The 57,671-nt window shown below is 61.8% G+C and carries 40 protein-coding genes (1 of these 40 running past the window's edge); 32 read left to right on the top strand and 8 right to left on the bottom strand.

Features of this window, described 5'->3' with window-relative positions; all coding sequences use genetic code 11:
* Nucleotides 1–268 precede the first annotated feature (268 nt).
* The gene (locus F462_RS00005) at nucleotides 269–751 is read left to right on the top strand and encodes a DUF1249 domain-containing protein (protein WP_018139959.1); all 483 of its coding nucleotides are present in this window, start codon (nucleotides 269–271) and stop codon (nucleotides 749–751) included.
* A gap of 30 nt (nucleotides 752–781) precedes the next feature.
* Here F462_RS00005 and F462_RS00010 read toward each other — a convergent pair whose 3' ends face one another.
* On the bottom strand, nucleotides 782–2,923 hold the full coding sequence (locus tag F462_RS00010) for an EAL domain-containing response regulator (protein ID WP_018139958.1): 2,142 nt from the start codon (nucleotides 2,921–2,923) through the stop codon (nucleotides 782–784).
* Nucleotides 2,924–2,950: 27 nt separating this feature from the next.
* Nucleotides 2,951–5,077, bottom strand: a complete 2,127-nt coding sequence (locus F462_RS00015) for an HDOD domain-containing protein (protein WP_026181407.1) — start codon at nucleotides 5,075–5,077, stop codon at nucleotides 2,951–2,953.
* Nucleotides 5,078–5,293: 216 nt separating this feature from the next.
* Between F462_RS00015 and F462_RS00020 the strand changes: the two genes are divergently transcribed.
* The gene (locus F462_RS00020; protein ID WP_018139956.1) at nucleotides 5,294–6,721 is read left to right on the top strand and encodes a MinD/ParA family protein; all 1,428 of its coding nucleotides are present in this window, start codon (nucleotides 5,294–5,296) and stop codon (nucleotides 6,719–6,721) included.
* A gap of 32 nt (nucleotides 6,722–6,753) precedes the next feature.
* On the opposite strand, the gene F462_RS12965 is transcribed toward F462_RS00020, so the two are convergent.
* On the bottom strand, nucleotides 6,754–6,930 hold the full coding sequence (locus F462_RS12965; protein ID WP_018139955.1) for a PLDc N-terminal domain-containing protein: 177 nt from the start codon (nucleotides 6,928–6,930) through the stop codon (nucleotides 6,754–6,756).
* A gap of 169 nt (nucleotides 6,931–7,099) precedes the next feature.
* Here F462_RS12965 and F462_RS00025 point away from each other — a divergent pair, with 169 nt between their 5' ends.
* From F462_RS00025 to F462_RS00040, 4 genes are all read left to right on the top strand, one after another.
* Nucleotides 7,100–7,549, top strand: coding sequence for a YaiI/YqxD family protein (locus F462_RS00025; protein WP_018139954.1), 450 nt, complete (start codon nucleotides 7,100–7,102; stop codon nucleotides 7,547–7,549).
* 522 nt (nucleotides 7,550–8,071) lie between these two features.
* Complete coding sequence (locus F462_RS00030; protein ID WP_018140834.1) at nucleotides 8,072–8,407, top strand: hypothetical protein; 336 nt, start codon at nucleotides 8,072–8,074, stop codon at nucleotides 8,405–8,407.
* Nucleotides 8,408–8,432: 25 nt separating this feature from the next.
* Nucleotides 8,433–8,756, top strand: coding sequence for a Rieske (2Fe-2S) protein (locus F462_RS00035; RefSeq protein WP_018140835.1), 324 nt, complete (start codon nucleotides 8,433–8,435; stop codon nucleotides 8,754–8,756).
* 188 nt (nucleotides 8,757–8,944) lie between these two features.
* Nucleotides 8,945–10,960: a DUF1631 family protein gene (locus F462_RS00040; RefSeq protein ID WP_038051053.1), complete on the top strand. Its 2,016-nt coding sequence runs from the start codon at nucleotides 8,945–8,947 to the stop codon at nucleotides 10,958–10,960.
* Between the two features lie 323 nt (nucleotides 10,961–11,283).
* On the opposite strand, the gene cysZ is transcribed toward F462_RS00040, so the two are convergent.
* The 4 genes from cysZ to queF all read right to left on the bottom strand — a co-directional run bounded on the left by cysZ (nucleotide 11,284) and on the right by queF (nucleotide 14,186).
* Nucleotides 11,284–12,042: a sulfate transporter CysZ gene (cysZ, locus tag F462_RS00045; protein ID WP_038050669.1), complete on the bottom strand. Its 759-nt coding sequence runs from the start codon at nucleotides 12,040–12,042 to the stop codon at nucleotides 11,284–11,286.
* 8 nt (nucleotides 12,043–12,050) lie between these two features.
* A complete protein-coding gene (locus tag F462_RS00050; RefSeq protein WP_038050672.1) occupies nucleotides 12,051–12,260 on the bottom strand; it encodes a DUF3185 family protein in 210 nt (69 codons plus the stop codon).
* A 187-nt stretch (nucleotides 12,261–12,447) separates the two neighbouring features.
* On the bottom strand, nucleotides 12,448–13,743 hold the full coding sequence (locus F462_RS00055; RefSeq protein ID WP_038050674.1) for an FGGY-family carbohydrate kinase: 1,296 nt from the start codon (nucleotides 13,741–13,743) through the stop codon (nucleotides 12,448–12,450).
* 20 nt (nucleotides 13,744–13,763) lie between these two features.
* Nucleotides 13,764–14,186: a preQ(1) synthase gene (gene queF / locus F462_RS00060; RefSeq protein ID WP_018140840.1), complete on the bottom strand. Its 423-nt coding sequence runs from the start codon at nucleotides 14,184–14,186 to the stop codon at nucleotides 13,764–13,766.
* 215 nt (nucleotides 14,187–14,401) lie between these two features.
* On the opposite strand from queF, the gene smc reads away from it, so the two are divergent.
* The 21 genes from smc to F462_RS00165 all read left to right on the top strand — a co-directional run bounded on the left by smc (nucleotide 14,402) and on the right by F462_RS00165 (nucleotide 49,228).
* Entirely contained in the window at nucleotides 14,402–17,896 is a 3,495-nt protein-coding gene (gene smc, locus F462_RS00065) for a chromosome segregation protein SMC (protein WP_038050676.1), read from the top strand.
* A gap of 129 nt (nucleotides 17,897–18,025) precedes the next feature.
* On the top strand, nucleotides 18,026–19,237 hold the full coding sequence (locus tag F462_RS00070; RefSeq protein WP_038051056.1) for a cell division protein ZipA: 1,212 nt from the start codon (nucleotides 18,026–18,028) through the stop codon (nucleotides 19,235–19,237).
* On the top strand, nucleotides 19,234–21,324 hold the full coding sequence (gene ligA / locus F462_RS00075; protein ID WP_038050677.1) for an NAD-dependent DNA ligase LigA: 2,091 nt from the start codon (nucleotides 19,234–19,236) through the stop codon (nucleotides 21,322–21,324). Before F462_RS00070 ends, ligA begins: the two co-directional genes overlap by 4 nt.
* Nucleotides 21,325–21,640: 316 nt before the next feature.
* A complete protein-coding gene (locus F462_RS00080) occupies nucleotides 21,641–23,533 on the top strand; it encodes a polysaccharide biosynthesis protein (RefSeq protein WP_038050679.1) in 1,893 nt (630 codons plus the stop codon).
* A 244-nt stretch (nucleotides 23,534–23,777) separates the two neighbouring features.
* Entirely contained in the window at nucleotides 23,778–24,944 is a 1,167-nt protein-coding gene (locus tag F462_RS00085; protein ID WP_038050682.1) for a nucleotide sugar dehydrogenase, read from the top strand.
* 253 nt (nucleotides 24,945–25,197) lie between these two features.
* Entirely contained in the window at nucleotides 25,198–26,913 is a 1,716-nt protein-coding gene (locus tag F462_RS00090) for a bifunctional sulfate adenylyltransferase/adenylylsulfate kinase (RefSeq protein WP_018874636.1), read from the top strand.
* A gap of 244 nt (nucleotides 26,914–27,157) precedes the next feature.
* Nucleotides 27,158–27,601 carry an REP-associated tyrosine transposase gene (locus F462_RS00095; protein WP_038050684.1) on the top strand — a complete coding sequence of 148 codons (444 nt, stop codon included), beginning with the start codon at nucleotides 27,158–27,160 and terminating at the stop codon, nucleotides 27,599–27,601.
* Between the two features lie 342 nt (nucleotides 27,602–27,943).
* The gene (locus F462_RS00100; RefSeq protein WP_208854108.1) at nucleotides 27,944–29,659 is read left to right on the top strand and encodes a DUF308 domain-containing protein; all 1,716 of its coding nucleotides are present in this window, start codon (nucleotides 27,944–27,946) and stop codon (nucleotides 29,657–29,659) included.
* Nucleotides 29,656–30,582: a glycosyltransferase family 2 protein gene (locus F462_RS00105; RefSeq protein WP_018874640.1), complete on the top strand. Its 927-nt coding sequence runs from the start codon at nucleotides 29,656–29,658 to the stop codon at nucleotides 30,580–30,582. The genes F462_RS00100 and F462_RS00105 overlap by 4 nt, the downstream gene beginning before the upstream one ends.
* Before the next feature lie 79 nt (nucleotides 30,583–30,661).
* Entirely contained in the window at nucleotides 30,662–33,151 is a 2,490-nt protein-coding gene (locus F462_RS00110; RefSeq protein ID WP_038050686.1) for an alginate lyase family protein, read from the top strand.
* Between the two features lie 191 nt (nucleotides 33,152–33,342).
* On the top strand, nucleotides 33,343–36,729 hold the full coding sequence (locus tag F462_RS00115) for an alginate lyase family protein (protein ID WP_244270818.1): 3,387 nt from the start codon (nucleotides 33,343–33,345) through the stop codon (nucleotides 36,727–36,729).
* A gap of 123 nt (nucleotides 36,730–36,852) precedes the next feature.
* Nucleotides 36,853–38,451, top strand: coding sequence for an aldolase catalytic domain-containing protein (locus F462_RS00120; protein WP_038050688.1), 1,599 nt, complete (start codon nucleotides 36,853–36,855; stop codon nucleotides 38,449–38,451).
* 71 nt (nucleotides 38,452–38,522) lie between these two features.
* Nucleotides 38,523–39,269 (top strand): 3-deoxy-manno-octulosonate cytidylyltransferase, encoded by a 747-nt coding sequence (locus tag F462_RS00125; RefSeq protein ID WP_038050690.1) that lies wholly within the window; start codon nucleotides 38,523–38,525, stop codon nucleotides 39,267–39,269.
* Nucleotides 39,266–39,937, top strand: coding sequence for an HAD family hydrolase (locus tag F462_RS00130; protein WP_038050692.1), 672 nt, complete (start codon nucleotides 39,266–39,268; stop codon nucleotides 39,935–39,937). The genes F462_RS00125 and F462_RS00130 overlap by 4 nt, the downstream gene beginning before the upstream one ends.
* A 179-nt stretch (nucleotides 39,938–40,116) precedes the next feature.
* Nucleotides 40,117–41,412, top strand: coding sequence for a glycosyltransferase family 29 protein (locus F462_RS12975; RefSeq protein WP_167549474.1), 1,296 nt, complete (start codon nucleotides 40,117–40,119; stop codon nucleotides 41,410–41,412).
* Nucleotides 41,413–41,519: 107 nt separating this feature from the next.
* Complete coding sequence (locus F462_RS00140) at nucleotides 41,520–42,245, top strand: hypothetical protein (RefSeq protein WP_038050696.1); 726 nt, start codon at nucleotides 41,520–41,522, stop codon at nucleotides 42,243–42,245.
* A 10-nt stretch (nucleotides 42,246–42,255) separates the two neighbouring features.
* Complete coding sequence (locus F462_RS00145) at nucleotides 42,256–43,212, top strand: hypothetical protein (protein ID WP_156100378.1); 957 nt, start codon at nucleotides 42,256–42,258, stop codon at nucleotides 43,210–43,212.
* An 865-nt stretch (nucleotides 43,213–44,077) separates the two neighbouring features.
* Nucleotides 44,078–44,941: a glycosyltransferase gene (locus tag F462_RS00150; protein ID WP_244270819.1), complete on the top strand. Its 864-nt coding sequence runs from the start codon at nucleotides 44,078–44,080 to the stop codon at nucleotides 44,939–44,941.
* Nucleotides 44,942–44,970: 29 nt separating this feature from the next.
* On the top strand, nucleotides 44,971–47,265 hold the full coding sequence (locus F462_RS00155) for an alginate lyase family protein (protein WP_038051063.1): 2,295 nt from the start codon (nucleotides 44,971–44,973) through the stop codon (nucleotides 47,263–47,265).
* A gap of 107 nt (nucleotides 47,266–47,372) precedes the next feature.
* Nucleotides 47,373–48,251: a sulfotransferase family 2 domain-containing protein gene (locus F462_RS00160; protein ID WP_244270821.1), complete on the top strand. Its 879-nt coding sequence runs from the start codon at nucleotides 47,373–47,375 to the stop codon at nucleotides 48,249–48,251.
* On the top strand, nucleotides 48,248–49,228 hold the full coding sequence (locus F462_RS00165) for a glycosyltransferase family 2 protein (protein WP_018874647.1): 981 nt from the start codon (nucleotides 48,248–48,250) through the stop codon (nucleotides 49,226–49,228). Before F462_RS00160 ends, F462_RS00165 begins: the two co-directional genes overlap by 4 nt.
* 29 nt (nucleotides 49,229–49,257) lie before the next feature.
* Here the strand turns inward: F462_RS00165 and F462_RS00170 are convergent, their stop codons facing one another.
* A complete protein-coding gene (locus tag F462_RS00170; RefSeq protein WP_038050701.1) occupies nucleotides 49,258–49,929 on the bottom strand; it encodes a methyltransferase domain-containing protein in 672 nt (223 codons plus the stop codon).
* Nucleotides 49,930–50,900: 971 nt separating this feature from the next.
* On the opposite strand from F462_RS00170, the gene F462_RS00175 reads away from it, so the two are divergent.
* The 5 genes from F462_RS00175 to F462_RS00190 form a co-directional block, all read left to right on the top strand.
* On the top strand, nucleotides 50,901–52,712 hold the full coding sequence (locus tag F462_RS00175; protein ID WP_038050702.1) for an ABC transporter ATP-binding protein: 1,812 nt from the start codon (nucleotides 50,901–50,903) through the stop codon (nucleotides 52,710–52,712).
* A 30-nt stretch (nucleotides 52,713–52,742) separates the two neighbouring features.
* The gene (locus F462_RS00180; protein WP_026280107.1) at nucleotides 52,743–53,705 is read left to right on the top strand and encodes a UDP-glucuronic acid decarboxylase family protein; all 963 of its coding nucleotides are present in this window, start codon (nucleotides 52,743–52,745) and stop codon (nucleotides 53,703–53,705) included.
* A gap of 283 nt (nucleotides 53,706–53,988) precedes the next feature.
* A complete protein-coding gene (locus F462_RS00185) occupies nucleotides 53,989–54,918 on the top strand; it encodes a glycosyltransferase family 61 protein (RefSeq protein ID WP_256378268.1) in 930 nt (309 codons plus the stop codon).
* A gap of 223 nt (nucleotides 54,919–55,141) precedes the next feature.
* A complete protein-coding gene (locus F462_RS12980; RefSeq protein WP_081911331.1) occupies nucleotides 55,142–56,491 on the top strand; it encodes a Mur ligase family protein in 1,350 nt (449 codons plus the stop codon).
* A gap of 107 nt (nucleotides 56,492–56,598) precedes the next feature.
* Nucleotides 56,599–57,671: the 5' portion of an asparagine synthase-related protein gene (locus F462_RS00190; protein ID WP_244270823.1), read on the top strand. 712 nt of this gene lie beyond the right edge of the window; 1,073 of the gene's 1,785 nt are visible here — the first part of the coding sequence; its start codon is at nucleotides 56,599–56,601; its stop codon lies beyond the right edge, outside the window.

Below are 57,671 nucleotides of genomic sequence, written 5' to 3' on the forward strand. Positions count from 1 at the left end.
CGCCCGTTTTTGATAACAACGGGCGGCCGAGTCCCTGCTTTCAATGGCTTGCGGGGTTGGTGCCCCCTTTTCCCCGATCCTGCGTTGCGCCCCGAATCCATCAGGAACGGGCGGGCAGAACCACTACCCGCTGCACGACGCGCCTTGTCTCGGAAAACAGGGGGCACCAACGCGGACGTGCGATTAAATCAGCGTCTCCCTAGGGGGTGTCCCGTCCGCGATACGGACAATCGCGGTCCTGCAAATGGGTGCTGTTAGACTGCGCGGCATGTTACTGGAGCGTCAGACACCCTCCCACCTGGAGCCGCGGCCGGAAAGCTTTGCGGCGCTGATGGAGATGTACGAGGAAAATTACCTCGCGCTGCGCCGTTTGTGCCCGAACCTGGAGGCGCAGCCGTTGCGATCGGTGTCGCGGGTCGAGGGGGCACTGGATCTGCACCTTGAGGTGCTGGAGCGTACGCGCTACACCACCACGCTGCACCTTACCTATCACTTCGACCACCAGGGAGAGCGTCGTCAGCAGCCGGACATGCGTGTTCGCATGTTCCATGATGCGCGCCAGGCGGAGGTGCTGGAGTTGCATTGCCGCAGTATGGCGGCGGGCCAGGTGCCGGAGATGCTGAGCGGCCACCCGGGGCTGGTTTGTCGCTGGCGCCACAACCGCTTCCTGTACAAGTGGCTGCGCTATTGCCTGCGTCAGGGACACCGCTTCCACACGGATGCAGCTTCGGAGGCCGTGGCGGCCGAATAGGGCCGGGGATGCGGTTGGATGAGTTTCTCGCTATTTGCAGGCCGCTGGCCGAGCGATGAGGGCGTCATCCTGCAGGAGTGTGTGCAGCGGCGCTGGCTGGCCGAACAAGAAGCCCTGCAGCATCGGACATTCCAGATTGCGCAGGTAGTCGCGGTGGGCCTCCGTCTCGACCCCCTCGGCGACGATATTCATGTTCAGCCCACGCGCCATCGAGATAATGGCATTGACGATACACGCCTCGTCATTTCGGCAGATGGTGTGGGTGAAGCTGCGGTCGATTTTTAGCGTGTGGATCGGCAGTTTCTGCAGGTAGCTGAGGGACGAGTAGCCGGTCCCGAAGTCGTCTACCGCGATCTGTACGCCCGCGGCACCCAGGCGGTTCAATTTGTGCACCGTATCCATGGTGTCGCTCATCAACAGGTTTTCGGTGATCTCGACTTCCAGTAGATCGGGGGGGAAGCCGATTTCACCGAGGATGCCGAGAAAGTCCTCGACGAAGTCATCACGTTCGACCAGTACCGGGGAGAGGTTGACCGCGAGGCGCAATTCTTGCGCGGCCTCGCGGTTGTGACGCTGGATCTCGCGGGTGGCCGTGCGCAGGGTCAGGCGGTCGAGATCCACGATCAGGCGCGTGTCCTCCGCCACCGGGATAAATTCGGCGGGGCCCAGTAAGCCCAGCTCAGGGTGATCCCAGCGGATCAGGGCCTCCACGGCTACCATTTGACCGCTTTCGGTGTCGACTTGGGGTTGGTAGAGGATATGGAACTCGTCGCGCTCCAGCGCGCGACGCATATCCTGCTCCAGCTGCAGTCGCCGCGGCGGGTGCCCCCCCATCTCCGGGCTGTAGACGCGGACCCCGGTCTTGCCGGTGCTCTTTTCGCGGTACATCGCAATGTCGGCGTTCTTGATCAGTGCCTCTAGGTTGTCGCCCGCGTCGGGGTAGATCGCGATTCCGATGCTGGCGCCAACGAACAACTCGTGATCGCCGATTTCGAACGGGGCCTGCAGGCTTTCGAGGATCTTGTCGGCCACCTGGATCGCGGCGTCACTGCTCGCCAGTCCCGGGATCAGCAAGGTGAACTCGTCGCCGCCGAAACGCGAGAGGGTATCTCCCTTGCGGATGCAGGACTGCAGCCGCTGCGCGACGCCTTGCAAGAGGCGGTCTCCCACCGTGTGGCCGAGAGAATCGTTGATGACCTTGAAGCGATTGAGGTCGATGAACAGGACGGCGAGCTGTGCCCCGGTGCGCTGAGCGTGGGAGATCGCGACATCCACGCGATCTCGAAACAGGGCTCGATTCGGCAGGCGCGTCAGGAGGTCGTGGTAGGCCTGGAAATTGATGAAGGCCTCGGATTCCTTGCGCTCGGTGATATCGCGAGCGGTCCCGTAGATCAGGGGTTCGGTGGCCCCGCCTTCGGAGGTTTCGCTGGATGCAGTCGGCCAGACCGCGACCTCGAAGTAGTGGCGTGTGCGTGAGGGCTCCGCGGGCCTCAGAGCGATCTCCGCCGAGCGCACGTGGGCCTGCTGCTGGGAGGCCTGGTCGAAGAAGTAGGAGGCCTTGTCGCGTTCATCGGGTTCGACGAGGTCGAGGATCGAGGTGTCCAGCAATGCCTGGCGCGTGTGGCCAAGGAGTTCGTGAACGCGCGAATTGATAAACCGAAACCGCTTCAGGGAATCGAGGACGAACACGATGTCCGGGGAATTGTTCACGATCATGCGGTGCAGGCGTTCCGACTTTTCCAGCCGGCTCCGCATTTCGATATTGGTATCTTCCAGTGCCTTGTGCCGGAGCGCGTTGCGTACGGTTGCCAGCAATTCGGCCGGTTCATAGGGCTTTTTCAGGTAATCGTGGGCACCTTCTCGGAGGGCGCCGGCGACGTCTTCCACCGTGCTGTTTCCGCTGACGACCACCGTCTGAGTCTTGAGCTGTGCCGCCTGTATGAACCGCAGCACATCCAGCCCTCCAAGGTCGGGCATCGCCAGGTCCAACAGCAGCAGGTCAAAATGTTGGTTGCGCAGGGCTTCGATTGCGGCGCCGCCACCGGAGGCGGTTTGCACCGGGTAACCCTCGATCGCCAGCAGGTTATGCAGGCTCTCGAGCAGGCCGGGGTCGTCATCGGCGATCAGGATTCGGACGGACTGCGGGTCAATCGGCACGTCACGTTCGGTCATCAGGGCCTCGGTGTTAGTGGCACATCTTTATTGCGTCGTCCCTGATGCGTCCGCCGAGCCCGGTTGTTGATGGGGCAGGGTGATCTCGAAGCGCGTCCCTGCGCCGGTGCTGGTAAAGGTGAGTCCCGCACCGATCTCCTCGGTGAGGCGTTTGACGATACTCAGGCCGAGCCCGGAATGGCTAGTACCCTTGGTGGAGGTCACCGGCGAGAACGCCGCGGCCTGAACCTCCGGCGGCAGGCCTGGACCCTTGTCGCTAACGGTCAACGGTACTACACGGCGGCCATTGAGCGTCGTCGGTGCGCGAGTGGTGATGGTGATCTCGCCACCAGAGTTTTGTGCCTCGGCGGCGTTTTTCAGAAGGTTGGTCAGGATCTGCCGCAAATGGTCTGCAGGTATCGAGAGCGGTGGTTCGGCGGGTGTCAGGTCCAGGTGCAGCTGGATCCCGCGCGTGCGGCAGAGCGAAACGTCGACAATATCGGCGACCTGTCGGACCAGCGTGTTCAGCGCCATCGGACCCGTATCGTCGGCCGGCCCCGCTTCCGGGTCCCGCAAGCGCAGCAGGATCCGTCCCACCCGGTCAATCTCGTCCTTGATGAGGCCCAGTTCGTGACGGGCATCGTGTTCTTCCCCGAGTTTCCGATTTAGCACCCCAAGATAATTCTGGATAATGCTGAGGGGGTTGCCCGCTTCGTGCACGGTCTCGCGGATACGTTCCTCCGTGTGATCCGCCGGGCCAGCGCTGCTGTACTCGGGCTGCGTCAGGGCGCGCGCGATCTCGCGGGCGAGAGAACGGATGAAGTCATTGCGAGCCTCCAGCGCGTCTGCCTGGCTTCGGCTCAAGCCGAGGATGAGCACCCCGGCGGCTTTCTGGCCCTCAGCCAGCAAGGGGAAGCTCCAAAGCAGCTGGGCCTCGCACAGCCGAAACAGCTGTTGATCGATCACTGGGAGGCCTGCGGCGTTCTCTTCCTCGTGGCGACGGATCTCGCGATCCAGCAGGGTGTCAGTAACGAGGCTGCGACCGGGAAGCAGCGGCAGGGTAAAGTCCGGCGTCTCGTCGTCTTCCACCCAGGCGGAGACCGATTGCTGGTCGTCGTCGACGAGGAACAACAGGCTCTGACTGACTCCCAGGGTGAGATACAGGGTGCGCCGGGCGGCCAGGCAGCGCTCCTGCAAACTGGCGGCGCGCGCCAGTTCGCCGTTAACCCGTTCGAGTTCGGTGAGGTCGCGCACACGGCGGCCGAGCGCCTGTTCTGCGGCCCGATCGGCTGATTCTGCCTCCGCCTCGGGCGGTGGCTCGGGTGCTTCCAGGTCGATCTCGAGTGATCCGGCAATGCGGCGGACGTCTTCATCCACGCGGCCGCGTAGCTCGCGCACCAAGCCTTCGTTCAGGCCGAACAGGGTGTCCGCAGCGGCCAGGGCCGTCTCGTTGCAAGTGGTTTCGGCGGTGCTGGACAGCGTAGCCGGGAGACAGCCGAGCGCATGGGCCAGATTGACGATCTTGACCAGGTGGTGGGCATCCCGTACGCGCTCAGCGGGTTCCAGGTGATAACGCACGGCGTCCGCGACGAACCGACCTAGCCCCCAGACCTCCAGGCACTCCCCGCCGAGTTCACCGTAGTGCTGGCCATAGGTGTTGCACTCTATTTCCACCAGATGAGGGTCGTTTGTAGCGGTCTGCAGGAGGGGCCAATAGTGACCCTCGTCCTCCACCAATCGCAGTAGACGCCCAATATCGATTAGCAGGCCGGCGAGGTAGGCCTCTTCCGGTCGTGGGTAGCGGGTGAGTGTGGCGAGGACCTGGGCGAGATTCGCGGTGGTCAGGGCGCGGCGCCATATGATGCGCAGATAGTTGCGGTGACGTGGCCCGAAGGTCCCGAACAGCTGTTGGATGGCGGCCGTTAGAGCGAGGCTGCGCACGGTGTCCAGCCCCAGGCTGAACAGGGCGCGATCGATGGTGCGGCAGGGCGAGCCACGATAGTAGAACGCTGAGTTGGCAGCCTGAAGCAAGCGGCTGGCCATGGCCCCATCCTGCATAATAGCGCGCGCGAGGGACTGGAAGTCCGCCTCGTCGGCCTGGGTGGCGTCCAGCACGGGGATCAACGCCTGGGGCAGGCTGGGTAGTCCGTCCGTTGCCGTATTCACCCTCGCCATACTCTTCCCCGGTGACGTTACAGGTGGTCGGTCGCCCCTGTTGCCCTTGCGTGAATTCGGCGGTCGGCTCGCGCGGGCCGCGGTCGCCGAATGTGCACCGATGTCCGACTATACTGTGCGGTCTTGTCCTGTGCTACCGAATGGGGTAGACCGGCCGTGAATTCACCGTCATTCTTTAAAGTATCAGTGCCGATGAATGCGATGCAGGAAGCCGCGATGTCTGATCGGAGTTCCTGGGGGAATCCCCATTCCCCAGGTGTGACGGGTCCGCGTGTCCTGGCGGTGGCCAGTGGCAAGGGTGGGGTAGGTAAGTCCAGCGTAGCCGTGAACCTTGGGATCACGCTGGCACGGCGTGGCCGGCGGGTGTGCATTCTTGATGGCGACACCGGTCTGGCCAACGTCAATATCCTGCTGGGCCTGCGTCCGCAGCGGGGGCTGGCCGAGGTGCTGGCGGGCGAGTGCGGGATCGAGGACATCCTGCTGGAGGGGCCGCATGGCCTGAAAATCATCCCCGGCGCCAGCGGCATTCGTGAGTGCGCCGAGCTGTCATCGGCCCACCAAAAGCGCCTGGTGGCGGAGCTCGCGCGAATCGAGCAGGACTTCGATGACCTCCTGCTGGATACTGCCGCCGGCATTGGCGATACCACCCTCGATTTCATGGCAGCCGGCCATCAGGTCTTGCTGGTGCTGACCCCGGAGCCGACTTCGCTCACCGATGCGTTCTCGCTGCTTAAGTTGGCGTTGCGTCGGCAGATGCTGAAGGTGCGGGTCATCGTCAACATGGTGGCAGACGTTGCCGAGGCGCGGAGCGTATTTCAGCGGTTCGCCAACGCGGTGGAGAAGTATCTGCATACCCAGGTGGATTTTCTCGGTTTTATCCAGCGTGACGAGAGCCTGCGCTCGGCCGTGACGCTGCAGCATCCGGTGGCGCTTTTTCCCGAGAGTGATCCGTCCGCCAGGCCCTTCCATCGCCTGGCCAACGCGCTAGAGGAAGATGTGCCCCAGGAGAGCAGTGCGTCGTTCAGCCGCTTCTGGCGAGTGCGGTTCGAGCCCGACCCGGTGGCCGATTGCGATCCTGGGCTGGCGCAAGAAGCAGTGGCGACTGCGGTAGAGAATCCGGAAACCGAGCCGCTTTCGTCGGGAGCGACGAGCGCGGACCCGGAGTGCCCCCTGGATCGTTTGCACCGCGCTTTCGAGACTGCGCTTGAGAAGGCCGAGCCTGCCGACCTGGCGGCCTCCCTGAATGGCTTGCATGACCGTTACTGGACCCAGGTCGGACAACCGGCAATTGATGTCCCCGGCGTTGTGACCGGGTTGTTGGCTCGGCCGGAGCTTCACGCGGAGACCCTGAGGGCGCTTCGGGAGGCACTGCCGGAGGATGGTTTGCGGGGCGTCAAGCAGGACGGACATCGACCGCAGGCCAACCCTGTGCCAGTGCCTTCGGTCCAGGAAACCGTGAAGCGGCCACCGGATTTCGGCTGGCGAGCCGAGGCTGAGGGAAGAGATGACCCACAGCGGGCCTCCGCGCGTAGAGGCCCGGGTTTCGACTGCGAACGGTTCGGATCGCAGGAGGCGTTGGCCGAACGCCTACGGCGACTGGCCGGTGCGGACATCAACCTCGCGGAGTTTCTCCGCCGCCTTTGACCGCCTCGACGTGGCACGCCTGCAGGACTTCCCTAACGTGGTCCAAGCAAGAGCCAGGCGATCAGGCCCACAAGTGGCAGGAACAGCAGGATCAGGATCCACAGGACCTTCACCAGAGGCGTTACGGGACTCTGCGCGGTACGAACAATCGCCCAGATCACGATTAACAGCCAGATCAGGCCGAGGATTCCAGAGACTTCAATGCCCATGCGGTGCTCCTTGCGCGGCTCGCCCCTGGCAGGGCAAGCGTTTTAGTTAGCGCGCTCTTGGTACCACATGCGAGTGCGGCACGCCAGTTCAGGCGGTTGGGGATGTGGCGGCTGTGGCAAAACGCGTACCCTGCGGTGAGACGACCAGCGAGCCTGCGGAAGGAGATACATGAAGATATGGGTCGATGCGGATGCCTGCCCCGTCGTGATCAAGGAAATCCTGTTCCGGGCATCCAAACGCACGGGCGTCCCGATCACCCTGGTGGCCAATCAGCCCGTACGTACGCCGCCGTCGAAGTTGATCGACTCGATCCAGGTGGGTGCCGGGTTTGATGTGGCGGACAACGAGATCGTGCGGCGCCTTGCGGTCGGCGATCTGGTCATTACGGCCGACATCCCGCTGGCCGCGGAGGTCATCGAGAAGGGCGGTCAGGCCCTGAACCCACGCGGTGAACTCTACACAACGGACAACATCCGCGAACGCCTGAGCATGCGCGACTTTATGGATACGCTGCGCGGCAGTGGTGTGGACACGGGTGGCCCCGCTGCCCTCGGTTCCCGCGACCGCCAGGCGTTCGGCAACGCCCTCGACCGCTGGCTTGCCCAACATGCCAAATAATCCGCCTCGCACGGAATGAGCGGTGTTACAGACGGAGTTGGCGGATCAGGCTTAGCGTTTCATTCGCGAGTTGTACCCAGTCGTCATGATGTGGGGTCCTGGTGGCCTGGCCGGCGCCGAGATTCGCGCCATGCCTCACGGGGCTTGGCTCGACCACCCCATATGCAAGTGTTGGGGATGCGGGAAGGTGTCGGGTTCGCCGGGGATCGCGTGTCGAGTTCACCACGAGGACCATCCTGTTTGCAGCGGTGTATTGCGATGCTTTGCCTGTGTCTGAGGTAACGGCGGGAGGGCCATCACCTTGAATGGACTCGCGAACGAACACACTCGCACCGTGACTGTGAGGCCTTCAGGGAGCACCGCGAGTCGAAAAACGTGGATGGTGTGCGACCTGCTTAGACCTGCCAATCGGGGGTGATTGGGCGTAACCCGACCCAGGTTCGTTAGGCTTGGAATGGAGAAAAGCGGCGACTGTCGTGTGCAGCGCCGGGAGAAGAGATCGTGCGTAAATGGATCAATGGCATGTGGTTGGGGTTGGCTGTGGCGGGCCTGCTAACAGCCTGCGGCGGCGAACGTGTATCGCCGGTGACGCTGGAACAGCTGGCGGCGTCGGCGCCTGCGTTCGATGGTGAATTGGTGGAAACCGAAGGCGTGGTGAATCGGTTTGACGACCCGGAGCACTACTGGCTGGAGGATGAAGATATCAACCGTGTGGCGGTGACGCCTGGTGCGTCGGTTCGCGATCACGTGGGTGAGCGCCTGCGTGTGGTCGGGCGCTTCTCCTACCACCAGGAAGAGGGGCGTCAGATCGAGATCGACCCGGCCGCGACGGCGGCCCTGCAGGCGTCGACACACTGACGATGAGCGGTTTTGGGGGAGTGGAATGACGGAATGGATTGACGTGGCCCCGGTGGGCACCATCGAGGATGGCGACCATCGGCTGGTGGGGACGGCCGACACTGAGGTCGCGGTGTTTAACCTCGGAGGTGAGTACTTCGCGGTGGAGAATCTCTGCACCCACGAGGACGTGCCCATCGCGGATGGCGAGATCGATGCTGACGACTGCATCACCTGCCCGATGCACGATGCCCAGTTCTGCCTGCGCACGGGAGAGGTGCTTGAACCCCCAGCGGAGGAACCCCTGACGCGGTTCCCGGTGCGGATCGAGGCGGACATGGTCCAGGTTGGGAGCCATCCACTGGACTAGGTGATCCGGTTAGAACCTGTGCCGGATGCTCCAGTTTTGCATCCTCTTGTACACTGTTCGCGAGCTCACGTTGTACTCACGTGGGCGGGCAGCCACAAGGGGACATCGCCGCGATGGCAGGCACGGACCAAACAAACAGGGAAGGCAAGACCAAGCGGCTGGATGTGATCTGGTCTGGGCTTACGGGGTTGTCGGATGCCCAGCGCCAGCAATTGGCCCGAGGGGTCGTGCCTCGCGTCACTGACCATCTGGATCACTGTCTTGGATCCGCGGCGCAGGAGTGGTCCGCGGGCCGCGCCGAGACGCACGACTCCACCGAGTGGGCCAACCAGCTACAAGGTTTCCAATACGTGTTGCGCCGCCAGTTTGAAGAGGCGCTGGAGCGTGACTTCGTTGCTTCGAATTACCCGCCGCATTACGAATTCTCCGGCTCTAGTTATGCAGGCGCCAACTCCGGCCTGCAGATTCTCGATGATTACCAGTCAACCCGCCGCTCGCTGCGCCACAAGCTCGAGGGCCTGATCCGCGAACATAACCGTTACTCCTGGTTCGTGTTCCTGCAGGCCGCTCGCGAAGAGAATCGGTTCGAACATCCCGGTTGGGCTCCCTGGTCGCCCCTGAACTGGTATGAGCGTCTGATCGAGGCAGCCGAGAAGCAGTTCGGACGCACGGACCTGACGTTGGCCCTGATGCGCGCCTACGTGCGTTGCCTGGGCAAAACGGCCGCACCCACCCTGGCGTTTGTGATCGAGACGGTGGAGGCCTGTGGCCTGGTGCGTGAGCCGGTTTCCGAGGTGCCGGACGGCGACCTGACCCAGCCTTCCGTACGGGCGAGTTGGGCGGCCGCAAACCGGGATTCAGACACGGACGCTCCTTCGGAGTCGGGTTCAGAGGGAGGGCCCGCTCCCGCGCTGAACAAGGCTCCCGTGGGTCCGGCGGCGCCAGCGCAAATGCCCGCAGTCGATGCCGATTCGGACGCGTGGCGGCAGTGGGCCACGGCTTCCGGCTGGCTATTCTCCGCCGGTCAAACGGTAACTGGCAGTGAGTCTCTAACCGGCGGAGGTGGTGCCAGGGGTGGGGCATTGCCCGGCAACGACGGTGCATCTGCGGTCGAGGCGCCACCGCTGGAGCGTGTAATCGAGGGCGTGTTGGGCGGGGTGTTTTCAGAGGTATCCCGCCAGCTTAATTGCCACTCGGAGTTTCGGGCCTTGATGCTGGAGCTGCAGCCCTTGCTGGCGCGCGCGGCTAGCCAGGACTTGGAGTTCTTTCACGACCGCAGGCATCCACTGCGCGAATGGGTCGGCAGCCTGATCAATACCGGCATACGGATCACGCCGAAACTCGATACCGGCAAGTCCGAAAGCGTGGCCGGCTACCTGGGCGTCATGCGCCAGACGGTCGAGCGTTTGCGGCAGGAAGCGGACCAGATGGATCGTGCCGCGGCACAGGACTTGAACGAGGCCTGGGAGACGTCGCTGGCGACGCAGGAACAACAATGGCATGCCCTGGCAGCCGAGCAGGCGGAGCCGATGTGCCAGCAGGAGCGCGCGGCACGCGCCCGCCGGAGCCTGACCGTCTGCGTACTGGAGACGGGCGCGGAGTTACCGGAGCGCTCTGCCGAAGAAATCGCGGAGGCCTGGGAAGACCTGCTGGCGGTGGAAGAAAGTGCAGCCAAGCGGCTGGATGCGGGCGTCCAGGATGTCGCTCGCGCGATCTGTAACAAGGCGACACCGCAGGAGGTCAATCCACTCGTTCAGCGTATCGTCGCGACGGCGCGCGAGAATGGGGTGGACGAGGGACGGATCAAAGCGGTGGTTCAACACTTGGGCCAGGCCCATTTGCAGCGTATCCGATCGTCTGTCAATGAGCCGCGCTTCGACCCGCAAGCCCGCATCCAGGCGCGACGAGCGGTGCGTCTGGAAGATGACGATGCCGATTTGCTGACCGACCTGGATGACACTTGGGTGTTTGATGCCAGCCGTATCCGCACAGGCGAATGGTTCGAAGTGGTCGATAAGGCCAGTGGCCACGTTCACCGCGTAGCCTTGGTCTGGCGCGGCGAGGCCACCCGCGGCTTCCTGTTCCTCTCGCTGGACCTTGGTGCCAGCCGCCGCCACTCCCTGCAGGGTGTGGCCCAGGAACTACGCGAGGGCCGCATGCGTCCGCTCCCGGACGACAACCCGTTGGATGCGCTACTCGGCTGATTCGACTGCTTCCACCTTCCCGAGGTCAAGGACGTTTTGCACCACGAAGCGCACGAAGGCACGAAGAAGGTCAAGCGCGAAGGGCGTTTTCACCACAGAGCACACAGAGGCCACGGAGAAATTCAAAAGCGGTTTACAGGAAGCATGGAAGGGAGCGGGTGTTGGGAGTCAGGCTGTGCCATAAAGCTGTGCAGCAACCCTCCGTCGCATTGCCAGGCAACGGAACGATGCTACTGGCTGCACCCATCACAACACCATCGCAGGAAACCTTCTTCGGTCTTCTCCGTGCTCTCTGTGTCCTCTGTGGTGAAAATACAATCCCTTCAGGCTGATCCCCGACGTTGATGAGTTAGTGAATTCTGGGACAGGCGCACGCGGAGGTGGGTGGCGCCGATGACTGCGGCGGGGACCAGTAGCAGGTTTACGACGGGCACCATGGCCAGCAGCGTGGTGCCGGCACCGAAGCTCAGGGTTTGCAGCCGGTGGGTTCGTAGCGTCTGCCGCACCTCGGAAAAGGCCAGGCCATCGTTGGCCAGTGGTGCCTCCATGAATTCCACGGCCAGCACCCAGCTACCAAAGGTGAACCAGGCGAGGGCGGCTAGCAGGTTCAGGCCGGGGATGACGGTGATCAGCAGGACCGGGATGAATAGCAGCGCGTAGTAGCCGGTCTTGCGCAATGCGGTCGTGGTGGCATGGCCCATCTCGCCGAGGAAGGAGCGTGCGGGTTGCCGCGGCTCATGCCCGAGGCTGCGCGCGGTCCGATAGGCCAGGGGGCCTGAAAACGGGCTGGCGACGATGGCGGCAACCGCCACGGCGGAGACCGCGAAGGCGACTAGCAGGGCCAGCGCGAACAGGGGCCAGAGTAACCAGGCCAACCAGTCCCAGCCGCTGGGTAGCCAGGCGGCCAACAGGGCGTCGAACCCGAACCCCGCAGCGATGGCGAGCCCGACCACCACCAGGACGTTGATGATGAGCGGACCGATCACAAGGCCGCGCAGTCCTGGCTCGAATACGCGCGAGAGGCCCCGAAACGGTGCCAGGAAGGCGAACAGGGGGCTGAGAGTCGCAGGGGCGGGCCTCACGGCTGCCCTCAGCGGCGCACCCCGAAGATCGTGAGCACGAGTCCAACCACGGTCATTATGCCGCCGGCGATCAGGTACATGCGCGTATCTTCCGTGTACCGGCCCATGAACTCCTGATGGAGTTCCTCGCCCAGGCTATCGGTGGCGTTGTACCCCATTACCAGCAAGATGATGCCGCCTACCAGCAAGGCAATACCGAGAAGTCGCGTCCAGTGCATGGCGGTTTCCTTTGTTGTGAAGTGATGCCCCAGAATGTAGCACGCGATCCGCGTTGCCCAAATGTCTGGTAGCGCACATTTCGGGCTAACGCATGGGAGTGCCACCTCAGGCGCCTCCTGCCCATAGCCCCGTTTAGGAGTCGGCTCGGAGACGAAGCGTCGGCCAAACTGGGGATTGCGATGCGGATCAGCCCCCAGGGCCCGGCTCCAGTCCCACGCCGATGCGTGCAAGCCGGGCGGCCCCAGTGGCGGCATCGTCATCCTCGGCAGTGGAGACGGGCACTTCGAGGGTGCGTTCGCGGATCCGGGTCCACACCGGGTTCTGGGCGCCGCCGCCCAGCGAGACGACCCGTTCCACGCGTGGGGCCCCCAGCTCGGCCAGGCGTTGATAGCCATCGCATTCCACTCGGGCAATTCCCTCGAACAGCCCCTGCAGGAAACGTGCGTCATCGTCCGGGCGGGGTGTGAGGCGAGGTTTCAGTTCGGGGTCGTTGATCGGGAAGCGCTCTCCGGGACGGGGCAGGGGGAGGTAGTCGAGTCCGCTGTCGGTGTCTGGATCGATCGCGGCGCTTAGCCGTTCCAGTGTGTCGTCATCAAAGTGCTGGCGCAGCACGGCACCGCCGCTGTTGGAGGCGCCGCCGACCAGCCAGCGCCCCAGCAACCGGTGGCTGTAGATGCCCAGTTCCGGGGCGTAGATCGGTTCCGGTGCCAGCTGTTTGATCACCAGCGTCGAGCCCAGGCTCGTGACCCCCGTGGTGTCATCGTCCACCCCGGAGGCAAGAAACCCCGCGATGCTGTCTGTGGTGCCGGCGACCACGCGGCAGGCCGGGTTCAGATGCAGCGATTCCGCCATTTCGGGGGACAGCGGCCCCAGCACGGTGCCGGCCGGGACCACTTCCGGCAGCAGCGCGGCATCGGTGCCCAGGGTCTCCTGTAACCAGTTGGGCCAGCCACCCCAGAGCGCGTCGTAGCCAAGCTTCAGGGCGTTGTTCTCGTCCATGCGGTCGAAGCGTCCGCGCAGCCGCCCGGCGATCCAGTCGGCCTGGTGCAGAATGTGGCGCACACCGGACAACCCCTCGTGTCGGCGCAGCCACAGCAGTTTGGCCGCCGAAGAACTCGGGCTGTGTACGGCCGAATCCGCTGGCGCGACCCCGGCCAGGACGGACAGCATGTCCGTGGCCCGGGCATCGTTGTACATCAGCGCCGGATGGGTCGGGCGTCCGACGGCATCCAGGCGCAGCAGCGTAGCGGAGGTCCCGTCCACTGCAATGGCGGCGGGTTCGCCATGCAAATGGGTAGCCGCCTCGCGTAGCAACTCGCGCACAATGGACCACCACAGCGCGGGGTTCTGTTCCGCACGCTGTTCGTCCCCCCCGACCGAGGCCGGTAGCGCCCGGTAAGCGGCATGGACCCGCGCACCCTCCGAATCCAGCATCGCTAGCCGGATCCCGGAAGTGCCGAGGTCAATGCCGATGGCGTGCATGGATCCGTGTTTTCCTGAGATCAGCCGTTCATGTCCAGCGGGCTGCGGGTCGGTGCCGGTAGCTGAACCGGCTCCGGCGGCGTCCAGCCGGGCTTGCGATGCTCTGCAACGACGGTGGTGTACACGCCACCCCGCACGTTGAAGTAGGAGGTCAGGCGCATGTAGCGAGGGTCGGTGGCCTCCACCAGATCGGCGAGGATGCGGTTGGTAACCGCCTCGTGGAATGCGCCCTCGTCGCGGTAGGACCACATGTAGTTCTTCAGCGACTTCAGCTCTACGCACTTGCCGTCGGCGACGTACTGGATGTGGAGCTCGGCGAAATCCGGCTGGCCGGTGGCAGGGCACAGACAGGTGAACTCCGGGATCCGGATGTAGATCGCGAAATCGTTCTCCGGTGCCGGGTTGTCGAAGGTTTCCAGGGTCTTGCTTGGCTGGCTGGGCATCTGCGTCTCTCGTGGTTGAATGGGTGTCCCCCCGCGTGTGACAGCCCGCTGTAGGAGCCTGCTCGCAGGCGAAGCCCTGCACGTGCCCGGCTTTGGCAGGGGCTTCGCCTGCGAGCAGGCTCCTACAGCGGGCGGCTTTCGGGGGCGGGTCACTCTGAGGGTGTAAGCGTGTACCATTCTAACCCCGAGTTTCCTGACCGCGGATAGCGCCGAACGTGCGACTCGCCCGAATCAAGCTGGCCGGCTTCAAGTCGTTTGTGGACCCGACCACCCTCGTCCTTCCGGGCAACCGGGTGGGCGTGGTCGGCCCGAACGGTTGTGGCAAGTCGAATACGATCGACGCGGTGCGCTGGGTGATGGGCGAGTCCTCGGCCAAGCACCTGCGCGGGGATTCCAGCGAGGACGTGATCTTCAACGGCTCGTCCAGCCGAAAGCCGGTGGGTCAGGCCTCCATCGAACTCGTGTTCGACAATTCCGACGGCCGCCTGGGCGGTGAGTACAGTGGCTACGGCGAGATCGCGGTCAAGCGCGCGCTCACCCGCGACGGCCAGTCCAAATACTTTCTCAATGGCCAGCGTGCCCGCAAGCGCGACGTGGTCGATCTATTCCTCGGCACCGGCCTGGGGCCGCGCAGCTACGCCATCATCGAGCAAGGCATGATCTCGCGCCTGATCGAGGCGCGGCCCGAGGAGCTGCGTGTCTACCTGGAAGAGGCCGCCGGCATCTCCAAGTACAAGGAACGCCGCCGCGAGACCGAGAATCGCGTGCGCCACACCCGCGAGAACCTCGAGCGCCTCGACGACGTCCGCGACGAGGTCGCCAAGCAGGCCGAACGGCTGAACCGCCAGGCCGCTACCGCGGAGCGATATCAGACGCTGGCCGCCGAGCGCCGGCGCAAGCGCGCCGAGGCCATCCTGCTGCGCCTCCAGGCCCAGGAACAGAAGATGGAGGCCAGTCGCGCCCGGCTGAACGAGGCCGAGACGGCCCTTGCCGCCGCCCAGGCCGAGGCACAAAAGGCGCAGACGAGCACCGAACAGGCGCGCCAGGAACGCGTAGAGCTGGAAGCGGCCACCACCCAGGCGCAGAGCGCCTATTACGATCGCGCCGCCGAGGTCTCGCGCCTGGAGCAGTCCATCCGCCATGCCGAGGAAGAACTCGCGCGCGAACAGGCCGAACTGCGCCAGCTGGAAAGTCGCATCGAGACCGCCGACAACGACCATCAGGCGGTCGCGGCGCGCATCGCCCAGGCCGAACAGGAAAGCGAACAACGTCGCGAGGCGGCCGCAACCGCCGAGGCCGAGCGCGAGCGCCTGGAGGCCGCTGCCGAGCAGGCGGAGACCGAGTTCCAGGCCGCCCGCGAGGCGCTGACCGAGTGGGAGCGCTCGCTCGCCGAGCCGCGCCAGAACGCCCAGCTCGCGCGCTCGCGGATGGACAGCGCCGAGCACCTGCTCAAACGGGTCGCGCAACGCCGGGAACGCCTGGAGGCCGAGCGTGCGGCCCTGCCGCAGACCCATCCGGGCACCGAGGCAGATCATCTGGATAAGGAGCTGGCCGGTCTGCGGGAGCGGTTGCAGGCGTTTCAGACCGAGCGCGAACAGCAGCAGAACGAGCTCGCCGGGCTGGAGCAGGCCCAGCGCGAGGAACAGGACACCCTGCACGCCACCGAACGCGAGGCGCGCGAGGTAGCCGGGCGCCTGGCCGGGCTGGAGCATTTTGCCGGCGAGGACGACCCGCAGGAGACCCGCGCCCGGCGCGAGGCCTGGGCACGCGAACACGGGCTGGACCTGTCACGCCCCCTGGTGCAGCAGCTAGAGGTGGCCGAGGGCTGGGATACCGCCGTGGAACTGGTGCTGGGGGCCTGGCTGGAGGCCGCCGTGGTTGACCGGCCGGAGGCGGCCCCGGATCTCCCTGATGCGATGCTGCGCCTGGTCGGCACGGGTCTGTCGTCCACGCCGGAGGTGCGGGCGGGTAGCCTGGGCGAACGAGTCCAGGGTTCCCCGGTGGTCACCGTCTGGCTCGCCTCGGTTTATTGCGCAGACGATGCCGACGCGGCCCGTGCCCGTGTGGCCACGTTGGGGCCGGACGAGAGTGTGATCACCCCGGATGGCACCTGGATGGGTCCGGGGTGGGTCGCCCACCGTACCCTGGAGGGTGGCGCGAGTGGTGCGGTGGCCCGGGTCCGCCTCGCGCGCGAGCTGCAGGAGCGCCAGGAGGAACTGGCCACCCAGGTGAACCGTCTGCAGGCCGCGCTGGAGGAGCGCAACGAGACCATCGCGGCCACCCGCGCCCGACGCGAGGCGCTGGACGGCCAGATCCGCGAACAGCAGGCGCAGATCGACGACCGCGACCGCCGGGTACAACGCCTGCGCGACCAGGCGCGCCAGCTGGAGCAGCAGCAGGAACGCATCGATCGCGAGGCCGGCGAGCTGGACGAGGAAGCCGCGCGTGCCCGCGATCAGTTTGCCGCCGCGGAGGCTGAGCGCAACGAGGCCCTGACCCGTATCGAGACCCTGGAGGCCGACCGCGCCGATCTGGAGGCGCGGGTCGAGGCCGCGCGCACGGCCCAAGGGGGAGGGCGCGATGCCGTTCGTGCGGCCCGCGACGCGGCCAACCAGGCGCGTATGGCCGAGCAGGAGGCGCGCCATCGCCTGGAGCGCGAGCAGAACGAGCGCGGGCGTCTGGAACGCCAGCGTGAGGACGATACCCAGCGCCGCGAGCGCCTCGCGCAGGGCCTGAGTGATCGCCAGGGGCCGCTGGAGCAGTGGCGCGCGGACCTGCAAACCGCCGCCGAACAACGCCAGGCGGCAGAGGCGCAGCTGACCCAGGCGCGCACGGACCTGGAGGCCTGCGACGCGCGCCTGCGCGAGCTGGCCAGCAGCAGTACCGAGCTGGGCAACCGCGTCGAGGCGCAGCGCTCCACCTGCGAGGAGCTGCGCCTGGATCTGCGCGAACGCTCGGTCCAGATTGATCAATTGAAGACCCAGTTCCAGGAATCCGGGTTCGACGCCGAGGTGCTGGCACCCGAGCTGCCGGAGGATGCGGCGGTCCCGGCCTGGGAGCAGGCGATTGGCGAGCTGGATCGCAAGATCGAGAAGCTGGGGCCGATCAACCTGGCTGCGATCGACGAAGCGCGCAGTCTGGAGGAGCGTTCGCGCTACCTGGAAGAGCAGCACGCGGACTTGATCGAGGCGCTGGAGACTCTGGAGGCGGCGATGCACCGCATCGATCGCGAGACCCGGGCCCTGTTCAAGCAGACCTTCGATCAGGTGAACGCCGGGTTGGGGCACAAATTCCAGCGCCTGTTCGGTGGGGGCGAGGCGCGCCTGGAGATGACCGGAGACGACCTGCTGGATACCGGCGTCACCATCATGGCGCGGCCACCCGGCAAACGGCTGTCGACCATCCATCTGATGTCCGGTGGTGAGAAGGCGCTCACGGCTTCGGCGCTGGTGTTCGCGATTTTCGAGCTAAATCCGGCGCCATTCTGCATGCTGGACGAGGTGGACGCGCCGCTGGACGAAGCCAACGTCGGACGTTTTTGTGATTTGTTGCGTGAGATGTCCGAGCAGATCCAGTTCATCTTTATCACGCACAACAAGGCAACCATGGCGATGGCGGAACAGCTTATTGGCGTTACCATGCACGAGCCGGGCGTGTCGCGGCTGGTCAGTGTGGATATCGATGAGGCCGTGGAACTGGCGGAGGCCTGAAAGAACCGCCCCGTCATTGCGAGCGAAGCGAAGCAATCTCCAGCGGCTTCGCAGCGTGTTCTAACGGGCTCTGGGCCCTGGTAGCCCACGGCACAAAACAGCAACACAACGAGGTATTGCGTGGATTGGATGCGCATCAGTCTGGTCATTCTTGGGGTTGTCCTGATCGCGGGGATCTGGATCGCCCATCGCCTGCGCACGCGGGCGGTGCCGCGCGATCTTGACGACGATGCCGAGGATTGGGGCGACGAGGCCGTGCATATCCGGGCGAGCGACGAGCCGGGCCAAAAGCGCTGGTACGAGTCGGCCGACCCGGATGCGTCCGCCGAGCCGGAGGCGGGCTGGGGCGATCCGCTGGATACCAACCGAACCACGGGTGGCACACGTGAGCCCGCCTTTGACGCACCTAATATCCCTGCCAGTGTCCGCGACGAGCGCCATGAGCCGCATCTCGGCGTGACCGTCAATGAAGACGAGCCGGACCTGGAACCAGACTACGGACGGCGAGGCGAGCGCGCCCAGGATATCTATGGCGTGCTGGATAGCGACGAGGAGCCTACGCCACCCCCGCCGCACGGAGCCTTCGAGCCGTCACCGGAGGATCGCCCCGGCCGGGGGCGGCGGCGCAATTCGTCGACCGCGCCAGTAGAGCGGGCCCGCGAGGTATTGGGAGGCCTGGGGGGGCGTCTGCGTTCCGGCATGGACCGCGTGCGCTCGGCACGACTCAAGCGCCCGCGAGCCGACGACACCCTGGGCGAACACCTGGACCCGGACCACGAGGTGGATCCGGACCTGATCGAGCAACCATCCCCCGATATGGAAACCCTGGGCGAGTACGTATCCGAGCCGCGCGTGGTGGGGAGTAACCCCAGGGCTGATCGCCGCGCGACGGACGAGAAGATCCTGTTGTTGCACGTTGTCGCACCGCGCAACAAACCGTTCACCGGTGTCGCGCTGGGTGCCGCGATGCAGCGCGCGGGCATGACGCCGGGCGAGATGGACATTTACCACTTTCAAGAACCTGGGACCGACGCCCGCGTACCGTTGTTCTCCGCAGCCAATATGGTTCCACCGGGTACCCTGAGGGAAGAAGACCTGGCGGACATGATGACGCCGGGTGTCACGCTATTTACCCAGGTGCACCGGAGTGCCCAGCCGCAGCGGGCCTTCGAGGCCTTGCTGGAGCACGCTCATACGCTGGCGCGTGACCTGGGCGGCAGCATCCTGGACGCGCAGCAATCCACTGCCACCAACCAGACGCTCGCCTACATGCGCGAGGATCTGAACGACTGGTTGCGCCGCCACCGGCCCGATGTGCTGCGCCGCCGGAGTGCGCGGTGAGCGTGGCGGGCTCGCCTACCCCGCAGGCTGGCTCGACCGATTCCCCGCAGACGCGTAGCGACGAGCTGCGTCGACAGATCGAGCACCACAACTACCGTTACTACGTGCTCGACGACCCGGAGGTCTCCGACGCCGAGTTCGACGCGCTGATGCGCGAGCTGGAGGGGTTGGAAAAAGACCATCCGGACCTGGTCACACCCGACTCACCGACCCAGCGCGTAGGTGCGACCCCGTCCGAGGGCTTTGCCACGGTCCGGCATCGGCTTCCGATGCTGTCGCTGGCCAACGGCTTCGAACCTGCCGAGATCCGCGACTTCGACCGTCGCGTGCGCGAACGCCTGGCGAAGCAGACCGGCGACCCCGACCTTGTCGAGGCGGCCGTGACCTACATGGCCGAGCCCAAGCTGGACGGCCTCGCGATCAGCCTGGTCTACGAGGACGGGCGCCTGGTGCAGGCCGCTACCCGTGGTGATGGCGAGACCGGCGAGGACGTGACCACAAACGTCCGCACCATCCGGCCGATCCCGCTGCATTTGGGCGACCGCTTCACCGACGATGCCCCGCGTGTGCTGGAGGTACGCGGCGAGGTCTTCATGCGCCGCGCCGATTTTGAACGTCTGAACGCCGGGCTGGAGGCCGAAGGGCAGCGCGGCTTCATGAACCCGCGCAACGCCGCTGCCGGAAGCCTGCGGCAACTTGATTCGCAGGTGACAGCGCGCCGTCCGCTCAGCTTCTTCGCCTACTCAGTGGGCTTCGTGGAGGGCGGAACCCTGCCGGACACCCAGTCCGGCACGCTGGACTGGCTGCGGCAGCTCGGTTTCCCGGCCTGCCCGGAGCGCGAGGTGCTGGAGGGCGTGGAGGCCTGCCTTGACTACTACGAGCGCCTCGCCGCGCGGCGTGCGACGCTCGATTACGAGATCGACGGCATCGTCTACAAGGTCGATTCGCTCGCCGATCAGCAGGCGCTCGGCTTCGTCTCGCGCGCGCCGCGCTGGGCGATCGCTCACAAGTTCCCGGCGGAAGAGCGCACCACCACGCTGCGCAATGTCGAGTTCCGTGTCGGCCGCACCGGCGCCCTGACGCCGGTGGCGCGCCTGGAGCCGGTGCTGGTGGGTGGCGTGATGGTCAGCAACGCCACCCTGCACAACATGGATGAAATCGCACGCAAGGACGTCCGTATCGGCGACCGCGTGATCGTGCGCCGCGCGGGAGACGTGATTCCCGAGGTCGTCGGTCGCGCCGGGGGCGAACGCCCGGCGGACACGCGTGCCATCGAGATGCCCGCCGCCTGCCCGGAATGTGGCTCGCACATCGAGCGCCCCGAGGGCGAAGCGGTGGCCCGCTGCACCGGTGGACTGGTGTGCCCGGCCCAGCGGCGCGAGGCGCTCAAGCATTTTGTCTCGCGCCGGGCGATGGATATCGAGGGCTTCGGTGAGAAGCTGATCGAACAGGTGGCAGACGGTGGCCTCGTGCAAAGCCCAGCGGACCTGTTCGCCCTAGACGCCGAGCGCCTGGAAGCGCTGGAACGCGTCGGCCCCAAGCTGGCGGACAATCTGGTCAACGCATTGGATCAGGCACGCGAGACCACGCTGGCTCGGTTTATCTTCGCCCTCGGCATCCGCGAGGTGGGCGAGGTCACCGCCCGTAACCTGGCCGAATACTACGGCGACCTGGACGTGCTGATGCAGGCCGATGCCGAGGCGCTGCAGGAGGTCCCGGACGTCGGCCCCATCGTCGCGGAACACATCGCCAACTTCTTCGCCGAGCCCCACAACCGCGACGTGATCCAGGCTCTGCGCGACGCCGGGATCCACTGGCCCAATCCGCCCCGGCCGCAAGCGGCAGAGTCGGCCGACGTGGCCCCGCTGGCCGGCAATACCTACGTCCTGACCGGCAGCTTCGACACCATGACCCGCGAGGAAGCCAAGGCCGCCCTCGAGGCCCGCGGTGCCAAGGTCACCGGTTCCGTCTCCAAAAAGACCACTGCCGTCATCGCCGGCGCCGACCCCGGCTCCAAGGCCACCAAGGCGGAGTCCCTCGACATCCCCATCCTCGGCCCCGACGACCTCGTCAAGCTCCTTGCTTGATCGGCCCTCCTGTGGGGTTGGGCTGGAGTGAGTGGTCTGATGGAGCTGCGTTTGTAGGGTTGGTTTTTGTGGGAGCAGTTTTGTGGGAGCGGGCTTGGCCGCGAAGCCCCTTCCAGCGCGGACAATGGCAACACCCAGCTCCACGAGCCCAGCTTATCACCAGGAGTGCATTTCCATCAGGGGTTGCTTATGCTTCGCGCGCCCCGGTGGGGTGCGGTGAGGTCCAGGGACCGGCACTTGATGTAGTGTGGTCGGGCTGGGTTTTGTCTACAGGGCTTGAGGCCAGGATCAGGATGCCGGACGGGCACAACACACCATGCTGAACCTTGGACTGGAACGTCTGCTAGCGCTGTCGCGCGGCAAGAAGCGCTGGCTGATGGTGGCCGCGGACGTCGTGATGCTGCCGCTAGCCCTGTGGTCGGGCTTCATGATTCGGCTGGCTGAGCCCGTGCCCGACATCATGCTGGAGACCTGGTGGCTGTTCCCGCTGGTCATCCTGGTCGGAATCCCGGTCTTCGTCCGCCTGGGGCTCTATCGCGCGATTGTGCGTTTCATGGGGACACGTGCGATCTGGGCGGTCGGTACCGGTGTCATGCTCCTGGCGCTGGTGCTGTGGGCAGCGGTTGCACTGGCCCAAGTTGAGAGTTTCCCCCGCTCGGTGCCGATCAATTTCGCGATTGTTGCGTTCATCTACGTGGGCGGCAGCCGGTTCCTGGTGCGCGCGCTCTATCACTCGATACTGGCCACCGATCCGGGTGTTGAACCTGTCGTGATCTATGGCGCGGGCGAGGCGGGTGTGCAGTTGCTGTCGGGGCTGAAATCCGGGGGGCGCTTTCGTGTTATCGCGTTCGTCGACGACGATCGGGCGCTTCAGGGAAGCTCAATCGACGGTATCCGGGTTCGCGATCCGTCCGCACTGGAAGGGTTGATAAAACACTACCGGCTGCGGCGCCTGCTGCTTGCGATTCCCTCCGCGAGCCGCGCGGATCGGCGCACGATCCTGGAAAAACTGGAGAGCTATCCGCTGTATATCCAGACCGTGCCCTCTATGGATTCGGTCGTGTCCGGGCAGGCGCGGCTGGACGAATTGGAAGACATCGATATTGCTGATTTGCTCGGACGCGATCCGGTTCCCCCGGATCGCGAGCTTCTGAAAGTCAGCATCGAAGATCGGGTCGTTATGGTTACTGGTGCAGGGGGCTCCATTGGTGCGGAGCTTTGTCGCCGGATCCTGCGCCTAAAGCCGCGTCTTCTCGTCCTGTACGAGCGCAACGAATTCTCGCTTTATCGCATCGAGCGCGATCTGGAAGTCCTGGCGGACGAGAAGGGACTGGATGTGCCTGTGGTCGCGCTTCTGGGTTCGGTTGCGAACCCGCGCCGTGTAACGACTGTACTCAAAGAATACGGCGTACAGACGCTTTATCATGCGGCGGCATACAAGCATGTGCCGATCGTGGAAGCCAACCTGATCGAGGGCGTTCGCAACAACGTCTTCGGTACGGCGATCCTCGCAGACGCTGCCGTGGAGGCGGGGGTCGAACGCTTCATCCTGATCAGCACGGACAAGGCCGTCCGCCCGACTAATGTCATGGGTGCGACCAAACGCTTGGCGGAGATGCTCCTTCAAAACCGCGCGCGGCAGAGCCCGCCGACCATCTTCAGCATGGTGCGTTTCGGCAATGTGCTGGGCTCGTCCGGCTCCGTGGTCCCGCTGTTCCACCAGCAGATCCGCGACGGCGGCCCTGTTACCGTGACCCACCCGGAGATCACCCGCTATTTCATGTCCATCCCGGAGGCCGCAGAGTTGGTCATCCAGGCGGGGGCAATGGCCGAGGGCGGCGAGGTATTCGTGCTGGATATGGGTGAGCCGGTACGGATTGTCGATCTGGCCCACCGAATGATTCGTCTGCATGGCCGGCAGGTCAAGGAAGACGGGCAGCCAGAGGACGGGATTGAAGTGGTTTTTACCGGTCTGCGCCCAGGCGAAAAGCTGTTTGAAGAGCTGCTCATTGGCGACAACGTCGTCGGCACATCACACCCCAAGATTATGCGGGCGCATGAATCTTGTGTGGACCCCGGCGAAGTCCGCTACGCACTGGACACGCTGGATCTAGCCGAGCGCGACATGAACACTGAACTTGCCTGCCAGGTTCTTAAGCGGGCCGTTGTGGAATATGAGCCTGTCCCCTCGCGGCAAGAATCGGGGTAAGGTTTTGGCGAACCGGTGTGCAGGGCATATCGACAATGCGTATGACCGCGGATCCTGAGTGCTCGGTCATTACCTGCACGAACGCGCTTAGGTATGCTTCGCCCAACGTCATTACACCCTCAGTCGGCGTTGCCTTGGTGGTGAGCTCCAACCAGAGCTGGCCGCGGGCAGGCCCTTCGACAGCGGGCAGGCTATTGCGGGTACGTGGACGATTATTAACGTTGATTAATCGAAGGAACCAGGGATGAAGATTGCAGTTGCCGGCACCGGCTATGTAGGCCTTTCCAATGCGGTCCTGCTGGCGCAGCACCACGAGGTGATCGCGCTGGACGTTGTGGCCGAAAAGGTCGAACAAATCAACCGCAAACAGTCCCCGATCATTGACGCGGAGATCCAGCACTTCCTGGAGAACAAGCCGCTTAATCTGAAGGCCACGCTGGACAAGCAAGAGGCTTTCGACGGAGCGGACTTCGTCATCATCGCGACACCCACCGACTACGACCCGCAGACCAACTACTTCAACACCTCCACGGTGGAGTCGGTCATCCGCGACGTGCTGGCGATCAATCCGCACGCGGTCATGGTCATCAAGTCCACCGTTCCGGTCGGCTACACGCGTGAAATCAAGGCGCAGATGGAGACGGACAACATCCTGTTCTCGCCCGAGTTCCTGCGCGAGGGCCGAGCACTGTACGACAATCTCCACCCCTCCCGAATCATCGTCGGAGAGGAATCCGAGCGAGCAGAGACCTTCGCTGGTCTCCTGGCGGAAGGTGCAGCAGACGAGAACATCCCGACCTTGTTCACCCACTCGACTGAAGCCGAGGCGATCAAGCTGTTTGCCAACACCTTCCTGGCTATGCGCGTCGCGTACTTTAACGAGCTCGATACCTACGCCGAGACCCACGGACTGGACACCCGCCAGATCATCGATGGCGTCTGCCTTGACCCGCGCATCGGCAGCCACTACAACAATCCGTCCTTCGGCTACGGCGGCTACTGCCTGCCGAAAGACACCAAGCAGCTTCTGGCTAATTACGATGAAGTCCCCAACAACATCGTGAAGGCCATTGTCGATGCCAACCGCACGCGCAAGGATTTCGTGGCCGATGCCGTGATCAAGCGCAACCCGAAGGTGGTGGGTGTCTATCGGCTGGTTATGAAGAGTGGCTCCGACAATTTCCGCGCCTCCGCCATCCAGGGTGTGATGAAGCGCATCAAGGCCAAGGGCATTGAAGTCGTCGTGTACGAGCCGGAACTGCCCGAAGACGACTTCTACCGCTCCCGCGTCATCCGCGATTTGGACGAATTCAAGCGTGTATCCGACGTCATCGTTGCCAACCGCGTCACCGAAGACATCCGCGACCAGGCCGACAAGATATACACCCGCGACCTCTTCGGCAGCGACTAACGCCAACTTCCCGCGTACAACACTCCGCGCGCGAGAGCCTGCTTGCAGGCGTGCGCCCCTGCCAAAGATAGCTAGAGGCAGGAGGGTTCACCGGTAGGAGCCGCCTTGGCGGCAAAGCCCTTGGCAAATCTCGACTCGGGCAGGGCCGTTCGTCTGTGAGCAGGCTCCTACGGGGCGGTGATGCGCGAACGCGGTGCCTCTCTTGGTTCATAATGCGCGGCTTTACGCGCCTGCATCGACAACTGGACGTTACATGAACCTCATCAGCCCCTACGGCGGCACACTGTGTGATCGCTACGTTGACGAAGCCACCGCCCGCGAACTGAAGGATGTCGTGCGGGAGATTCCGACCTGGGATTTGACCGAGCGCCAAGTGTGCGATGTGGAGCTGTTGCTCAATGGCGGCTTCTCGCCGCTGACGGGCTTCATGAGGCAGGCGGATTACGAGGGCGTGATCGAGAAGATGCGCTTGGCTGATGGCACGCTCTGGCCGATACCGGTGACGCTGGACGTCAGTGAGGCGTTCGCGGAACAGGCCGCTCCGGGTACGCGCATTGCCCTACGGGATGCCGAGGGGGTGACCCTAGCGGTGATGGACGTTGAGCAAAGGTGGACGCCCGACAAGACACGCGAGGCCGAGCTAGTGTTCGGCGCCACGGATCTTGAACATCCCGGGGTAAACTTCCTGATGAACCGCTCCGGGCCTGTGTACCTGGGCGGCACGTTGCAAGGCATCGAGTCTCCGGTGCACTACGATTTCCGCAACTACCGCTACAGTCCCGCGGAGCTTCGCGAGTATTTCCACAAGCTGGGTTGGAGCCGCGTGGCCGCCTTCCAGACGCGAAACCCCATGCACCGCGCCCAGGTAGAGCTCACCCGTCGCGCCGTGCGCCAAGCCGAGGCCAATCTGCTGATTCATCCAGTGGTGGGCGTGACCGCGCCGGGAGATGTGGACCACTTCGTACGCGTGCGCTGTTACGAGCATGTGCTGCGCCAGGCCCCGGAGCAGACCACCCAGCTGAGCCTCCTGCCGCTGGCGATGCGCATGGCTGGCCCGCGCGAGGCGTTGTGGCACGCGATCATCCGCCGTAACTACGGCTGCACGCACATGATCGTCGGGGGCGACCATGCCAGCCCCGATGCGGGCCCGGACGAGCAGGGCTTCTACGGCCCCTATGAGGCACAGGAACTGATCCAGCGCCATGCCGAAGAGATCGGTATCGAGATGGTCCCGTTCCAGGCCATGACCTACGTGCAGGACCGGGCGGACTTTGTACCGGCTAATGAAGTGCGCGAGGGCGAACACACCCTCAGCCTCCCCAGCTCGGAGTTCCGCCGTCGCCTGCGCGAAGGCCTGGAGATCCCCGAGTGGTTCTCCTACTCGGAAGTCGTGCAGGAGCTCCGCCGCAGCTTCCCGCCACGCGACCGCCAGGGCTTCACCGTGTTCTTCACCGGCCTGTCCGGCTCCGGCAAGTCCACCATGGCCAATGCCCTGCGGGTTAAGTTGATGGAACTGGGCGGGCGCGCCGTCACGCTGCTCGATGGCGATATCGTGCGCAAGGAACTCTCCAGCGAGCTCGGCTTCTCCAGGGAGCACCGCGACATCAACGTCCAGCGCATCGGCTATGTGGCCAGCGAGATCACCAAGAACGGCGGTTGCGCCATCTGCGCCCCCATCGCCCCGTACACCGACATGCGCCGCCGCGTGCGCGAACGCATCGAGCGGGTAGGGGGCTTTATCGAGGTCCACGTCGCCACGCCGCTGGAGACCTGCGAGGCCCGCGACCGCAAGGGTCTCTACGCCAAGGCGCGCGCCGGCCTCATCAAGGAATTCACCGGCATCGACGACCCCTACCAGGAGCCGCAAAACCCCGAGCTGCGCCTCGACACCCGCGAGATGACCCCGGACGAAGCCGCCCACCGCATCCTGCTCAAACTCGAAGCCATGGGCTTCATCCGCAACCCTTAGCGCACAATCGGCCAGAGGGCTGGCCTCCTACAGGGCGCGTGCTGGTGCTGGAGAGGCCCCATCGGCCAGAGGCTGGCCTCCTACGATGGGTCCCGGGCATTTTGTAGGAGCGCAGCCCCCTGCGCGATAGAAAGCCAGACAATGCCCCAACGGCTAGAATCTGTCTTATCGCCAGCCGAGGACCACCAGATAACACCCACCCGCCCCTCGGCGAACACACCAACCCGACAACGGGAGCGATGCCATGGACGGCAAACCTCACGCTCAGGCCCTGCGCCGTGGCCGCTATTCCGAGCCCGGGCGCATCTACCTCGTTACCACCGTCACGCGGGAACGTGCACCGGTGTTCCGCGACTTTGCCGCCGCTCGTGCACTGGTTGCTACGCTGCGCCACGCGCAAGCGCTCGGGCAGGCGGATACGCTGGCCTATGTGGTCATGCCGGATCATCTGCACTGGCTGATGACGCTCGGCGAAAGCATTTCCCTGTCTACCGTCGTGCGGTCGGTCAAGGCAGTCACCGCCCGCAGGCTCGGGCGGGCCCTCTGGCAGCCCGGCTTCCACGATCACGCGGTACGCCGCGAAGAAGACCTGACGTCGCTGGCCCGCTATATCGCCGCCAATCCGCTGCGTGCCGGGCTGGTGCGCAACCTGCGTGATTACCCGCACTGGGATGCGATCTGGCTCTGACCGGTGGGGTTGCGCCGAACGTTCCATCGGCCAGGGGGCTGGCCTCCTACGGATCTCGGGGTATTCCCGCCCGTAGGAGCGCAGCCCTCTGCGCGATGGGGTGGTGGGTAATGCCATCGGCTGGCGTCGGTGGATTTGGGACTTTGGTGGCACCATTTGCATGAGCCGCGTCATCGCAGCCTGCTGTATTGCGGTTGATATCCGTGATCGGACCGACAAGATCGGCTTTGTCAAGCTGTCAGGTGCCATGAGGGGCGTAGTATCCTTGTCTCCTTATCGCATACAGGAGTCGAGCCCCCCTCGGCGATCCTGCCTCCTTTATCCCGGCCGCGGTTGAATAGCTTGATTCGCGACATTTTTGACAGCTTGAAATGGAGTAGCCGCCTGGGCGCCAAGTTCTTCTGGGCGGCCCCAGTCGCGACCAGCGGAGTGGTGTTCTTTACGCTCGTGTCGCAACTGTCCATGTTGTTGGCCTTCTTCCTTCCGTTGAAGGTCATCATCCTTCTGGGCTCGGATGGTATCCCCCGGTATTTTCCGCCAGCCTTCGAACAGTTTGATCGGAATGCGTTGATCGTCTGGCTGAGTATTGCCACCGTCGCTTTTTATGCGCTGTACCTGCTGGCGGAACGGATCGTGGAGTTCGGCGGTGAGTGGGGCTCCAGGTCCCTGCTCGCGCGTAGCCGCAAGATGGTCCTTTTCGAGTATCAGGACGAGCTCGCCGCACGCGCGTATAAGCGCCATGCCGAGGTGATAGCGGGTGCTGTATTCCTGCTGCTGGCCGTGGCGGTTTTGTTTTGGCTCTATCCGGGAGTGGCATTCCTGGTCACGGGTTACCTGTTGATCGTGACGACGGTGCTCATAAGCGTTCTCGTCGTGAGTACGGGCTTCCGAAGCCGCTTTCGGCAGAAAATGAACGGTTGGTTGAGCATCCTTTCCGGCACGGGCTTCATGTTGGCCTTTGCTTACCTCGTGATCGATTTCCTGTATCTGGACCCTCCAGGGTTGATTCCGGCCATCATCGCCTTGCTGCTTGCGCGCCAGAGCCTTGGACGGCTTTCAAGTCTTATTTTGAGGCTGATGGAACAGCACAGCCAGAAGGCCAAGCTCGGTGCGCTTTTCTTCCACTCGACTGCCTTCATCCCCGAAGGCGATGGGAAACAGGAGACGATCTGGACGCTCCTGGCGCCAGAAGCCCGCCAGGATTGGGTCCCAAAGCTGCTCGAAGGAATGATCGACGAGCCGGTGCCAGCCGAAACAGAGATCCAGTGGTGGCAGACAGATCTGTCCCATGTGGGTGTCCTGCACTGCGTCGTGCCGGGCAAGCGAAGCCTCTTTGTCAAGTTATTTGCGCCCCGACGCGCCTCTCTTGCACTCCACGAAGCCACCTTGCTGGCCGATGCACCAAGCGGGCTGCCCGGTCTGGAATGGATTGGCGCCACGGAGATTCAAGGCTTCCATTGTCACGTATTGCAGGCGCCCGAAGAATTGCCTGAACGTCAGGGAGACACCTCCAGGGGCTTGGGGGATATTCGCAAAGCTCTGCTCCTGGTGAGTCCGCCGCAGGCTCTCCTTACGCGTTACCAGCGTTCCCGGTTGATGCTCTGGCAGCGCCTGCACGAAGGCATGCTGGATCGACTGCAGGTCGCCGTAACCGATTCGGAAATGCAAGGGAACCTGGATGCACTTCGTACCCAGCTGCAAGCCTGGCGGGACCAGCTCGCGGCGCTTCCGCCTACGATCACAAGCCTAGGCATCCGGCCCGGTAATATCGTCCTGACCCGTTCGGGGCAGGCTTGTTTGATCCACTGGGGGCGATGGATGATCGAACCTGCAGGGGCTTGCTGGCCGGGCAAGCCGAAAAGCCTGCCCGCATTCGAGGAAACCAGCGACATGATCTCCTGCCCGCCGGAAGGGATGATGCTCGCGGCGTTGAGCTTCGAGTTCGAACAGCTCTTCGATCGTCAGCGTTATAGCCGGGCGCTCCGACTGGTACCGCGAATACTGAGATCACTCGGACCACAGCAGCAATTTGCGGCGCTGGAGGTTGAGCAGTCATGACCGACGCTGCTCCCACGGTTGAAAGACAGGTGACGCGTCGACGCCCGAGCAATCAGCCCGCCGGTCCGGTCTACTCGGTCATTGTCCCGGTCTACGATCACTGGACCCTTGTGCCCGCGCTGCTGGACTGCCTGCAGGCGCAGACACTGCCGCAGGACGAATTCGAGGTTATTCTGGTCAACAATGGTTGCAGGGCATTTGCAGCGCCCAAGTCGCTTCCTCGAAACGTCCGTATTCTGCACTGCGATACGCCCGGTTCGTACGCCGCCCGGAATGCAGGAATATCGGTAGCCGCCGGAGACTGGTTGGTCTTCACGGATGCGGATTGCCGCCCCAAGCCTGATTGGCTCGAAGCCATGAAGAATCGAGGTAGCAAAAATGGGGGAGACGTACTGCTGGCCGGCCCGGTCGAGATGTATGCACACACGTTGCGACCGAATGCCTATCAGATCTACGACTTGATTCGGGGTGTTCCACAGCAGTTCTACGTGCGCCGCGGGTACGCCGCGACTGCGAATCTTCTCATCCCAAGATCCGTCGTACACGAATTGAATGGTTTTGATGCGAAACGATTTTCGGGCGGCGACGCCGACATTTGCCGCCGTGCGGTGGCCCAAGGGTATTCCATCGGCTATGTACCCGAAGCGCTGGTTTATCATCCCGCCCGTCAATCCTGGGAAGAAGTCGTATCCAAGGCGCGTCGAATCAAGGCGGGGCAGATCCTTTCCGGCTCGAGGACCTCACGCGCGTATTGGGTCCTGCGGACACTGCTGCCCCCAGTAACCCTGATGTATCGATGCGCGAGTAACGGAAAGCATCCCCTCCGCCACCGGCTGATCTGTCTGGCGCTCCAGAGCAAGCTTTGGGGGCACGAAATCGTCGAGCTGTTCCGGCTTGCAAGTGGAATGCGCCCACAGCGGTAACCAGGTATAGGCGGGAACCTGAAAGCGGCGTATAGGCGCACAAATTAGAGATCAGAGTAGGAAGGGACTGGCCATACAGATGCCAAGAGAAACTCAAACAGGCGATCCGGCGGAACAACCTGCCGGCTTTGTATCGATCGAAAAGGCCATCAATCTGGACGTGTGTCTGGGAGTGCCTCTGGGCTATATCTGGTTTCGCGTACCGGCCGCCTACGATGCCAATGCATCGTTGCCCAGGCCGGATACCTGTCTGTTTCGGGGCGAACAACTCGCGTTCATGAAAGAACGCTACGAGGCAGGGGATGCCGACATCGGCCGGGCAGTCGACAGCCTTTGTGAAAAAGCCGATTCACTGCTGGAGCGTGCCCCCTTCTCGGTGACGAACAAGAAGGGGCAGCCCGCATCCGGTGATGCTCACGACTACTTCAGCCTGGCGAAATACTGGTGGCCCAACCCAGACACCACCGATGGCCTGCCCTTCGTCTGGGAGGATGGGCGCGTCAATCCAGACTGCTATTCCGACACCTACGATTTCTCCGAGCTTGAGGCATTTGCCGAGGCCATGCTCGCGCTCGCGCTGGCGGCGTTCCTGACTGGCGACCAACGCTACGCAGACCAGGGAGCACACTTTCTCCAGAAATGGTGTGTGGATGAAGACACCCGTCAGAACCCGAACTTCGAGCATGCTCAAGCGGTGCCCGGAGAGAAGCCTGGTCGCTGGCAGGGCATCATCGAGGCCCGGCGCCTGATCTACGTCGCCGAGTCTGTTCGCCTCCTGGAGTCGGCGGGTGGAATAAGCCCGGAGGCTGTGCACCACACCCAGAAATGGTTTTCCGACCTACTGCAATGGATGACGGAAAGCGAGTTCGGGAAGGCCGCGGCCGAGCGCAAGAACAACATCGCCTTTTGGTATGACCTGCAGCGGATGGTGTACGCGGACTTCTGTGGCAAGGGCGACCTGGCAAAAAGCATTGCACGGGATGTCTCCGTCCCGCGCCTGCAGGAGCAAATGCAGGAGGACGGCGGCCTGCCTGCGGAGCTGGAGCGCGCGTACCCCCAGGACTATGTGGCATTCACGGTCATGGCCATGGCCCTGATCAGTCGCGTGGGAGACAAGCACGGCCTGCAGTTGTGGGAGCCGCACGAGGCCGATGGCCACGGCTTCCGAGTGGCCCACGACTGGTTGCGGCGCGTGAGTCGAAGCCATCACCTGCTGAAGAACGCGGTGCAGCCAGACCAGGCCGAGCCTGAAGGCGAATCCCGTGAGGGCAACATCAACAGCAGGGCTCGCTGGGATGGTGATCAGATTGCAAGGCTTGAGGATCTCGGGATTCAACTTCGGTCCCTGGCGCATATTGCCCGTTCGCGCGGCGAGCAACTCGCGACCGAGCGTGAGCGCACAGCAGAACAAGCATCCGCGAGCCTGCGCGACGTGCGCGAAGCACACGAGCGGGAACGCCAAGGCTTTCAGGTCCAACTGGAGGCCGCCACGCAAGCGAGTAGCCGCGAGGCGGAACGGGTGCAGTCCCTCGAAAGTCAGCTCGACCAGACATGCGGGGAACTGGAGCAGCTTCGCCAGGAGCACAAGGGTGAACTGGAAAAAGCCGAAGCCAACAAACTGCAGGAACTACAAGATCTGCGCGATGCGCACGACAAGGAAATGCGCTATCTGCAAGCTCAGATCGAAGCCGCAAACACGATGTGGGGCCACCATCGTGACCAAGAGTCTGAACTGAAGCAGAAGCTCGGCGCAATACGTCGCGAGCTCAATGCCAGCCAAAAGGAATGCGCCGACACCCGCAAGGCCCTCAAAGCCGCGCAGGAGCAGCTGGAGCAGGTCCGAACCGATTATAAGCAATCCATCGAGGCGGCCAGGGCTAACAAGCAGCACACCTCCAAGGGCAATCGGGACCGCCACGAGCGGGAGAAACAATACCTGCGGGCACAGCTGGATACCGCCAACGCGATGTGGGAGTGGTACGCCACCCGTGCAGGCGACGCGGGCCCCTCCACTGATGGTGCGATGGCGCCGCCCCTTGACCCACGCGATCCTGCGGCAGTAGGCAAGGCTGGAGTGGCAGCGCCCCAGAGGGCGAAGCCGAAAAGTGCCAAGACGAGCGGCAAGGCGAAAAAGGACGATCGCGAGCGCGCGCGCGATTTCCAGGAGTTGGCCCGTTATGCGGAGAAGCTGGAGAAGCAGTACGCCGCTTTGCTGAGAAGTCGTTCCTGGCGTGTGCCCGGAGCGGGTCGGGCTTTCTATCGTCGGCTCAAGGGGTTGGCCGGGGGCCGGGTGCCGGGACACAACCAATGGCCTTCCCGACCCCGCGTGCTGAATACCGAATACGCCCGGATGGGGCTGGACGAGCTCGCGGAGCAAACCAACGAGCACGATATCCAGGCCATCCGTCGTTACGCCCTGGCGCTGGAAAAAAAGATCACCGCTCTGGTGAATTCGACGAGCTGGAAGGTGATGGCGCCGGTGCGGGTAGCCGGCCGGGCCTATCGGCGGGTTCTCGTGCGCCGGCCAGTAGACCGCACGCGGCTGCCCAAACGACCCAAACACTTCTGAACTGAGCTGGATCACTAGGTCCCATTGTGCCTGGTCCCATGGTTTCCGGGGTCATCACCCGGTACTTGCGGCCTACAGGCACACCGGCTGCCGTCGCGAAATCGGTATGGCACGATTTGCATACTCGGACCCGCCGCTGTTAGCGCGTACCCAACGATTAAAGGGGTTTTCTCAGCCCCGGAACGGATTGAATGAGCAACAGAGCCATGAACCTGGATAACCTGCCTGACGAACTGAAAGCCCTGTACGCCCACCGTTGCCCGGCAGATGCGGAGCGTAAAGCCGCCTACGAGCAATCGGTGCTCAGCAGCGAGCCGGACAGCTTTGTGCTCTACCGCATCATTGGTAACGACCTCTACCCGCGCCATGCCAAGGGCCAGTCGCGCCAGAACGTGCGCTTCATCCTGGAAAACGAGCCTGAGCTGGCAGACTGCGAAAAGCGCTGGGTGCTCAACCGCATCTTCGATGCCGGCGAACGCCAGGCGATCATCGAACTGCTGGAGCAACACGGCCATTCGTATCTCGAGATCCCGTTCGAGGCGGAGGCGTTTGCGCAGATCGGGTGGGACTACTCCGCTTTTCCGGAACCGGGCTTTCTCAGTTCCGCGGCTTTTCACAAGCTGGAACCGCGGGAATTGCAGCAGGAACGGGTGCTCACCGCGGCCTACCGGAAGAAGAACCTTTACCTGATGAACAACAACGGGGCGCGCAATGCCGCGCTGGAGGACGGACGCAGCCGGGCTAAATGGGTGCTGCCGTGGGATGGCAACTGTTTCGTTACCCCCTCCGCCTGGGAGGCGATCCGCTCGGCCGTGCGCGCCGCACCGTACCTGCCGTATTTCGCCGTGCCCATGCAGCGCATCACGGATAATGCCGAGCTGCTGCGGGACGACTTTGCCCCTAGCCCCGTGGAAGAGCCGCAGCTGTTGTTCCGTCGCGATGCCCGCGAACGCTTTGGCGAAAACCACCCCTACGGGCGGCGCCCGAAGGTGGAACTCTTCTGGCGCTTTGGCATTCCGGGCAAATGGGATCGCTGGAAGGACGCCTCCTGGGACCAGCCACGAGCCGAGCCGTCACCCGAGGCCGGTGCCTGGGGCGTCGCCGGCTGGGTGGCGCGCCTTGCCAGCGGCAAGGCCCATCTCGAGGCCTCTACAAACGAGGGCTTTCAGAATCGTGGTGTAGAGCGCCAGAAGGCGATTCGCGCCGCCATCAACCATGTGACGCGGGAAGTCTCCGCGCAGCCCGATCCCATCGGCCTGACCAGCTACCGATTTGAAGCGATCGAAGCCCTGCGCGCCGAGTACCAGGGGCAGAGCGAGTCCGGCCCCCGGGCCGGGCTGTTGCAAACACTGCTGCAGAATGCAGCGGAGGCACTGGACCGCCAGCCGGAATCGCCGGTGGACAAACCCGAGCCGGGCCCCTCCGGCGACCCGCAGGACTACTACCACCCCGCGCCCTACTGGTGGCCCAACCCGGACACGAAGGATGGCCTGCCCTACGTGCGGCGCGACGGCGAACGTGTGCCCGGTACCCGCATGTACGAGCCGGAGAGCCACCGCTACGACCGCACGCGGCTGCAGCGGCTGTTTGACGACACCACGACCCTGGCCCTGGCCGCCTTCGTGACCGGAGACCAGCGCTACGCCACTCATGCCGTTCGCTGGCTGGAGCGCTGGTTCATCGACCCTGCCACTCGCATGAACCCGCATCTCACTTACGCGCAGGTGCGTTGGGGTCGGAACGGGAACCGCGGTGCCCAGACCGGCATCATCGAGATGAAGGACCTGTATTACGCCCTGGATGCGGTGCGCCTGTTGCACCATGCCGGCGCGCTCTCGAGCGACCAAATGGAGCGCCTGTGCGCCTGGTTCCGCGAATACCTCGACTGGCTGCTCACCAGCGAGCAGGGTACGAAGGAAGCCCAGGCGCGAAACAATCATGGAACCTATTACGACCTGCAGGTGGCCGCGATCGCCGCGTTCCTCGATTACCACGACACCCTGCACGCCACCCTGGCCCGTGCCGAGGAGCGCATTCCGCTGCAGGTCTCCCCGACCGGAATCCAATACGAGGAGATGACCCGGACCATCACGGCCCACTACTGCTGTTTCACCCTGCAGGGCTGGCTGAACCTGCTGAACCTGGCTTCACGTTTCGATGGCAGTTTTGTTGCGCGTGCCGCCGAACCCGACCATCCCTTACGCAAGGCCGTGGAGTGGCTCTTGGCCCACGAAGGCTTCCCGTGGCCTTATCCCCAGATCGACGAGTTTGATGACCGACGGCCTACCCCTATTGCTGCCCTAGGGTTCCAGCTATGTATTGCCGAAGGCTTATCGTCGACCAAAACACGGGCACCGGCGCTCTATTCTCCACATGATGGCATCAACCCCTACTGGAATCTGAATCTATCAGACAATTTGGCGTTTGGGGGGGGTGTGGGCTCTCTAATCAGTATAACAGCAATATTGGGAGTTGTACGCGATGACCACATACGGATAGAACTTGAGTCTTCCTCCCGATTTTCTATTCTGGAGCATATGTGTTTGGTCTTACGGTACCAAGGAGAAAAGTGCACGTTCGTTGAACAAACCGAGATCTTAGGATTGGAAGGCGTCCGCTTCCAAGAGGGCGACTCCAGTTTGGTTTGTTCTATCCCAATATCGGCTCTCCCGAAAAACCTTGTATCTATCGCTTTGATAAAAAAGGACGAAAAGCGCAGCGATTATGTTTTTGTAAAATCAAAAGATTGGCATCTGGATAATCTCTCGATCCTAACCGAAGAGGAGTTTTTCAAAAAGATGTCTAACATGGGGATGAGGGTCCCTGATGAAGAAACATTGGCCTTTGTAGCCTATCAGACATCACTCAACAAATCGCTGGACAAGAGGTTTCGGATGTCCGCGCTTGTCATCGCTCTATACAAGAACGTTGAGCTTGGTCATGTGGTTAAGCTGCGAAACTTGATAAGAGATATTGAGCACCAAGAAGGTTGGTTTCCGAAGATAAGGTTCGCAAGAGGTAATAAAGTCAGAAAAGATGGTCGGCAGATGATCGTATCTCTGCTTACCGCAAAATGGCACGTTGGGATGGCTTTGCGTGATCCCAAGGTTGTTCGGTCTGCTCTTCTTGGGGTGCACGATTGGTTCCACGCTCTCGATCTTTGCGAGAGCAGAAACGAGCTAAATTCGCATCTAACAGATCGAGTTATTGAAACGAGAAAAGCGAGCCTTTCAAAGAACTTTGCGAATGGATTGCTTCTCCTTGCGGTCTTGGCGGCAAGGGGTGGGGCGGCGCAATATGCTGAAGGGTTGTGCAACGAACTAAAAGAGTATGGACATCATCTTTCTTCGATTAGAAAGGATTGCTTAAGTGGAGTTCATGGTAGGGACTTAAAGAACTCGACCATGGCTGTTGATCGATGCGAGTCGTGGATCGGTGGCGGTTTGAGCGGGCTTTCGGGGGATGGGTTGCGCCAGTTGATCAAGTTGGTTTCTAGGGTTCGGCTATCTGTGATGGAGCCGTATGCGAGGCAGTTTTTGAGCGAAAATCCCGATTTTTTGTGTGATTTGTCCGGCTGAGAAAATAAAGATGGATAGTTGGCTTTGGTACAGTCGACAATGTGAAAGGACGGCTTATTCGGTCAGTAATAGTAGTTCGTTGAATGTTTGTTGCTTCGTTGTATGCTGCTGAGGAAGCATTTTATGATGTTTGTTGATTGTACATTGAGGGACGGCGGGTACTATAACGCTTGGGACTTCACTCCCGAGTTGATCCTCCAGTATCTCAACGCCATGCAGGCCGCAGGCGTGGATGCCGTTGAGTTGGGCTTCCGGACGCTGAAGAACCAGGGTTTCCAGGGCCCCTGCGCCTTCACCACGGATGAATTCATCCGCAGCCTGGCCATTCGGTCGGGCTTGACCGTTGGCGTGATGGTCAACGGCGGCGAGCTGCTGGGGGAGGTGCCCCAGAAGGAGGCGCTTGAACAGCTTTTCCCCAATGCGGCGGCAGAGTCACCCGTGGACTTGGTGCGGATCGCCTGCCATGTGCACGAATTCGAAAAGGCGCTGCCGGCTGTTACCTGGCTGAAGGAGCGCGGCTATCAGGTCGGCGTCAACCTGATGCAGGTAGCGGATCGATCCGAGGCGGAGGTGAAGTCGCTCGCGCGTCTGGCCAAGGCCTACCGGATGGATGTGCTCTACTTCGCCGACAGCATGGGCAGCATGAACCCGGATCAGGCTGCGCAAATCATCCGCTGGTTCCGTAGCGATTGGACGGGGGCGATGGGTATCCATACCCATGACAACCTTGGTTTGGCACTCTCCAACACCCTCCGGGCGCTGGATGAGGGGGTGACGTGGGTAGACTCCACCGTCACCGGGATGGGTCGTGGTCCGGGTAATACACGAAGTGAGGAACTGGCGATCGAGATGGCAGAGCGTCGCCGCAAAGCGACCAATATGGTGCCGCTGATGACTTTGGTGCGTGAGCACTTCAAACCCATGCAGGCCCACTACGGTTGGGGCGCCAACCCCTACTACTACCTTGCTGGCAAGCATGGCATACACCCGACCTATATCCAGGAGATGCTCAGCGATTCCCGCTATACCGAAGAAGACGTGCTGGCAGTGATCGAGCACTTGCGGGTGGAGGGGGGTAAGAAGTTCAGCCTCAACACACTGGATGCGGCGCGTCACTTCTATCGTGGCGAGCCCAAGGGGCAGTGGTCACCCAGGGAGCGTTTTGCGAGGCGTGATGTGCTGCTGCTGGGTACTGGACCGGGCGTGGCCCGCCACCGCGGGGCCCTGGAGCGCTATATCGTGGACCGCAAGCCGCTGGTGCTGGCCCTCAACACCCAGGGCGCCATCGAAGCGGAGTTGATCGATCTGCGAGTGGCCTGCCATCCCGTCCGCCTGCTGGCGGACTGTGATGCCCATACTCGGCTACCCCAGCCGTTGATCACTCCGTATTCCATGTTGCCGGCGGATGTGCGCAAGTCGTTGGAAGGCAAGGAAGTGCTCGATTATGGGTTGAAGGTCCAGGCTGATAGCTTTGCCTTTGAGGCAGCGCACTGCACGCTGCCTACGTCCCAGGTGGTGGGCTACGCGCTGGCGGTGGCTACCAGTGGCCAGGCCTCTCGCATCCTGATGGCCGGCTTCGATGGCTACGGTGCCGATGATCCTCGCAGCGGCGAGATGCACCAGCTACTGGAGCAGTATCAGGCTGCCGAAGGGGCATTGCCAGTCACGGCCATAACCCCCACCCGTTACGGGCTGCACACTGAGTCGGTGTATGCACTCTGAGAGGTTTTCCGGCCCTGATGACTTTGTTTCCCTCTATCCACTTCATCCACTTGTATTAACACGAGGCCGCTATGCGCAGCGTGGTCATGATTCCCGCCCGCTATGGATCCAGCCGCTACCCGGGCAAGCCGCTGGTGCCCCTGCTGGGCAAGCCGATGATCCTGTGGGTCGCCGAGCTCTCGGGCCGCGCCGTCGGTGCCCAGAATGTCTATGTCGCTACCGAAGATCGGCGGATTGCTGACGTCGCCGAAGCCGCCGGCTTTCAGTCGGTGATGACCACGGACGACGCTCTGACCGGCACCGACCGCCTGGCCCAGGCCGCCGATCAGATCGCGGCCGACCTCTACATCAACGTCCAGGGCGATGAGCCGCTGGCCGAGCCGGCGGACATCCTCAAGGTACGCGACGCCAAGCTGGCCCACATGGACACCATCATCAACGGCTTCAGCTGGGTGGGCGATAACGAAGACCCGCACAACGTCAACATCCCCAAGGTGATCACGAATGAGCGTGACGAACTGGTCTACATGTCGCGGGTGGCCCTGCCGGGCTTCAAGGACGCCAAGTGCGCTCCAAATCGCTACAAGAAGCAGGTCTGCATTTACGCCTTCACTCAGGATGAGCTGGCAGCGTTCCGGGGATTCGGCCGCAAGAGTGCGCTGGAACATGCCGAGGATATCGAGATTCTGCGCTTCCTGGAGCTGGGCAAGACCATCCGCATGGTGGAAACCCAGCCGGGCAGTTTGGCGGTGGATGTGCCCGAGGATGTCGCCAAGGTAGAAACCGCGCTCCGTCAGGGTGGCCAGACGTTGGCATGACATATCCGGTCATCGACTACACCACACTGGTCTTCGACTGCGACGGCGTCGTTCTCGACTCCAACAAGGTCAAGACCGAGGCCTTCTATCAAACCACCTTGCCCTACGGTGAGGCAGCTTCCCAAGCCATGGTCGACTACCACGTCGCCAATGGCGGGGTGTCGCGTTACAAGAAATTTGCCTACTTCCTGGAGCAAATCGCACCGAGACGTTTCGAGCAGCAGGACTCTGACCTGGACACCCTGCTGAAGGCTTATGCTGGCTACGTGAGAGAGGGGCTTTTGAGCTGCGTGATGGCCCCGGGGCTGGAAGCACTGCGCCAGCAGACCTCTGGTGTCCGCTGGCTGATCGTCTCCGGTGGCGACCAGGGCGAGCTGCGCGATGTCTTTGCCCAGCGAGGCATCGCCGAGTGGTTTGATGGCGGCATCTTCGGCAGCCCTGACACCAAGGACGAGATCCTGGCGCGCGAGCTGACCGCTGGCAATATCCAGCAGCCGGCGTTGCTCCTAGGCGATAGCAAGTACGACCACCAAGCGGCCACTGCAGCGGGATTGGGTTTTGTATTTGTGAGTGGCTGGAGCGAAGTCGCTGACTGGAGGGCTTGGACGGAGCGCCTTGGGGTCCCGTCTGTTACTGGTATTCGGTCCCTCGTGACCAAGTCCGAGTAGGCAGTGAGTCCGATGCACAAAATGAGTGGGCCGGCAGTATTTGTTGGTCTAATGGCGAAGGTGTCTGTCGCTGATGATGCAGGGCCGGACCGAGACCTAGGTGAAATGCGATTATGTATAACGACCTAAAGGCGGACCTGCACGCGGCTGCGGACTCCTTCCTAGAATATCGAGAAGGAATGTCGACCTCACGCCTCTACAAAGTTTTCGCGGACCTAGTGGCAAATGAAAGGCTGTGGTTCGGTGCTGCCCTTTGTCCAGGTGATAGAACAGACGTCCCTTTTGTCTCCTTTGAGCGTGCGTGTAGATCAGAGGGTTCGTGTATCGAGATCGCGGAAAAAATAATCGGCGTTCGGCATGACCATGCTGGGCGCGGCGCGGTTCTTTTTGTGTTGGCAGCGCGCGCCATTCTTGCTCACAACAAGCCCGAATTGGCGGATCATTTAATTACCCGATGGAATGAATCGTGCGGGACGCCGCACAACGCCGATATTGACCGACTGTTCTTACGAATCCGATGCCGTGTATGTGATTCAGAGACGGATAACATTTTCTACAAGCTATTGCAATTTAAGCCTCCAAGGTTAGGCGACATTGTAGTGGAGTGGGTTTCCCACAAGTGGCGTTACGAAGGTCCCACCGAGAGTCTTTTCCAGTTTTTGTTTGAAGTGATGGAGGACGACAGGCTCCGAAACAAGCGGATGTTAGCCTTGGCTGTTGCGCTTGCTTTTCGTCTGGACTCACATTGGGGCGTTGATGCTGTGCTTTCAGCAAGTCCGGTCGCGGAATCACTGTACGATAAAGTCCTTCCCCTCGCTGCATATTTGGGCAGTCATGGGAGAGCGACTCAAGAGACGCGACCGTTTGCTGATTTGAGCGAATCAGTCGCCCAGACGAGCACCTATATGGAGCAGCTCGTTAGTGAACGGGAACGAAGTATTGCTATTGTGGGAAACTCGGGGGTAGAGCTGGGCCAAGGGAAAGGTGAGCTTGTCGATGGGCACGAAGAAGTGGTCCGATTTAATTGTTTTAGCATGGACGGAAAATTTAAAAATGACTATGGAGAAAAGTTCACCATCCATGCGCGCGGAGCACGTAATGACAATGCTATGCATGCACGCAGCGAGTTGGCGCGTTTAGCCGTTGTTTGCTCTTACGATTTCGTTAATGTGCCGAGGGATTGGAAGCCCTTTGTTAAGCTATCCTTAACGGGCGCTAGGTTGGCCTGCCTTCCGGTAGGTTTTCATTTGCCAATTCAAAGAAAGTTAAACGCGGATCCAAGCATGGGGTTGGCATTTAGCGCCTATCTCAAGAGTGTGAGAGGTGAATTGCCCCGAGAATCTTGTTTTGGCTTCGGATTTGTGGATCAGATAGGCGCCGGCGCGGCCTCTGCACATTATTTTGAGGACGCCAGACCAGCGTTAACCCATCGGTGGGAAAAAGAACAGGAACTGTTTGTCTCCATGCTCTCATAGGAAGGGCCCAGAGTGCGTAATGTTTTCGGCAACTTATTAACGTACGCTTCAGGTTCAGTTGCCTTTCGATACTGTCAGTACTCGTAAGTCGATACGTTGGAGGTACGATGATTGCTTCGTTTTTAAGGAATTTCGTGTTTATCAAGACCAGAAAAACAGCTGGTACTAGCGTCGAGATTGTTCTTTCAACGTTTTGCGCGGGCGACGATATCGTGTCGCCAATGGTTCCCGAGGACGAGCTGTTGCGGGCCGAGTGGGGAGCTCTCCCCATGAATTATTGTGAGCGGGCTAGCGAAGAGCAAGCCTATCGGAATGCAATAATCGATCGCGACATGGGGCTGGTGGGCAAGATTCATCGCGAGCAGAGAAAAAGACTCCGTGCGAAAGGCTACTACGGTCATATGCCCGCAGAGAGCGTTGCTGCGAAGCTGCCCGAGCTCTGGGAGAATGCGCTCACGTTTACCGTCGAACGACACCCTTATGAAAAGGTTGTTTCTAGGGCGTACTGGTGGACACGGTCAAGGAACGATGATCGGAATATTAATGATATCATAGAGGACGTTATAGCTGATCCGCGTTTAAGCGATAAATACCTGTATGCCAGGGGCGATAGAATTATGGTAGACCGTGTCATTATGTTTGATCGCTTGTGGGAAGAAGTTTCAGAGATAATTACCGCTTTTGGAGGGTCGGTATCACAACGAAGGCCTGCGGCCAAGGGATACGCGCGTAAAGATCGGAGGTCCGCAGCGGAGATTCTAAGTGACTCCCAGAAGCGAAGGGTGCGGGACAGATGCGCGTTTGAATTTGATGTCTTTGAATTCGCTAGGTGAGGGGAATGATATGCGTCTGGTTCTGCATGCCGGAACTCATAAAACGGCTACAACATCGCTTCAAAGAGCGTTGCATGACAATGTGTCATGGCTTCGGGCTTCCGGGGTGGAATATGCGCAGTTTTCGGATTGTAAGCGGAGCCACAATATGTTGGCCCATCGATTGGCGCAAGTGCTGCCAGCGGAAGTGGCGGATGTGCAACATGAGATCATGAGGCAAGCGGAACGCGCAGATGTTCTAGTTTTAAGTGCCGAGGAGTTTTCGGTGAGGGCGCTGGGTAAAGAGCACTGGCATGGTTTCGGTCGGGTGGATCATCGAGAAAAGAGGCTTCGTTACCTTGACCGGTTGGCGATGCTGGCGGACTCGTTTGATGATGTGTCGGTATACGTGTGCTTCCGTGAGCGGGAGCAATATGCGAAATCGCTCTATGCGACCAATCTCTTAAGCGGGCTTTTTAATTGGTCTTTGGGCGAATTTGTTTCGCGATGTGTGTCTATATTTGATTACGAGACTACGATCAGGGACTTCCGCGAGAGGTTTTCGAATGTGAATGTTGCTCGCTTTGAGGATGTGCGAAAAGGCAACTTAGTGAGTTGGTATTGCGATTGGTTCGGCATTCCTCGTCCGCCGGGTATTCATCGGGTTGAAAAGGTGACTCCCGATTCGCGGTTGGTAATGTGGGTCTACGAGCGCTCTAGAGATGGGGAGGCGGAAGCGCAGCGGTTAAGGGGGCGTTTTGCTCGTTCGAAGTATGCGAAGGGGTTGTTTAGCGGGAATGGGGGCTGCACGCTTTGGTTGCGGGAGGATGAGCGCGTGCGGTTTCTTAGCAGTTTTCCGGTTTGGGATGACGAGGCGAGTATGTCGCGGAATGGGCGGTCTACTCGGTACGTCACTGAGGCGGAATTGAAGTGTATTGATGAGTCATTTGAAAGGTGGTGTTCGGGAAGTTCGCGATCCGCTCGATGATTGTTGAGCGGAGAAGGCTTGGAGATGTCGCGGTGGTGATGAGGTGCTCGCGTTTGTGGTGCTGTGAACGTCCGGTGTATGCGCTGGTTGGTCCGTTTGTGAATGCAACGTGGCTGGGGTTCGGTTTGGAGGGCTTTGGCGGTCCCGCTGCGGCGGGCGATGCGGGGGGGGGCGGGAGGACCGGCGCGCTGGGGCGAATCGGCAGTGGCGAAAGGGCGAGACCTTGCCCTTTGCGCCATTGGATAAGGGGCGATGGACGGGCTTTGAGGCCCCAGGGCAGGTAACAACCGCATAAGAGAGGGTGCGCGGTTTCGAGGTGTTTGGGGTGGATTCCTGAGTCTTTTCCGATGTCTCTGACGACGGGCTCTACCGGAAGCCGCAGGGGACGAATGCAACCCGAAGTCGCTGCGAACGTGCGATGGGTGCACCCGAGTAGCACACGGTGGAATTGGGGGGTTCCCTACGAGCCTGCAGGTTGACAGGCCGAGCTTTGGCAGGTGAGACGGGCGTTGAAGAGTACAAGCCAAATGCACCCGCGGCAGTCCCGGGCCAAGGATCGTGGGAGCGATGAACAGCTCATAGCTATCCTGCCGATCCTGCCAAGACGAAAAGCGGGCGTTCGCGATTCTTTTGTGATCTGGCGGTAATCCTGCGAGGCCTTGGGTATAGCGTTGGATTTGGTTATCCCGGCAGTGTCGTTCAGCTGCGTGAGTATCCGTATCCTCCAGAAGTTTTTGAGCGGACCCAGGAACGGCGCAGCACCACGCCCGATGGTGGGGAGGGCTGGCTGAAGTGGGCGCCATCCAAGTCTCATGTCATCACGCGCAGAAGCCTTTTCGCCGCGATTCATGATGCGGCCCTGGTCATGGTACTGGCGACGGTCGATGCCGGGATTGGGGCGGCAACTCGGTCCGCTCCGGAGTTCGCCGGTCGGTTGTTGTTGACCGATCACACGGGTTCGCGCTTGACGACGGGTACTGCCGAGGGCAGGCCTCTGGAGAGCTATCGGGCCTGGACGGATCTGACGGATGGTGTGCATACGGTGAACGACGGGCTGGCCGAGATCGCCCGGCGCTACGGTGCGCGCCGCGTATTTGCTATCCCGCCTGCAATCGACAACAGGGCGTTCGTCTCCCGCTGGCGTGTTGGTTTCGAGCGGGTGCTGCCCCGTCGACGCGCTATTCTGTTACCGGGTGCTCTATCGGAATCCAAGGGCTGTGTGACAATGCTTCGCGCGTTTGCAGGTGTTAGCGCGCGGTATCCGAGCTGGCGTATGGAGTTTTTCGGCGAGGGACCCGAGCGATCGACCATGGAGACGCTCATTCGTGAGTGGGGGCTGAGCGATGTTGTACGTCTTCGCGGTTTTGATCCCGACCTTGTCACGCGCTACCGGGGCTACCCTATCGTGGCGTCGGCTACTGCGTTCGAGGCGTTTCCACTGGTTTTGATGGAAGCCATGGCGTCCGGTTGTATCGCCGTGTTTCCCGCTACGTCAGGCGGGCCGGCTGCGATTATTGGAAGTGGGAGCAACGGCCTGTTGGCGCAAACGGACAATGAGGCGGATGTGGCAGTGGCACTGATGGATGCGATCGAGCGATTCGAGTCGCGTTCGGGATCGTGGCGGGAGATGCAAGCACAGGCGATGAAATCTGCGCAGGTAGCCAAGCACTCGACGGTCACCGAAGCCTGGCGTGCGCAGCTAGGCGCACTGGGGTGCGGGGCAGCATGAACTGGCGCAAAGCCGTTTCCCGGGCCGCGATGGCGGTCCGGTTTTCGCGTGCGTGGCCGTGGGTGCGTCCGGTGTATGCGCTGATGGGGCCGTTCGTGGATCTGAGGTCGTTGGTGTTCGGGTTGCAGGCCGGCGGTGGGCCGGCGGCATCGGCGATGCCGCGCGCGCGGGATCGGGGAGCACCGCCGATCTGTGGCGAGCCGGCAGGGGGTGGCCGTGCGGATGCCCGGACAGGCAGCGAGTTCGTGCTGTACCGGATTGTGGGCAATGACCTCTGGCCCCGGCACCGTGTGGGTCAGTCCCGGGAGAATGTGGCCTGGATTCTGGAGCACGAACCGGAACTGGCCGGCTGCCAGAAGCGCTGGGTGGTCAATCGCATCGTGGATCCCGGCGAGGAGGAGGCGATCCTGCGGCTTCTGGAAGAGGCTGGGCAGCCGTATGTGCACATCCCGTTTCGCTGGGACGAATACCGGGCGGTTGGCTGGGATGTGTGCGGGGTGCCGCCGGAGTACGCGCCGGGGACGCGGGGCTTTCGCCAGCTTTCGGAGCTGATGCAGGGGCGGGTGCGGATGCGGCTGTATCGGCACAAGAACAACTATGTGATGAACAACAACGGGGCGCGCAACGCGGCGTTGCGGGATGGTTGCGGCCGCGCCGAATGGGTGTTGCCCTGGGACGGCAACTGCTTTGTGACCCGCAAGGCCTGGAGCGAGATCGTGGAGGGCGTGCGGGCGCGGCCGGAGCGGCCTTACCACATCGTGCCGATGGCGCGGATTACTCGAAACGAGGACCTGCTGAGCGACGGCTTCCGCCCGGAGGCGCTGGAGGAGCCGCAGGTCGTCTTTCGCCGGGATGCGCAGGAGCGCTTCGACGAGGCGTTTTGCTATGGTCGCCGGCCGAAGGTTGAGCTGTTGTGGCGGCTGGGCGTGATGGGGCCGTGGGATGACTGGCCGCAGGAGCCCTGGGACCTGGATTTCCCCGCGTTTGCGGCCGAGGCGGGTTGCTATACCGAATGTGGCTGGGTGGCGCGGCTGTTCTCCGGCCGGGCGGAGCACGAGGTTTCGAAAGGAGACGAGGCGTTCCAGAGCCGCGGACTTGCGCGGATCGAGGCTGTGAGGGCGATGCTGGAGCGCGTTGACGAGCTTGCCTTTGATGAGGGACGCGATCGGCTGGCGCTGTGCGTGTTCAACGAGGGCCGGCTGAGCGACGAAAGCGTGGCGCAGTCACTGCGCGAGCCGTTTCTGGCATACGCGGACGAGGCGCTCGGGCGCGGGCCGTTCAGTGTGGTCGACAAGACGACACTGCCGCCGAGTGGCGATGTGCATGATTACTGGCATCCGGCGCCTTACTACTGGCCGCATCCGCTGCGTATTCCGGGCCTGCCGTATGTGATGCGGGACGGTGAACGGGTCCCGGGGACGCGGTTGTACGAGCCGGAAAGCGATCGTTACGACCGCACGCGGCTGCAGCGCCTGTTCGACGATGGGCTGGTGCTGGCGATGGCGCACCACGCCACAGGAGACAAACGCTACGGCGAGCATGCGGCCAGGCTGGTGCGGCGCTGGTTCCTGGATGCCGACACGGCGATGCATCCGCACCTGGAATATGCGCAGGTGCGGCGGGGACACAACCGGAATCGTGGTTCCAGTTCTGGCCTGATCGAGTTCAAGGATCTTTACTACTTGCTGGATGGCGTGCGTCTGCTGCTGCGGGGCGGCGTGCTGGGCGAGAGTGATCGCGCGGGGCTGGAAAACTGGATGGGCCGTTATCTCGACTGGCTGCGGACCAGTCCGCAGGGTCTGGACGAGCGAGCTTCCCAGAACAACCACGGCACGTACTATGACCTTCAGGTGGCCTCGATCGGGGCGTTTCTGGGGGAGTGGAAGGTCGTTCGCGAAACGCTGCGCGACAGCCGTTCGCGGATTCTGGGACAGTTCGCGCCCGATGGCAGCCTGCCCAACGAGTTGGCGCGTACCACTTCGGCCCATTACGAGTGTTTTACGATCCAGGGCTGGATTCACCTGGCGCGGCTGGCCGAGTCCGTTGGCGAGGATCTCTGGTCCTTCGAAGGGCCGGAAGGGCAGGGGCTGCGTCGAGGCATGGAGTGGCTGCTTGCGTATATGGGGAAGCCGTGGCCGTATAAGCAGATCGATGCGTTCGACGAGGCGCGCTTCTATCCGATTCTGTTCGCCTATCAGGAGAAGTACGGTGATCCACCGGTTGAGCTCGACGATCTGCCAGCGCCCGGTGCGATCAAACCCGTGTTCTTCCCGCACGACGGAATTCCGCCGTTCTGGCAGGCGACCCTTGGTTGCGTTCGGTAGTGTATGTTCGCGGGTTGGTACCCGCCGCAGAATGCCGGCGAGCGCCGCCGACAGTGCCCCGGTAGGGCTGACGCGCGTGGCGACGGGTGGCCTGCCTGGCGGCTGCCTTGTTCAACGATTCAGGTCCGCGCCGGTCGGGCGCCAATGAAACGGCCATGTTCATCAATCATGATCACCGCATCGTTTTCCTGCACATACCGAAATGTGCCGGTACAACGGTGCGACGCCCGCTGGAATCGCTGAATCAGTGGGATGAGTCCGGCCCGCACTGGCGTCGGGAGCATCCGGAGCTGGGCTTTCTGGATTTCGCGCATCTGCCGCTTGCGGTGCTGCGGAATCATTTTCCGGCAGCCTTTGCGTCGGTTCTGGAATACCGATCCTTCGCTCTGGTGCGTGATCCGTACAGTCGATTTGCATCTTCTGTGTCCGAGCGGCTTCGGTGGAACGGGGGCGTGCTTCCGGCGCGGCTGAGCCGCGCCGAGCTGAAGAAGTCGCTGGATACAAGCATTGATTATTTGTCGCGGCCGGACTCGCCTTCGTGCTGTCTGCCGCCGGGTTATATTCATTTTCAGCGCCAGCGTGACTACATCGTGCTGGATGGGGAGCCGGTCGTGGATGCCGTTTATCCAGTGGAGCGGGTGGCGCGGCTCAGGGAAGAGCTGAACGCGTGCCTTGGAGCGGATGGAATGAAGCTGACGGAGTCCACCCCTGCTGCGATACACGCGAATGCCGTGCTCATGTATCGCTACGCGGGGCTGCGGCGGGCCCATCGTGTTGTGGCGCCGGTTATGGCTCGGTTGAGGCGCGTGCTTCCCGCCTCGGCCAGCAGGCGCATCGATGACTGGATGTATGTGCATCGCGACCAGTGCGCGCGCAGTCTGTTCGCTTCGGACTACGTGCGGGACTTTGTTTCGAGCTATTACGCCGATGATGTCGAGCTGTATGCCCGAGTGGTGAGAGCGTCTGGAGGCGAGCGAGAGCAATGAAGATTTCGATCGCGCTGGCCACCTTTAACGGTGAGGGCTACATACAGGAACAACTACAGAGCTTTCTGGATCAGACTCGCCTGCCGGACGAGGTGGTCATCTCGGATGATGCCTCAACGGACGGAACGATGGAAATCGTCCGGCACTTTCAGGAATCGGCACCGTTTGCAGTGAAGGTGATCCAGGGACGGGGGCGACAGGGGTTTGTCGCGAACTTCAATCGGGCTCTGGAGGCGACCACGGGTGATTTGGTGTTCCTGAGTGACCAGGATGACGTGTGGTTCCCGAACAAGCTGGAGGCGATGGAGGCTACCGCGAATGCGCAGGAGCGTGCGTGGCTGCTGATGTGCGATGCGGCGCTGGTGGATCACGATCTTGCGGAGGCGGGGTTTAGCAAGCTCGATCAGATCGAGAGCGCGGGTTTGACATTGGAATACCATGCGATGGGGTGCTGCTGCGCGATTCGCAGGGACTTCCTGGAACTTGCCATGCCGATACCGGCTAACTTCAAATCTCATGATTTGTGGTTGGTGAGGATCGCGGACGGGCTTGGGCGGAAGCACGTGTATCGCGCTGCCCTGCAGTATTACCGGCGGCATGGGAACAATGCGTCTCAAGGGCCCACAAGCGTCCTCACGCGCGTGACCCGACTGGAGCACCAGCGGGTATCGTTTCTGAAACGTTGGACCGGTCGAGCCACCTGGATCGCGGAGGCACGGCTTCAAGTGCGATATGCGCACATGCTGCGTTGGGGAGTCTTACGGGCCGCTCGGAGGTGTTCGGACGGATGTGCCCAGGAGCTTGTCGGGCTTGCACAGCGGCTGGAGCGGGTTGGTTGCAACCTGGAGACGCGCGTTCAACTTCGCGGGAAGCCAAGGCCGTACAGAATTCCCGGCATCATCTCGGTCTGGTGGTCCGGCGGCTACGGGCCATTTAACGGGTGGAAGAGTGCGGCGAGCGATCTGTTGCTGAGATAAGCGGCTGGGGTGCCGCCGCGACCTGTCAGTTAGGAGAGTCCCGCATTGTTCTCTTCGTGCGGTGATGGTTTTTGAAGCATGTAGCAGATGCGCAGATCCCCGATGTAGCGCTGGGCGACGTTGAGGCCCAGTGCGCGGGCGGTCTCCTCGAACCAGTCGGGGTAGAAGCGGATGCAGTCGACCGGGTGGCGGTGGTAGGGAAAGCCTGGCGGGTGGGTATGAAGGATGAGGTGCCCGCTCAGGTTCAGTTGAGCCGCCAGGTCGCTGACATGTTTGTAGGGGTCGATCAGGTGCTCGAGCATGGCCTGGGAGATGATGAGATCGAAGGTGCCCATCGCAGGTGGGGCGTCGTTGTAGTCCCAGTGATGGTCCATGTCTGGGTGGATGCCCGCGGTGACGATGTCGCCTTCGAGGTTGCCGGTCAGCTTGGCGTAATGTGCCTTGTCTCGATTGTATTCGCCGGGCAGGAGAGTGCGATCTATGGGCGTATTGATGCTCTGAACCGCGTGAACGATTGTCCCACGGATGGTGCCGCTTTCTTTGTTCAGGCCCCGTATGTGAAGGCTGGAGCAGGTCTTGTCATGGCGGAATGCACCATGCGCGCGGGTCGCCTCCGGGATGTCCCGCCTTTCGAACAGGGCGTTTTGTATCTGCGACCGGTTACAGAGCCGGATCGTGAGGTGCAGCGATGCCTTTGCCATCAGGCTTCGTATGCGGGCATACAGCGTTCGAATCATGTGGGTTGAGGGCGGGTTGGAGGCCAGCGAGGCCTGTCAGGGCGGAGGGGTGGGGAAACCCGATCAAGTGTTATCGGCGGTGCAGGAGATTGCAAGCTGGGGCCAGGCATAGGGCCATGTGCTTTAGGGAGACACTGATTAATGTACAGACTCGCGTTGGCACCCCCCCGGTTCCCCGATCCTGCGTCGTGCAGCGGGTCGTGGTTCTACCCGCCCGTTCTGGATTGATTCGGGGCGCAACGCAGGATCGGAGAACCTGGGGTGTCAACCCCGCAAGCCATTGGAAGCAGGGGCTCGGCCGCCAGTTTTTACAGAGACCGGGCGCGCCCACGGCGTTGCGGCTCCCCTGTGCAAAATGAGGGCACGGCGGTCACGGCGCCTTGTTCGCACGCAAAAGCGACTCGAGCGCAAGCGTGTACATCAATCAGTGTTTCCGTCGGTGCTGATCGTCGTATCGACTTGTCGGCTTGAGACCTGCGCCGCAAACATGCTCCAATCCGCGTGCACGTCTTGAACGCGCACTTTTGCAGGAGGCCAGAGCCCCTGGCCGATCAGGCGCCCAAACCAGCCCCATCGACCAGAGGGCGGGCCTCCCGCGCAGGAACACGCCAACGGAATTCGGTCCTCGTGAACATCCCCACCAATGGCGCTGTCGTCCCCCGCGCCGCGTCCTTCCCGGTCAGCGCAATGTGGCGCGGCCTGCGCCTGATCGTCCAGGGTGCGTGGGCCCGCGGCTATGCTGCTGTAGGATCGCGGCCCTCTGCGCGATGGGGCGTGTCTCGAATCCAGTCGGCCAGGGGGTTGGCCTCCTACGGCGCCCGGGCCCATCACCTCTGTGGGAGTGCAGCCCCCGGCGCGATGGGGCGTGTCTTGTGTCCAATCGGTCAGGGGGCTTGCCTCCTGCGCATCAGGGCGCACCTGCGGGCTCTGGCACGATGAACACCTGGCGCAAAACGCTGGCGCTGCTCACCCCGAAGGAAAAACGCCGTGGCGGGCTCGTCCTGGGGATGGTGATCGCGATGGCCGTTCTCGAGACGGTCGGTGTCGCTTCGGTTATGCCGTTTCTGAGCGTGTTGGGCAACCCCGAAGTGGTACAGACCAATGCAGTGCTCAACGCGGCCTACGAAGGCCTTGGCTTTACCTCGGTGGATGACTTCATCCTGGCACTTGGCGTGGCGGCCTTCGGGCTCATTCTGTTTTCCGCTTTCTTCCGCTCGCTCACGCACTACGCGATGAATCGCTTCATCGAGATGCGCCGCCACAGCATCGGCAAGCGGCTGCTGGAGACCTACCTGCGCCAGCCCTACGCCTTCTTCCTCGACCGCCACAGCGGCGACATGGCCAAGAACATCCTCTCCGAAGTGGACCAGCTCGTGCAGAACGTCTTCCGCCCCGGCATGCAGATGGTCGCCTACGGTGTAGTAGTGTTGGCGCTGGTGATTTTGCTGATCGTCGTGGACCCGTGGCTCGCACTGGGCGTGGCGGTTGTGATTGGTGGCATGTATGCGCTGATTTTTGGCACTGTGCGGGGAATTCTTGGTCGGGTGGGGCGCGACCGCGCCCGCGCCAACCAGGAGCGCTTCACCGCGGCGAGTGAGGCCCTGGGCGGCATCAAGGACATCAAGCTGCTGGGTCGCGAACACGCCTACCTCTCCCGGTTCGAGCGTCCTTCCGCACGGCAGGCCCGCCACCAGGCCACCAACCAGACGCTCGGCGAGATCCCCAAGTTCATCATTGAGGCAATCGGCTTTGGCGGTGTGATTGCGCTTACGCTGGTGCTTCTTACCACCCAGGGCGGAATTGGCAGCAACGCCCTGGGCGACATTCTGCCCATCCTTGGGCTGTACGCGTTTGCCGGTTATCGCCTGCTGCCGGCCGCGCAGCGCATCTATGCCGGCATGGCAAAACTGCGCTTCGGTGCGGCTGGGGTGGACAACGTCTACTATGATCTGCACCAGCGTGCGGCGTTGGCTGAGCTTTACAAGCGTGTGCCTCAGCCGCTGCTTCCCGGGCAGAGCATCACTTTGCAGAATGTTCATTACACCTACCCGAACGCGGAGCGGGCAGCTCTACTGGGGGTCACCATGGAAATCCCCGTAGGCAGCTCCGTGGGCATCATAGGCGCCTCGGGCGCGGGCAAGACTACGCTGGTCGACGTGCTGCTGGGCCTGCTGCGACCAACCGATGGCGCAATTTTGGTGGATGGTCAGTCGATTACCGAAGATAATCTGCGCGCCTGGCAGCAGGCATTGGGTTACGTGCCGCAGGATATCTTTCTGACCGACTCGACCGTCGCCGAGAACATCGCCCTGGGGGTGGCGCCCGAGCTGGTCGATCACGTTCAGGTGGAACGCTGCGCCCGTATGGCCCAAGTGCACGACTTCATTGTCCAGGACATGCCGCAGGGCTACGACACGTTGGTGGGTGAGCGCGGCGTCCGCTTGTCGGGTGGGCAGCGCCAGCGAATCGGCATCGCCCGTGCGCTCTACCATGATCCGCCCGTGCTCGTGTTCGACGAGGCCACCAGCGCGCTGGACCACGAGACGGAAACTGCGGTCATGGAGGCCGTTGCCGTGCTGTCCAGCACCAAGACGATCATCATGATCGCCCATCGGCTGGGTACTGTCTCGCGATGCGATTCCATCGTGAAACTGCAGGATGGTGAGGTGCAGTCATGGGAAGCCCCCGTCACTGCGCCACCGGATGGTCAGGCCGTGGACAAGGGAACTACCAGCCGAGCCCCGTGAGAAGGGCCGGATTAGGAAAGCAAAACTGCCATGCAATACAGCCTTCGAAAGAAAGTCCTCGTCACGGGTGGCGCCGGCTTCGTGGGGTCCCGTTTGTGCGAGCGACTTTTGCAGGAGGGGCACGAAGTGTTGTGTGTGGATAACTTCTTTACAGGCTCCCGCGACAATATTCGAGATCTTGTTCCGAACCCGCTATTTGAAGTAGTGCGGCACGATATTACCCAGCCCCTGTACGTCGAGGCGGACGAGATCTACAACCTGGCATGCCCGGCGTCACCCGTGCATTACCAGTTTGACCCCGTGCAGACGACCAAGGTGTGCGTGCATGGCGCGATCAACATGCTGGGCCTGGCCAAAAGGACCGGTGCCCGGATCCTCCAGGCATCGACCAGCGAGGTGTACGGCGATCCGGAAGTGCACCCGCAGAAGGAAGACTACTGGGGCCGCGTGAACCCCGTTGGCCCACGCGCCTGCTACGACGAAGCCAAGCGCTGTGCCGAAACGCTGTTCTTCGACTATCGGCGCCAGCATACGATGCCGATCAAGGTTGCCCGCATCTTTAATACCTACGGGCCAAGGATGCAGCCGCGCGATGGCCGCGTCGTTTCCAATTTCGTTGTTCAGGCGCTGCAGGGCCAGCCGATCACGATCTACGGGAGCGGTGACCAGACGCGCTCATTCTGTTATGTCGATGACATGGTCCAGGGCTTGATGGACTTGATGAAAACGGACGACGATTTTACTGGCCCAATCAATCTGGGCAATCCGCAGGAAGTATCAGTGCTCGATCTGGCACGCCAAATTATCCGACAGACCGGATCGAACTCACCACTGGTCCACGAAGATCCGCCAGAGGATGATCCGCGGCAACGCCGGCCCGATATTTCTCTGGCGAGGGACGAACTCGGTTGGCAGCCTACCGTTCCACTCGAAGCGGGCCTGGAGCGGACGATCTCATGGTTCCGTGAACTGCGCGCTCGAGGGTTGGCTTGAGCATGACGATTGTCGGCAAGGAATGTGCTGGATGACTCCGTACTTGGATCCCGTGCGTCTGGCCAAAACCGCGGCTCGCAGAGCGCTGCATGCGCTGGAGGACATCACGTCGGTTCGGCCTGGGAATACTGGCCCGGTGCGTTGGATCGACGCAGAGCCGTCGGGCTGGGCCCCTTGCACAGGTTCGCACGCCCCCACCCGTGATCAGGACCCAATCCGATGGGATGAGCGACATTCCATAGGGCTTGCGGGAGTCTGTCACGTCGAAAGAGCCGATGTCTTCATGCTTAAGCCAAGTGGGGCGGGCCGGCATCCACTGGATCGGCGCGCTGCCGTGTGCGTGCACCCCTCTCGCAGGGTGAAATATCCAGGGGCTCTGTATCTTTCCTCCCGACAGATTAGAAGTATCTTTCAGAAAACGCGGCAGCTTCCTAATAGAAGCCATCACCTTGAAGGCCGGGTAGCCTTGTTGGGGAATGAAGTGAGTGATGCCTGCAACTATTACCATTTCTGGCTAGATACGGTCGGAGACTTGCTGATGCTGCGCGATACGCTCCCTTCGAGCCTTCAGCCGGATCGTTTTTTGGTGTCCCATGCAGGAGAACCCTGGCAGGAGGAAATCCTGGACCGGGTCGGCATCGCGCCGGAGCAAGTCGTTCGGTATGCCGACCACGAGCGGCTAACGGCCGATGAGCTCCTTGTGCCCCTCCGAGACAAGGGGGCCGTAGGTGTCGCGCCTGGGCTCGTCGACCGTATCCGCCACAAAGTCAATATACACATTGACGCACCGGTAGCTGCCCGCTCGCTCTATATCTCCAGGGGCGACAGTTCTCGACGAACGGTCACAAACGAAGCGGAGGTTCGCGACTTGGTTCGGGGCCATGGAATTGACGTAGCTGAGCTATCCCGCATGAGAGTAGCCGACCAGATCGACTTGTTCGCCTCGGCCCGGCTAGTGGTCGCCACACATGGCGCAGGGCTCACCAACCTGATGTGGTGCCAGGAAGGGGCCACTGTGATCGAACTGCTTCCGGACCGTCATCGAAACCCCTGCTTTCGCGATATTTGTGCACAGCGAAAGTTAAGGCACGACGCTATCCTGTGCCCGCAGCTTGGGGCAACGATGGGACTTAATGCGACCATGACCGTCCCACTCGGGTTATTGGATGCGATGTTAAGCTATTATGGATCACATGACCCTCTTTGGGGTTGACGTTTCGTCGCGCGCCTGTAGTAGGTCTCTTGCTAGTTAGCGCAACCACTTGTTGGGCTCTGTTGAAAACTGAAGCTAGATTGTATGTCCGCTTAAGTGCGGCGGTTGCGTAATCCTCGATATGTGCTTTCCATGCACTACTCCACTCCACTCCACTCCGCTGGACTCCACTCCGCTAAATGGGGCGCTGATTGACTCCTGACAGTTAAAAGAAAAGTTTCTAATGCTTGAACATTTAAAGAACACCTATCGGCGGTTGCCGCTTTCAGTCAGAAACCCATTAAGGTCGGTTCGTAAGGGGATAAAGTCAATTCTCTTGCGTTCTTCGAACAATCGGTTGGCGCACTGCCATCGCCAAAGAAAATATTATCGCATCCTTAAGATTGCTGTCACTGGCTCTAAGGGTAAAACGACGACCTCATTGCTGTGCGCGCATATATTAAATGCGAGTTATGATAAAGTTGGTTGCGCCACGACCGACGGTCTATACATCAATAAAGAGATGTGCTGCGAGGGGAGTCACGCTGGAAATAGAGGTCCAAGGGAGTTGCTTCGGAGGCACGGGGTGGATGCGGTCGTTCTTGAGACGGCTAGAGAAGGAATCATAAAAGAGGGATTATTTCTGGGGAGTGTCGACGGGGCTGCACTATTGAATATTGGTGTTGATCACGTTGGGATGGATGGCGTGCGCACCCAGATAGACATGGCCCTTATTAAAAAGAGAGTGACCGACACTTCATCGGGCGTTGTGGTGTTGAATGCCGGTGACCCGATCGTACGTGCCTTGTTGCCGGAATATATGGAGCGGTCGTTAGTTTTGTATTCTTTAAACCGACATGATGTGGAAAATCACGTTGCCGCAGGTGGTCGAGCAGTAACGTTGGATGAGGACAAGCACATCGTAATTGTTTCGGGCAATAACCCGGGCGACCTACAACGTATCGTTCATGTATCTGAGTTATCATTTTGCAGGGATGGTTTAGAGTTTAATGTGCAAAATTCGATTGCGGCAGTCGCGTTAACGTATCCGTTCATTGGTGATGCCGCGATCCTGAGCGAGCGGCTCCGGACCTTCGTCCCAAATATGGTGGGCGGGAGCGATCGTTTTTATGTGGCTCAAGAGACTCCATTTCTGGTCGTTTCCGATCGGACTTGCAGTGCCACGGGTCTTCAAGGCCTTCTTCCTGCTTTTGAGTCAATGGCCTCTTCTGGAGGCATAAGGCGGTGTGTTCTGACAGCGGCCGGAAATCGGCCAGATTGGATATTTGAAGAAATGGCGAGGTTGCTGGTAGCAGCAGGATTTTTGGAGATATTTATATATGAACATAGGTCCTCGTTAAATGGTAGATCGCCAAACGAGGTAGTGAGGCTGCTTCGAGATAGTTTATTGAAATTGGGGATGCCGCCCGATTCCGTATCGATAATGCGTGGTTTTGGTTCGTGTGTTGAACGGGTGGTGGGAATTAGCGAGGCGGGCGATACGGTTTTGATATTGGGTGTTTCAGATTGGGAGAAAAGGAGTGTGGTTCGTCGCTGTATCCGCAGGATTGGTTTGGACGTGTCGTGGCCCTGATTTTTCGAGTCCAGGGTTGTGACGGACGCTAGTTTTGTCAGTTTAGACGTCGTGGGTCTCGAGGTGATAGTGTGAGTAAGGGTTGGTCGTAAAGGTGAGGTGGGGGAGTGGGTGATATTCTGTTGTCGACCGGTCGATCCGAATGTGGAGAGCTTGGGGCAACACTTCGTGATGTTTTTCGTGGTGGAGTTTCGCCTATCTGGGAGTATTCTGGTCCCTGGGGCGCTCTTGCGGTGCGTGGTGGGCATTACAAAGGTTTTGATCCGGTTGAGACGTCTACGCATATCTGTGTGGTCGTCGGAGGGCCGGTTCTTCGGTTTGCGGGCCATGGGTTTCTGGTGGATGGGAATTGCGACTCCGGGACGCGGGCCGTTCTAGAGCGTATTCTTTCTGAGGGAATGTCTTGGGAGCAGGATCTTGATGGGCCGTTCGTTGTACTAGTCGTGGAGAAGGTCAGTGGGAAGATCACCTGCATGACCGATCTAATGATGTTTATTCCGGTCTACGAATACAGGCAGGATGGTCAGCTCGCTTTAGGTACGCATGTAGATGCGGTGGCGTCAGTGAGCGGTAAGGCAAGTGCGTTCGATGAGGCGTCGCTAGTGGACTTCATTCTGCACGACGTGGTGACGTATCCCTATACCGCATATCAGGGCATTTGGCAGCTTACTCCGGCGGCCGAACACAGCTACATCGTGTCGAACGAAGGGGGTACGCACAAGCTTGAGCCCAATGTGTACTGGGAGCCTGTCGAGCGGTACGCCTTCGGGAGTATCGATGACGCGGCGGATGCGCTGCGGTTCGGGCTTGAGGAGTATGTGGCTCGAGCGACTGCAGGTATGGATCACATAGCGCAGTTTATTAGTGGAGGAGAAGACTCCCGAGCACTGGCGGGTCTGCTGCCGACCGAACTGAAGCGCGACGCGTACATCTTTCTGGACAACATGAACCGAGAGGGTCAGGTAGCCGATCGGGTGGCGAAAGCCTACGGGGCCACGTTCTATCCCGTATACCGATCTCCAACGCATTACGTCGAAATTCTTGAAGAGGCGAGTCGCCTGGTCGGGGTCGGCCATCAGTACACGCACGCTCATGCTCTTGGGTTTCATAGTGAGTGCAAGCTCGATCAGTACCAGGCGGTGTTTGGGGGCTATCTCTCGGACTCCCTTCTTAAAGGGGC

The organism is Thioalkalivibrio sp. ALJ1, from assembly GCF_000745395.1.
Classification (GTDB): domain Bacteria; phylum Pseudomonadota; class Gammaproteobacteria; order Ectothiorhodospirales; family Ectothiorhodospiraceae; genus Thioalkalivibrio.

Coding starts and splice junctions, on each gene's coding strand:
- F462_RS00005 (WP_018139959.1), top strand. CDS start 269: ATGTTACTGGAGCGTCAGACACCCTCCCACCTGGAGCCGCGGCCGGAA.
- F462_RS00010 (WP_018139958.1), bottom strand. CDS start 2,923: ATGACCGAACGTGACGTGCCGATTGACCCGCAGTCCGTCCGAATCCTG.
- F462_RS00015 (WP_026181407.1), bottom strand. CDS start 5,077: ATGGCGAGGGTGAATACGGCAACGGACGGACTACCCAGCCTGCCCCAG.
- F462_RS00020 (WP_018139956.1), top strand. CDS start 5,294: ATGTCTGATCGGAGTTCCTGGGGGAATCCCCATTCCCCAGGTGTGACG.
- F462_RS12965 (WP_018139955.1), bottom strand. CDS start 6,930: ATGGGCATTGAAGTCTCTGGAATCCTCGGCCTGATCTGGCTGTTAATC.
- F462_RS00025 (WP_018139954.1), top strand. CDS start 7,100: ATGAAGATATGGGTCGATGCGGATGCCTGCCCCGTCGTGATCAAGGAA.
- F462_RS00030 (WP_018140834.1), top strand. CDS start 8,072: ATGTGGTTGGGGTTGGCTGTGGCGGGCCTGCTAACAGCCTGCGGCGGC.
- F462_RS00035 (WP_018140835.1), top strand. CDS start 8,433: ATGACGGAATGGATTGACGTGGCCCCGGTGGGCACCATCGAGGATGGC.
- F462_RS00050 (WP_038050672.1), bottom strand. CDS start 12,260: ATGCACTGGACGCGACTTCTCGGTATTGCCTTGCTGGTAGGCGGCATC.
- F462_RS00055 (WP_038050674.1), bottom strand. CDS start 13,743: ATGCACGCCATCGGCATTGACCTCGGCACTTCCGGGATCCGGCTAGCG.
- queF (WP_018140840.1), bottom strand. CDS start 14,186: ATGCCCAGCCAGCCAAGCAAGACCCTGGAAACCTTCGACAACCCGGCA.
- F462_RS00070 (WP_038051056.1), top strand. CDS start 18,026: ATGCGCATCAGTCTGGTCATTCTTGGGGTTGTCCTGATCGCGGGGATC.
- F462_RS00080 (WP_038050679.1), top strand. CDS start 21,641: ATGCTGAACCTTGGACTGGAACGTCTGCTAGCGCTGTCGCGCGGCAAG.
- F462_RS00085 (WP_038050682.1), top strand. CDS start 23,778: ATGAAGATTGCAGTTGCCGGCACCGGCTATGTAGGCCTTTCCAATGCG.
- F462_RS00090 (WP_018874636.1), top strand. CDS start 25,198: ATGAACCTCATCAGCCCCTACGGCGGCACACTGTGTGATCGCTACGTT.
- F462_RS00095 (WP_038050684.1), top strand. CDS start 27,158: ATGGACGGCAAACCTCACGCTCAGGCCCTGCGCCGTGGCCGCTATTCC.
- F462_RS00105 (WP_018874640.1), top strand. CDS start 29,656: ATGACCGACGCTGCTCCCACGGTTGAAAGACAGGTGACGCGTCGACGC.
- F462_RS00110 (WP_038050686.1), top strand. CDS start 30,662: ATGCCAAGAGAAACTCAAACAGGCGATCCGGCGGAACAACCTGCCGGC.
- F462_RS00115 (WP_244270818.1), top strand. CDS start 33,343: ATGAGCAACAGAGCCATGAACCTGGATAACCTGCCTGACGAACTGAAA.
- F462_RS00120 (WP_038050688.1), top strand. CDS start 36,853: ATGATGTTTGTTGATTGTACATTGAGGGACGGCGGGTACTATAACGCT.
- F462_RS00125 (WP_038050690.1), top strand. CDS start 38,523: ATGCGCAGCGTGGTCATGATTCCCGCCCGCTATGGATCCAGCCGCTAC.
- F462_RS00130 (WP_038050692.1), top strand. CDS start 39,266: ATGACATATCCGGTCATCGACTACACCACACTGGTCTTCGACTGCGAC.
- F462_RS12975 (WP_167549474.1), top strand. CDS start 40,117: ATGTCGACCTCACGCCTCTACAAAGTTTTCGCGGACCTAGTGGCAAAT.
- F462_RS00140 (WP_038050696.1), top strand. CDS start 41,520: ATGATTGCTTCGTTTTTAAGGAATTTCGTGTTTATCAAGACCAGAAAA.
- F462_RS00145 (WP_156100378.1), top strand. CDS start 42,256: ATGCGTCTGGTTCTGCATGCCGGAACTCATAAAACGGCTACAACATCG.
- F462_RS00150 (WP_244270819.1), top strand. CDS start 44,078: ATGGTACTGGCGACGGTCGATGCCGGGATTGGGGCGGCAACTCGGTCC.
- F462_RS00155 (WP_038051063.1), top strand. CDS start 44,971: ATGGCGGTCCGGTTTTCGCGTGCGTGGCCGTGGGTGCGTCCGGTGTAT.
- F462_RS00165 (WP_018874647.1), top strand. CDS start 48,248: ATGAAGATTTCGATCGCGCTGGCCACCTTTAACGGTGAGGGCTACATA.
- F462_RS00170 (WP_038050701.1), bottom strand. CDS start 49,929: ATGGCAAAGGCATCGCTGCACCTCACGATCCGGCTCTGTAACCGGTCG.
- F462_RS00175 (WP_038050702.1), top strand. CDS start 50,901: ATGAACACCTGGCGCAAAACGCTGGCGCTGCTCACCCCGAAGGAAAAA.
- F462_RS00180 (WP_026280107.1), top strand. CDS start 52,743: ATGCAATACAGCCTTCGAAAGAAAGTCCTCGTCACGGGTGGCGCCGGC.
- F462_RS00185 (WP_256378268.1), top strand. CDS start 53,989: ATGCTTAAGCCAAGTGGGGCGGGCCGGCATCCACTGGATCGGCGCGCT.
- F462_RS12980 (WP_081911331.1), top strand. CDS start 55,142: ATGCTTGAACATTTAAAGAACACCTATCGGCGGTTGCCGCTTTCAGTC.